43 protein-coding genes and 2 pseudogenes (1 of these 45 only partly in view) are annotated in these 52717 nt (G+C 41.1%); 20 read left to right on the forward strand and 25 right to left on the reverse strand.

The features are described from left to right. The 4 genes from vxrA to RH40_RS10845 all read right to left on the reverse strand — a co-directional run. Positions 1-800: the 5' portion of a sensor histidine kinase VxrA gene (gene vxrA / locus RH40_RS10830; protein ID WP_009601532.1), read on the reverse strand. Its footprint begins 628 nt before the window's first position; the window shows 800 of its 1428 coding nt (coding positions 1-800); it begins with the start codon at positions 798-800; its stop codon lies off the left edge, out of view. Between the two features lie 181 nt (positions 801-981). Then, positions 982-2358, reverse strand: coding sequence for a Re/Si-specific NAD(P)(+) transhydrogenase subunit beta (pntB, locus tag RH40_RS10835; RefSeq protein ID WP_009601533.1), 1377 nt, complete (start codon positions 2356-2358; stop codon positions 982-984). Positions 2359-2370: 12 nt separating this feature from the next. Next, the gene (locus RH40_RS10840; protein ID WP_009601534.1) at positions 2371-3921 is read right to left on the reverse strand and encodes a Re/Si-specific NAD(P)(+) transhydrogenase subunit alpha; all 1551 of its coding nucleotides are present in this window, start codon (positions 3919-3921) and stop codon (positions 2371-2373) included. Positions 3922-4222: 301 nt separating this feature from the next. Next, complete coding sequence (locus RH40_RS10845; protein ID WP_009601535.1) at positions 4223-4498, reverse strand: HlyU family transcriptional regulator; 276 nt, start codon at positions 4496-4498, stop codon at positions 4223-4225. Positions 4499-4743: 245 nt separating this feature from the next. Here RH40_RS10845 and RH40_RS10850 point away from each other — a divergent pair, with 245 nt between their 5' ends. Both RH40_RS10850 and RH40_RS10855 read left to right on the forward strand, forming a co-directional pair. Further along, positions 4744-5979, forward strand: coding sequence for a GGDEF domain-containing protein (locus tag RH40_RS10850; RefSeq protein WP_009601536.1), 1236 nt, complete (start codon positions 4744-4746; stop codon positions 5977-5979). A gap of 107 nt (positions 5980-6086) precedes the next feature. Beyond that, the gene (locus RH40_RS10855; protein ID WP_009601537.1) at positions 6087-6524 is read left to right on the forward strand and encodes a DUF3069 domain-containing protein; all 438 of its coding nucleotides are present in this window, start codon (positions 6087-6089) and stop codon (positions 6522-6524) included. A 58-nt stretch (positions 6525-6582) separates the two neighbouring features. Here the strand turns inward: RH40_RS10855 and treC are convergent, their stop codons facing one another. From treC to modA, 6 genes and pseudogenes are all read right to left on the reverse strand, one after another. Further along, on the reverse strand, positions 6583-8271 hold the full coding sequence (gene treC / locus RH40_RS10860; protein WP_009601538.1) for an alpha,alpha-phosphotrehalase: 1689 nt from the start codon (positions 8269-8271) through the stop codon (positions 6583-6585). A gap of 186 nt (positions 8272-8457) precedes the next feature. Then, positions 8458-9882: a PTS trehalose transporter subunit IIBC gene (gene treB, locus RH40_RS10865; protein WP_009601539.1), complete on the reverse strand. Its 1425-nt coding sequence runs from the start codon at positions 9880-9882 to the stop codon at positions 8458-8460. A gap of 176 nt (positions 9883-10058) precedes the next feature. After that, entirely contained in the window at positions 10059-11006 is a 948-nt protein-coding gene (gene treR / locus RH40_RS10870) for a trehalose operon repressor TreR (protein WP_009601540.1), read from the reverse strand. Between the two features lie 181 nt (positions 11007-11187). Then, positions 11188-12294, reverse strand: coding sequence for a molybdenum ABC transporter ATP-binding protein ModC (gene modC / locus RH40_RS10875; protein WP_009601541.1), 1107 nt, complete (start codon positions 12292-12294; stop codon positions 11188-11190). Between the two features lies 1 nt (position 12295). Continuing rightward, entirely contained in the window at positions 12296-12982 is a 687-nt protein-coding gene (gene modB, locus RH40_RS10880; protein WP_009601542.1) for a molybdate ABC transporter permease subunit, read from the reverse strand. A 1-nt stretch (position 12983) separates the two neighbouring features. Then, positions 12984-13765, reverse strand: a pseudogene (modA, locus tag RH40_RS21245) (molybdate ABC transporter substrate-binding protein). A 188-nt stretch (positions 13766-13953) separates the two neighbouring features. Between modA and RH40_RS20825 the strand changes: the two are divergent. After that, positions 13954-14097, forward strand: a complete 144-nt coding sequence (locus RH40_RS20825) for a hypothetical protein (RefSeq protein ID WP_009601543.1) — start codon at positions 13954-13956, stop codon at positions 14095-14097. A 170-nt stretch (positions 14098-14267) separates the two neighbouring features. Continuing rightward, complete coding sequence (locus tag RH40_RS10890) at positions 14268-14786, forward strand: hypothetical protein (RefSeq protein WP_009601544.1); 519 nt, start codon at positions 14268-14270, stop codon at positions 14784-14786. 22 nt (positions 14787-14808) lie between these two features. Here RH40_RS10890 and RH40_RS10895 read toward each other — a convergent pair whose 3' ends face one another. The 3 genes from RH40_RS10895 to torS all read right to left on the reverse strand — a co-directional run bounded on the left by RH40_RS10895 (position 14809) and on the right by torS (position 22492). Further along, the gene (locus tag RH40_RS10895; protein ID WP_009601545.1) at positions 14809-16047 is read right to left on the reverse strand and encodes an HD domain-containing phosphohydrolase; all 1239 of its coding nucleotides are present in this window, start codon (positions 16045-16047) and stop codon (positions 14809-14811) included. Positions 16048-16246: 199 nt separating this feature from the next. Then, positions 16247-19063: a chitinase C-terminal domain-containing protein gene (locus tag RH40_RS10900; protein ID WP_009601546.1), complete on the reverse strand. Its 2817-nt coding sequence runs from the start codon at positions 19061-19063 to the stop codon at positions 16247-16249. Positions 19064-19600: 537 nt separating this feature from the next. Beyond that, the gene (gene torS / locus RH40_RS10905) at positions 19601-22492 is read right to left on the reverse strand and encodes a TMAO reductase system sensor histidine kinase/response regulator TorS (protein ID WP_009601547.1); all 2892 of its coding nucleotides are present in this window, start codon (positions 22490-22492) and stop codon (positions 19601-19603) included. A gap of 47 nt (positions 22493-22539) precedes the next feature. On the opposite strand from torS, the gene torT reads away from it, so the two are divergent. Together torT and RH40_RS10915 are read left to right on the forward strand one after the other, a co-directional pair. Continuing rightward, positions 22540-23580, forward strand: a complete 1041-nt coding sequence (torT, locus tag RH40_RS10910; RefSeq protein ID WP_009601548.1) for a TMAO reductase system periplasmic protein TorT — start codon at positions 22540-22542, stop codon at positions 23578-23580. Between the two features lie 14 nt (positions 23581-23594). After that, positions 23595-24050 (forward strand): methylglyoxal synthase, encoded by a 456-nt coding sequence (locus tag RH40_RS10915; RefSeq protein WP_009601549.1) that lies wholly within the window; start codon positions 23595-23597, stop codon positions 24048-24050. On the opposite strand, the gene RH40_RS10920 is transcribed toward RH40_RS10915, so the two are convergent. Then, positions 24047-24541 (reverse strand): hypothetical protein, encoded by a 495-nt coding sequence (locus RH40_RS10920; RefSeq protein ID WP_009601550.1) that lies wholly within the window; start codon positions 24539-24541, stop codon positions 24047-24049. The genes RH40_RS10915 and RH40_RS10920 overlap by 4 nt on opposite strands. A 148-nt stretch (positions 24542-24689) precedes the next feature. Here RH40_RS10920 and RH40_RS10925 point away from each other — a divergent pair, with 148 nt between their 5' ends. Continuing rightward, positions 24690-25157 carry a CreA family protein gene (locus RH40_RS10925; RefSeq protein ID WP_174260320.1) on the forward strand — a complete coding sequence of 156 codons (468 nt, stop codon included), beginning with the start codon at positions 24690-24692 and terminating at the stop codon, positions 25155-25157. Between the two features lie 367 nt (positions 25158-25524). Beyond that, the gene (locus RH40_RS10930; RefSeq protein WP_009601553.1) at positions 25525-26829 is read left to right on the forward strand and encodes an inosine/guanosine kinase; all 1305 of its coding nucleotides are present in this window, start codon (positions 25525-25527) and stop codon (positions 26827-26829) included. A 180-nt stretch (positions 26830-27009) separates the two neighbouring features. On the opposite strand, the gene RH40_RS10935 is transcribed toward RH40_RS10930, so the two are convergent. Next, positions 27010-27390 carry a hypothetical protein gene (locus RH40_RS10935; RefSeq protein WP_009601554.1) on the reverse strand — a complete coding sequence of 127 codons (381 nt, stop codon included), beginning with the start codon at positions 27388-27390 and terminating at the stop codon, positions 27010-27012. 584 nt (positions 27391-27974) lie between these two features. Between RH40_RS10935 and RH40_RS10940 the strand changes: the two genes are divergently transcribed. Then, positions 27975-29738 (forward strand): methyl-accepting chemotaxis protein, encoded by a 1764-nt coding sequence (locus tag RH40_RS10940; RefSeq protein WP_009601555.1) that lies wholly within the window; start codon positions 27975-27977, stop codon positions 29736-29738. Between the two features lie 273 nt (positions 29739-30011). Here the strand turns inward: RH40_RS10940 and RH40_RS10945 are convergent, their stop codons facing one another. Beyond that, positions 30012-30524: a hypothetical protein gene (locus RH40_RS10945; protein ID WP_139056878.1), complete on the reverse strand. Its 513-nt coding sequence runs from the start codon at positions 30522-30524 to the stop codon at positions 30012-30014. A gap of 169 nt (positions 30525-30693) precedes the next feature. On the opposite strand from RH40_RS10945, the gene RH40_RS21180 reads away from it, so the two are divergent. Continuing rightward, a complete protein-coding gene (locus tag RH40_RS21180; RefSeq protein WP_009601557.1) occupies positions 30694-30816 on the forward strand; it encodes a hypothetical protein in 123 nt (40 codons plus the stop codon). 59 nt (positions 30817-30875) lie between these two features. Here the strand turns inward: RH40_RS21180 and RH40_RS10950 are convergent, their stop codons facing one another. After that, positions 30876-31409 carry a GNAT family N-acetyltransferase gene (locus RH40_RS10950; RefSeq protein WP_009601558.1) on the reverse strand — a complete coding sequence of 178 codons (534 nt, stop codon included), beginning with the start codon at positions 31407-31409 and terminating at the stop codon, positions 30876-30878. Between the two features lie 184 nt (positions 31410-31593). Here RH40_RS10950 and RH40_RS10955 point away from each other — a divergent pair, with 184 nt between their 5' ends. Next, entirely contained in the window at positions 31594-32718 is a 1125-nt protein-coding gene (locus RH40_RS10955) for an acyl-CoA desaturase (RefSeq protein WP_009601559.1), read from the forward strand. 91 nt (positions 32719-32809) lie between these two features. Here RH40_RS10955 and RH40_RS10960 read toward each other — a convergent pair whose 3' ends face one another. The 3 genes and pseudogenes from RH40_RS10960 to RH40_RS10970 form a co-directional block, all read right to left on the reverse strand. Then, positions 32810-33583 carry a substrate-binding periplasmic protein gene (locus RH40_RS10960; protein WP_009601560.1) on the reverse strand — a complete coding sequence of 258 codons (774 nt, stop codon included), beginning with the start codon at positions 33581-33583 and terminating at the stop codon, positions 32810-32812. A 261-nt stretch (positions 33584-33844) separates the two neighbouring features. Continuing rightward, positions 33845-34354, reverse strand: a complete 510-nt coding sequence (locus RH40_RS10965) for a GNAT family N-acetyltransferase (RefSeq protein ID WP_009601561.1) — start codon at positions 34352-34354, stop codon at positions 33845-33847. A 66-nt stretch (positions 34355-34420) separates the two neighbouring features. Next, positions 34421-35664, reverse strand: a pseudogene (locus RH40_RS10970) (DEAD/DEAH box helicase). A 556-nt stretch (positions 35665-36220) separates the two neighbouring features. Here RH40_RS10970 and RH40_RS10975 point away from each other — a divergent pair. Further along, positions 36221-37426: an aromatic amino acid transport family protein gene (locus tag RH40_RS10975; RefSeq protein WP_009601563.1), complete on the forward strand. Its 1206-nt coding sequence runs from the start codon at positions 36221-36223 to the stop codon at positions 37424-37426. A 342-nt stretch (positions 37427-37768) separates the two neighbouring features. Continuing rightward, positions 37769-38887: a peptide-methionine (R)-S-oxide reductase MsrB gene (msrB, locus tag RH40_RS10980; RefSeq protein WP_009601564.1), complete on the forward strand. Its 1119-nt coding sequence runs from the start codon at positions 37769-37771 to the stop codon at positions 38885-38887. A 50-nt stretch (positions 38888-38937) separates the two neighbouring features. Here the strand turns inward: msrB and dbpA are convergent, their stop codons facing one another. Both dbpA and folE read right to left on the reverse strand, forming a co-directional pair. Continuing rightward, a complete protein-coding gene (dbpA, locus tag RH40_RS10985; RefSeq protein ID WP_009601565.1) occupies positions 38938-40314 on the reverse strand; it encodes an ATP-dependent RNA helicase DbpA in 1377 nt (458 codons plus the stop codon). Positions 40315-40677: 363 nt separating this feature from the next. Beyond that, positions 40678-41331, reverse strand: coding sequence for a GTP cyclohydrolase I FolE (folE, locus tag RH40_RS10990; RefSeq protein ID WP_009601566.1), 654 nt, complete (start codon positions 41329-41331; stop codon positions 40678-40680). 154 nt (positions 41332-41485) lie between these two features. Here folE and moeA point away from each other — a divergent pair, with 154 nt between their 5' ends. The 4 genes from moeA (at position 41486) to RH40_RS11010 (ending at position 44760) form a co-directional block, all read left to right on the forward strand. Then, on the forward strand, positions 41486-42721 hold the full coding sequence (moeA, locus tag RH40_RS10995; protein WP_009601567.1) for a molybdopterin molybdotransferase MoeA: 1236 nt from the start codon (positions 41486-41488) through the stop codon (positions 42719-42721). Between the two features lie 9 nt (positions 42722-42730). Beyond that, the gene (gene moeB, locus RH40_RS11000) at positions 42731-43495 is read left to right on the forward strand and encodes a molybdopterin-synthase adenylyltransferase MoeB (protein WP_009601568.1); all 765 of its coding nucleotides are present in this window, start codon (positions 42731-42733) and stop codon (positions 43493-43495) included. A gap of 9 nt (positions 43496-43504) precedes the next feature. Beyond that, positions 43505-43834: a hypothetical protein gene (locus tag RH40_RS11005; RefSeq protein WP_009601569.1), complete on the forward strand. Its 330-nt coding sequence runs from the start codon at positions 43505-43507 to the stop codon at positions 43832-43834. A 95-nt stretch (positions 43835-43929) separates the two neighbouring features. Continuing rightward, a complete protein-coding gene (locus tag RH40_RS11010; protein WP_009601570.1) occupies positions 43930-44760 on the forward strand; it encodes a sulfurtransferase in 831 nt (276 codons plus the stop codon). Between the two features lie 56 nt (positions 44761-44816). On the opposite strand, the gene RH40_RS11015 is transcribed toward RH40_RS11010, so the two are convergent. Then, on the reverse strand, positions 44817-45800 hold the full coding sequence (locus RH40_RS11015; protein ID WP_009601571.1) for a sugar-binding transcriptional regulator: 984 nt from the start codon (positions 45798-45800) through the stop codon (positions 44817-44819). A gap of 406 nt (positions 45801-46206) precedes the next feature. On the opposite strand from RH40_RS11015, the gene tal reads away from it, so the two are divergent. After that, positions 46207-47157, forward strand: a complete 951-nt coding sequence (tal, locus tag RH40_RS11020) for a transaldolase (RefSeq protein WP_009601572.1) — start codon at positions 46207-46209, stop codon at positions 47155-47157. Positions 47158-47234: 77 nt separating this feature from the next. Then, the gene (gene tkt, locus RH40_RS11025) at positions 47235-49226 is read left to right on the forward strand and encodes a transketolase (RefSeq protein ID WP_009601573.1); all 1992 of its coding nucleotides are present in this window, start codon (positions 47235-47237) and stop codon (positions 49224-49226) included. A gap of 50 nt (positions 49227-49276) precedes the next feature. On the opposite strand, the gene RH40_RS11030 is transcribed toward tkt, so the two are convergent. Then, the gene (locus tag RH40_RS11030) at positions 49277-49738 is read right to left on the reverse strand and encodes an Lrp/AsnC family transcriptional regulator (protein ID WP_009601574.1); all 462 of its coding nucleotides are present in this window, start codon (positions 49736-49738) and stop codon (positions 49277-49279) included. A 202-nt stretch (positions 49739-49940) separates the two neighbouring features. On the opposite strand from RH40_RS11030, the gene RH40_RS11035 reads away from it, so the two are divergent. Then, entirely contained in the window at positions 49941-50885 is a 945-nt protein-coding gene (locus RH40_RS11035; protein WP_009601575.1) for a hypothetical protein, read from the forward strand. Positions 50886-50934: 49 nt separating this feature from the next. On the opposite strand, the gene RH40_RS11040 is transcribed toward RH40_RS11035, so the two are convergent. Beyond that, positions 50935-52497, reverse strand: coding sequence for a methyl-accepting chemotaxis protein (locus tag RH40_RS11040; protein ID WP_009601576.1), 1563 nt, complete (start codon positions 52495-52497; stop codon positions 50935-50937). Positions 52498-52717 lie beyond the last annotated feature (220 nt).

The following is a 52717-nucleotide window of genomic DNA, read 5'->3' on the forward strand; positions in this document are numbered from 1 at the left end:
CTCTTCATTTCCTGCCGCTTAGTGTCCCATCGATATAACGACCAGCCCATAACCAGCAAAATATTCGCTATGACAAGAACAACCATGCTGATACGCAGAACGTCTGAGTGGTCCTCAACATCCCAGCACATATTGCCACGTTGTACAAAACAACTATTGTAAGATTGGCTTTTGAGCTTAAACGTCAATCCGGCGTTTTCAACCGCTCGCTGCCAAATATCCTCGGGGAAAACCAGATAGTTATCGTTTTTTCTTAACCAAAGCTCATCACGTTCCATGAACATACTCGAACCAGCAATTAAAGCTAGTACCGCCTCTTCGTCCATTCTTTGCAAACGTCCAAGCAAAGTAGATTTTGGTGCAAGTGCGCGTTCTTTGATGTGCATGTATTGAAGGAGTTGAGCATTACTATCCGGGTGTTCTTCGACATAGCGACTCGCATATGTCCCACCTCCTGGATGAATGAGTCCACTACGTGCAAACCATTTATCACTGAGGGTACTCCCTTTACACATAGCACGAGTAAAAACAAGTGGCTCGGTCACAACAGGGCTGAGAGGTAGTTTACCTGAGCAGTGCTGAGAGAGGTGATAGAGCCTTTGAATATCACGCAATGGGTAGACAGATGTTTGAGGTAACATCGATTCAGGAGTCAGTAATTTTGTAGGATAATCAGATTGTAAGCTTCGAATATCATAAACAACGCTAGCTTCTTTTTGATTAAAAAAGTCTACAAATCTATCAATCCTTTCAGGAAGGGATTCCGCCTCCGCCACTCCAGAAGAGAGTATGATAGACAATGCTAATGCTGTTAATCTTTTCGTAGTCAATGGCAAAGGTACAATAAATCAGTAAGTTAGTAGTTAGAGTAAACATTATTACAGAAATATATAACGCAAATGTAATATCAATGTCAGGAATACGAGTTCAAAACAAACTAAGCCAGCAGTACTGCTGGCTTAGTTATCGTAGGTTACAAGTTTACAGTGCTTTCGCGATTGCGTCTACACTATCCTTTGCATCTCCAAAGAGCATTTGAGTGTTATCTTTGAAGAACAGAGGATTCTGAACGCCAGCATAGCCAGTGTTCATCGAACGTTTAAAAGCGATCACATTCTGAGCATTCCAAACTTCTAGTACGGGCATCCCAGCAATCGGGCTATTTGGATCATCCTGAGCAGCAGGGTTTACTGTATCATTTGCTCCAATCACAAGAACGGTATCTGTCTCGGTGAAATCATCATTGATTTCTTCCATTTCAAGTACGATATCGTAAGGAACTTTTGCCTCTGCAAGCAAAACATTCATATGCCCTGGGAGTCTGCCAGCTACCGGATGAATTCCGAATCTAACATCAACACCTTTTGAACGTAACTTTTCTGTGATTTCGTGAACGGGATATTGGGCTTGAGCAACTGCCATTCCGTATCCAGGAGTAATAATTACCGACTTTGAGTTTTTTAGCATTTCTGCCACCTCCTCAGCCGAGGTCTCTCTGTGTTCCCCTTGTTCCTGATCTGAAGATACGGAGACTTCCTGTCCAAAACCGCCTGCGATAACACTTACAAAAGAACGATTCATTGCCTTACACATTATGTATGACAATATCGCACCTGATGAGCCAACCAAAGCTCCTGTAACAATCAGAAGATCGTTTGCAAGCATAAATCCGGCTGCAGCCGCTGCCCAACCAGAATAAGAGTTCAGCATAGAAACCACAACTGGCATATCTGCCCCGCCTATAGAAGCGACTAAGTGATAGCCAAAGGCAAGGGCAATCGCGGTCATCAAAAGAAGAGCAAAAGTACTCCCACTCTGATTAACAAAATAAACGAGTAACAATGTCGATATAACGACGGCAGCTAGATTAAGTTTATGTTTATTTGGCAAGTTAAGAGGTGAAGAAGAGATAACACCACGCAGTTTACCAAAGGCAACAATAGAACCCGTAAAGGTTATCGCACCAATGAACACTCCGATAAACACTTCCACAAGATGAATGACATGCTCAGCGTGTGTATTAGACTCGGGTGCAGCAATAAAGCTATTATAACCAACTAATACAGCAGCTAATCCAACAAAACTGTGTAGGATCGCCACCAATTCAGGCATTTCAGTCATTTCAACTTTCTTAGCATAATGAATACCGATGCTACCACCGATGATCATAGCCAAAATAATCCAACCAAAACCCTGAGAATCAGGTGAAAAAATCGTGGCCAGTAAAGCTATCGCCATACCAACAATTCCGTAATAGTTACCGGCTTTAGCAGATTCTTGTTTAGATAGACCAGCTAAACTCAAGATAAAAAACAAAGCAGACACTATATAAGCAGCTTGTACAATTCCAGCAGACATTTCAATCACTCCTTAATCTTTACGAAACATTTCAAGCATGCGCTTAGTTACTGTAAACCCGCCAAAAATGTTAATACTAGCGATCAAAACAGCAATAAACGAAAGAAATGAGACAAAGCCACTTCCTTGCCCAATTTGCAATAATGCACCAACGACAATAATCCCTGAGATAGCATTAGTGACAGACATGAGAGGTGTGTGTAAAGAATGTGTCACGTTCCAAACGACATAATAACCAACGACACACGCCAAAACGAAAACAGTAAAGTGCGCTAAGAAAGACGCAGGTGCAACACTGGCAATCCATGCGAAAACGCTCGCACCTATTCCCGCCGCGAGCCATTTTTTTGTTGGGGAAACAGCTTTCTTTTCAACAATCAGCGCTTCTGTATTTTTCTCTTTTGGGAGTTGTGCCGGTTGAGCAGAAACCTTTATAGGTGGAGCCGGCCAAGTTATTTCACCCTCTTTGATTACTGTTACGTTGCGAATCACAACGTCTTCAAAATCAATATTAATTTCACCGTCTTTCTCTGGAGATAAAAGTTTTAAAAGGTTGACGATGTTAGTTGAAAACAACTGAGAGGACTGAGTGGGAAGTCGCGAAACCATATCGGTGTATCCAACGATTTTCACACCATTACTGGTTGTTATAACTTTGTCAGCTTGGGTATATTCGCAGTTGCCTCCATTCGCTGCCGCTAAATCAACAACAACACTGCCAGGCTTCATGCTATCGACCATAGATTTAGTAATTAAAGTTGGCGCAGGTTTACCCGGTATTAATGCTGTTGTAATGATGATATCGACATCTTTCGCTTGCTCTGCATATAGCTCAGAAGCTTTAAGGTTAAATTGATCAGACATTTCTTTTGCGTAGCCGTCACCGGAACCAGCCTGTTCCTCAAATTCTATCTCGAGAAACTCGGCGCCCATAGACTGAACCTGTTCCTTGACCTCAGGCCTTACATCAAACGCACGAACGATCGCACCTAAGCTACCAGCCGCACCGATTGCCGCAAGTCCTGCAACACCAGCACCAGCAACCAAAACTTTTGCAGGAGGGACTTTTCCTGCTGCCGTAATTTGACCTGTAAAAAACCGTCCAAATTCGTGAGCAGCCTCTACTACGGCACGATAGCCCGCAATGTTCGCCATCGAAGAGAGCGCATCTAGAGACTGAGCGCGAGATATTCTCGGAACCGTATCCATTGCCATAACATTGATATTTTTTTCAGAGAGGCTTTTCATGAGGTCAGGGTTTTGAGCCGGCCAAATAAAGCTGACAAGCGTTGCACCCTCTTTGATTAAATCGACTTCATTTTTTGAGCCATCAATAACAGGAGCGTTAACCTTAAGGATAATATCTGACTTCCAGACCTGTGCTTTGGAGACAATTTTTGCTCCTGATGTTTCAAACGCTGAGTTGTCGAAGCTGGCTTTTTCGCCGGCTCCCTTTTCAATGACTACATCGAAACCCATTTTTAAGAGCTGCTCAACTGACTTCGGAGAGGCGGCAACTCGAGTTTCACCAGCAATAACCTCTTTTGGTACACCTATTTGCATTAGCTATTCCTTGACTATTTAACAAACAAAGATTGTTCTTTTTTTATCCAACGAATTCCGATACTGCAAGCACTTTGTAGCAAAAAACTAAAATATCATTACATATAACATTAAGTAATGAAGAAATAGGCTTATCAAGTCGTTAATACAACACATTAGCGTATCACTCATACAGGTCAAACCAGTAAAACTCAGAAAACAGATCCAATTACAAAATCTGTGACCTTCATAAACGAAAAAAGCCACTGGTCTTTGACCAATAGCTTTCTAGTAATAAATCCTTTTGTGTTCAGACCTAAGGTCAAAACATATCATCACCCATTTGATCGATGAACATTTGCGCTTTTTTTAACATGAAATCGTTCGCGTCAGGCGCACTTGGTAAAATATCAGAGCGTATAAAGCGATGGGTTTTCACTTCACCTTTTATTTCCTTAGTAATTCTACCAGCAATTCGGTACTGGCCACCTTCAGGTATGGCCTCTTGGTAAATGAGGTAACCTTTATACTCTACAGGTTCTGCGGTTTGGGTTTCTTGTTTTGGTTTAACACCGAATAATCGTGAAAAAAGCCCCACAGGCACTCCTAAATAAATCGTCATGTCAGGATTACCTTATACTAAACTATTTCTTCATTCCAATAGTCCAATCGGACAAACCGATAAATCTAACCCCTCCCTCGACTGTTTTGTACGAAAAATGTCCTCAATATCCCATTATTGTGTAATTTTATTAAAGCATTGTTGTAAAACACTTGGAAATTCATCAAATAAAAGTATTCTTTAACAGCAACTAATAAGTAAAGTATTAAGGCTCTCTGGTTATGTCCTTTAGAATTGTCACAACAAATTGGTTTCGGCTTACGTTACCACTATTGATCGTGACATTTGCCATGGTTTGTCAAAACCAGATTGTTGAACTTACTTATTCCAACCGTGAGATCATTACCTCTTTACCATACGCTTTATTTATATTTACTATCTTACTAGCGCATGCATTTAAGCAAAGTCGTATCGCTATGGTTTCTGCAACCATGTTGCTTGCATACTGGGTAATACAGAGCCGATTACAATCACCACTCTCTACGGGCACCACAATATTTGAGCTATCTCTGCTCACTCTACTCATGCCAATATCACTTTTATTGGTCCTCAGTTATAGAGATGCGAGTATTTTTTCAAAGCCATTTGCGCTATACCTATTTAAGCTAAGCGTTTTTTTTATATGGTCTTGGATAACATTATCTTATATCCATGAGGATGGACTAGATGACTTAAACAATACGTTTCTTTTCGTTTGGCCAAGTGTTTCACAACTGCCTTTCATTTTAGTTATATTTTCCCTAGCAATGGTGCTCATTTTTTCAATCTTTTTGATGAGCCGGAATAACATTATTGATGCCGTTCTTTACACAACCGCACTTCTTTCATCAGTAACCTACGCTTTCATCCACGTTACTTTCATTTCAAGTACACTCTTTTCTTTAGCGGGGATACTTCTTCTTCTCTATTTGATCAATGCAAGCTACGAGCTAGCGTTTAATGACAATCTTACCGATATTCCAGGCCGGCTCGCCCTAGAATCAGACTTACGCCATTTAGGAAAGGTCTTTTCAATCGCAATGGTAGATATCGACCACTTTAAATCATTTAATGACAGCTACGGTCATGAAACGGGTGACGACGTATTAAAGCTTGTAGCCAGTAAATTACAAAAGGTAGGAAAAAAAGCGCGGGTTTATCGTTATGGTGGAGAGGAATTCACCATTTTATTTAAAGGACGAGAAGCACCAGATACCCTGAGTGAACTGGAGGAATTACGAGCTGCCTTGGAGGAATACGACATGGTCATACGTAATAAGGATGCGCGTCCCAAAAATGACAAAGTGGGCTCTAAACAACGTAAAGCGAAGGCAAAAAGTAACACGGTCAACATCACGATTAGCATTGGTGTAGCAGACAACCTAGATTTTGATACCGTGGCAGAAGTAATGAAAGCGGCTGATAATGCGTTGTACAAAGCAAAAAAAACCGGACGTAATAAAGTTTGTTCCGCCTAAAATATCTACTAATTCTCTGAATTTTCTTACTCAAGATAGCCGAGCATTGACATTTGAACTCATTTTTCTAACATAACGATTTTAAAGATGAGAACAGAGAGCAGAATATGTCAGATGTCGCCGACTTGGGAAATTCACAACCTGATCTTTCGCTAGTGTCTGCAGAATTAAGGCAAGTCATAGAATTTGATGACGTTCCTGAAACGATGCACTCAATGGTTATTGCAATACACGAAGCAGCGGAAGAGGCAGTAAGAGAGGCATGGGATACGCTACCTGTTAGCGCGCAAAATGTGCTAGATAACTTTGAGCAATTTCACGCACTTGTTTCCGTAGGTCAGGCTTTTGCCGGTTTAAACGTAATGGAAGAGTTTCCTTCAATAAAACTTCCAGAAGAGATGGATGAGCAGCAACAAGAGCAATACCGCGCACAGTTACTTGATCAAGTTTTAAGTAAGTGTATCAAAGATATGGTTAAACAGATAAAAAAAGCTAGGCGGGACCCCATTCTGAAGAAAGACTTTGTACAAGTTTTTACTCGCTAATTACAAAGGCGTTGGCAACATACCAACGCCTTTGTAGAAACATAATCCGTACGAATTTTTAGTCAGACTCAATCAAAAAAATGCGGGTTTCGTAAGGACGCAGTACTTGATTCTGCCCCCCAACCTCACAAGTCTCACTCTGATAGTTAGAAAGTAGTTTTCTGGCTTTGCTCATATCAAAACGATCAGGCAGTGTGCACTTTGCTTCGTCGCCATAGTAGTTATTAATACACAATAATACTTGCTTATCGTTCTGACGGGCATAAGCAAAAATTCGCTTGTGCTCGGGGAATAGATCTTCGTATCGGCCATCAGTGATCACAGAAACCTGTTTACGAAGTTCAATCAGATGCTTATAAAAGTAGAATACAGAATTCAAATCTGCTATTGCAGCTTCCGCATTGATCTCAGGATAATTTTGAGCCAAGTCTAACCAAGGTGTTCCTTTAGTAAATCCAGCATTCTTGGTGCTATTCCACTGCATCGGCGTACGTGAGTTGTCACGAGATTTCTGCGCCAAAATCGCCATCATATCTTGGTGCGCAATACCACGACGATTAACCATAATTTGGTACATATTAGTACTTTCAACATCACGATATTGACGAATATCGGTGTAATGTGGATTTGTCATCCCAAGCTCTTCACCTTGATAGACATAAGGTGTGCCTTGCATCATATGTATTGATGCCGCAAGCATCTTGGCTGACTCGATACGGTACTGCTTGTCATTACCTAAACGACTAACAACACGTGGCTGATCGTGATTACACCAAAATAATGCACCCCACCCTTTGCCATTTAAACCCGTTTGCCAATGGTTGAAGATTTGCTTTAGTTGAATAAAATCAAACGGAGTTTTCGTCCATTTATCCCCATTTAGGTAATCGACTTTGAGATGGTGAAAGTTGAATACCATAGACAACTCTTTACCATCTTGAGCTGAATATTGCTGACAATGCTCTAATGTAGTTGAAGACATTTCCCCGACAGTCACACTACCATACTTTTGAAATACGGATTCGCTTATCTCTTGAAGGTACTCGTGCACGCGTGGACCATCGGTATAAAAACGTCGACCGTCGCCGTTCTCATCATTTAAAAACTCTTGTTGCTTCGAAATAAGGTTGATAACGTCCAAACGGAAGCCATCTACACCTTTCTTCGCCCAGAAATGAATGACGTCTTTAACCTCCTCGCGAACTGATGGATTCTCCCAGTTTAAATCCGCTTGTTCTTTGGCGAAGAGGTGTAAATAGTACTGGCCGGTACCTTCATCCAATGCCCAAGCACTGCTACCAAATTTGGAGTTCCAGTTGTTGGGCTCAGCACCTTCTACAGGATCTTTCCAGATATAGTAGTCACGATATGGGCTATTTTTATCACCTAATGCCGATTGAAACCATTTGTGTTGAGTCGAGGTATGATTCACTACAATATCCATAATGATTCGAATACCCAATTGATGAGCCTCTGACAGCAAGACATCGAAGTCTTTCATGGTGCCAAATTCAGGGTTGATCTCAAAATAATCGGAAATATCATAACCGTTATCGACCATTGGCGATTGATAGACCGGTGTTAACCAAATCGCATCCACACCTAGAAGTTTTATGTAACCCAGTTTTGACGTGATCCCTTTTAGATCGCCCATGCCTTTGCTTCCACTGTCACAAAAGCTTTTTGGGTAAATTTGGTAGATGGTTGCTGTTTTCCACCAACTCTCATCAGGTTTAGTTATGGCCATTTCTAATACTCACACACCATTGAAATAAAAAGTAAATACAAATATACCCAAGTGACTTCAAAATGCAGGATTCAGAGCGATGCCACAGCGTTGAACTCAAGGAAAATAACGCTGCGGATAAAGCCCAACCATGAATCTTTTGAGATTGAAGCAACCACTTGTGACAGTGTCACATTATCTATCGAGTTATATGTTTTCGGACTTGAGGTCACACTTGGTTTGAGCACGCTTAAACATCACAAGAGTAAGCAGCAAAGGGACTATGATGGCCACCAACATCGACAAAGCAAATGTGCCCCAAAACTGCGGCTGAATAGATAGGATCCCCGGCAAACCGCCTACGCCAATACCGTTCGCCATGACCCCTGAACTCCCACAGATAGCTGCTGCAGCAGCACTACCGATCATAGCGCTCAACATTGGAAATTTGTATTTCAAGTTAATGCCATACATCGCAGGCTCAGTGACACCAAGGTAGGCAGAGATAGCAGCAGGCACTGAGATATCACGCTCACCGTGTTTTTTACTAATGATAATTATGCCAACCACTGCCGACGCTTGAGCAATGTTTGATAGTGCAATCAAAGGCCAGATGGGTGTGCCACCTAAATCTTGCATTAATTGCAGATCGACGGCATTAGTAGTGTGGTGGATGCCAGTGATGACCAGTGGCGCGTACAGAAAACCGAAAATGGTTGAGCCAATCAGCGCGAAATCACCTGTCATTGCTGCTTTTGCAGCAAAAGCCACACCATCACCTAAGGCACGGCCGAATGGGCCAATGATAGAATGCGCTAAAATCACAGAAACGATAATAGAAACAAACGGTACAACCACTAGATACAGGTAAGATGGAATAACCCGTTTTAAGTTGGTTTCAATAAGTGCTAAGGCTATTCCTGCAAGCATTGCGGGTATGACTTGAGCTTGGTAGCCTACTTTCTCAATAGTGAATAAGCCAAAATCCCACACTTCTGGGATCTGTTTACCGATCAAATAGGCGTTCATTAACTGTGGTGAAACCAAGGTCACTCCAAGTGTAATGCCCAAAATCGGAGTACCCCCGAGTTTTTTCACTGTCGACCAGCACACACCAACTGGTAGAAAAAAGAAGATTGCTTCACCAATTAGCCACAAGAAAGAGTGAACAGAAGCCCAAAACTGGCTAATTTCCGTTAATGTCTGACCATCGAACATTTTTATGTCACCAATGACATTACGGAAACCGAGAATTAAGCCGCCAGTGATGATTGCTGGCAATAATGGAACAAAGATTTCTGCAAAATGGGAAATACCGCGTTCAACAATATTCATATTTTGACGAGCTGCGCTTTTAGCTTGATCCTTGCTTGCCTCGCTTTTACCGGTCAGATTAATCAACATCTTGTAAACTTCATCGACTTCAGTTCCGACAACAACTTGGAACTGGCCAGCGTTTGTAAAGCACCCCTTGACCATAGATAATTTACTTAACTGGTCCACATTAGCTTTGTCTGGGTCATTCAATACGAAACGTAAACGAGTCAAGCAATGACTTACACTAGCAATATTGTGCGCTCCCCCAATCAGTTTAATCAAGCGCTCTACATCTTGAGGTACAATCTTACTCATAACCTTGCCCACCTTATATTCGAGACCTTCAATTCATCGTTTAACTTCAACAATGGGAACATTCCCTTTTTGATATTTTTAATAGTGCCATTAAGGATTCCAAAACAAAATGGGAACAATCCCATAAATTGAGAATGATCACAGTGTCATTTTAAACAGGCAGAGCTCTAAGTAGATTAACGCTGGATAGGCTGTTGGGTAACATGTACTAAAGATTTATTGCCATTTAATTGGCTAATCAGCATGTTAGCAGCTTTTTTCCCCGCATGGGCATAGCCGGGATCTACGCTGAAAACTTTGGGAAAGAGAAAAGAAAGCAATTCATTTCCACCCACACCTGTGACAACCACATCTTCGCGCCCAATTTCTTGTAAACGTTTAATTACTCCAAGAGCGATCGTATCGCTGGCGCAGACTATCGCTTGTGTATCAGATTGAAGAACTTGGTTCACTAGACAGTAAGCACTCTCGTGACTGAGTTTTCCGGTTTGAAATCGAGGTTTGATACGCTTTTGCTCACACCATACTTGATAAGCATTGAGACGAGCTAGGCCCGTAGTACGATCTTCAGGATCAACACCGATATAAGCAATACGAGTGATAGAGTATCGCTCTAAGTGGGAGAGCGCCATCTCTATTACGCCTTGATTATCGTAGTTAATAGAGGAAACCATCTGTGTGTCCATAGCAATAGCTACAATACGGTTGCCCCACTCCGCTAAAGCTTGCTCATCACAGCCAGTAAACCCGAAGACAATGACTCCATCGACATTGCGACGTTTAAGGACATTCAAATGCTCATTGGTCTTATCTCGATCGAACTGGCTTTCCATGATCACCACGTCGTATCCTGCTGAATACAGGGTGCTAAGTATTGAGCCAACAGAGCGATTTTCTGATGGAGAATCCAAACGAGAGATTATTACGCCAATCAACTTTTGACTGCCACCACGCATTGACTGGGCTGATTTTGAAGGTATATAACCTGATTCACGAATGATGAACTCAACCTTCTCACGCGTTTGTGGTTTTACTTTAGGGTCATTAGTAAGCACACGACTAACCGTTGACTTACCAACCCCAGCTAATTTCGCGATATCAAGAATGGTGAGTTTTTTGCTCATAAATTTTTAGACTAAAGAGGTCAAATAGTAGTCAAGCAACTTCCCTTATTTCAATAAGTAATGAAGTTTACTCGCTTGAGTGTATAGATAGTCCTTAGATGCTATCAGGCTTTATACCCTAATTCAATTGCCGAGATTTATTGTCTAAATCTAACAACAACTATGATTTATTGTGTGCTTTTTAATGCCCAAAAACACAATCACTTTTATTCAAAGAAACACTTTTTACTTGGATAAAAACGCTTTGCCCCAAAGTTAAATTCAACGCTTTTTTTGCCCATAGTGTAATGGTACAGACTATCTGACAACTGTCGGCTAGCTCTACCAACACATTGGCAGCTTTGCGCCCATCATATAAAATAACATCTTCAATAAGAACCACTGTTCCTGGCAGGACGTTACGAATAGAACTTGAGCCCGATGGCTTTAAGTCAATAGAAATATCCGAAGCACGGACCTTTAAACGCACCGTTTTTCCAATAGGTATTATTTTTCCAGAAACCCAAAGACTAACATTCGGACTAATCTGAACTCTAGACATATCATACTCGAGACTGGTTTCGATGACGTTACCAGTAAATATCGAGCTGCGGTCGCCATTAGGATTAAATGGCTGCATCGCTTCTAGAGACCAGACTTGTTCCACGGGTCCAGACGTCACAACCTGACCTTGATCAATTATGACCAAATGGTCTGCAAGTTGGATAACCTCTTCTATGCTATGAGTAACATAAACGACAGGAATCTTTATCTCATGCGAAAGCCTTTCAAGAAAAGGCATTATTTCTTGCTTTTTTGGAAGATCAAGAGAAGCAAGTGGTTCATCCATCAACAATAAATTCGGTTTGGACAACAATGCCCTTCCAATAGACACTCTTTGCTTTTCCCCTCCTGAAAGCTGATGTGGAAAACGACTCAGCAGGGGTTCAAGAGCCAATAATTCTATGATCTGAGAGAAATAATCGTTATCTTCTTTACCCATTCCATAGACTAGGTTTGGCTTAACTTTCAAATGTGGGAATAAACGTGCATCTTGGAAAACGTAACCGAGGTTGCGCTTATAAGTTGGTACGTTTATCGATAGCTCACTGTTATACATCACGTGATCTTCTATTTTTACTATCCCTGACCGTGGTGTTTGAAGTCCAGCTATCACATTGATCAAAGTAGTTTTACCCGAGCCAGAACGTCCTAGGACAGCAATAATACCCTTACTAGGAGCCGAAAAATGAATATCAAAAATCTGTTCGCCGAGTTGATGTAGGAAACGTATCTCTAATTTACTCATTTTAACCTTCAGAATGTCTTCGACTTATCCTTGTAAGCCACTCTGATACCAAAAGGGACGATAATGCAATCGCAACTGAAATAATACACAATCTCATAGCTCCTTCCTCACCTCCGGGTGTTTCGATAAAATTAAACATGGCAAGAGGAATAGTCTGAGTTTCTCCGGGAATATTCGATACAAAGCTGATGGTTGCACCAAACTCGCCTAAACTTCTGGCAAATGAAAGCATGGTACCAGTAATGATACCTGGGGTGATTAAAGGGAGCGTAATCGTAAAAAAAACGCGTATGGGTGACGCACCGAGAGTTGCAGCTGCCTGTTCATATTTTCGGTCAAAGGTTTCTATATTAAGCCGAATAGCTCTAACCATTAGTGGCAGAGATACGACCATACAAGCAATAACAGCTCCCTTCCAGTTAAAAGAAAACACGATTCCCATTGTCTCATTTAACCAATATCCTAAAGCACTTTGCTGACCAAGGGTAATGAGTAATAGATAGCCAATAACGACTGGAGGTAATACCAATGGTAAGTGAATAATAGAGTCGAAAACACCTTTACCAAAAAAGTTGCGCCTAGCTAAGAAAAAGCCAATTGAAATACCGAAAGGAATTAGAAAAATAGAAGAAACAGAAGCGACTTTAAGACTCAAAAGTAGAGCCTGGAACTCAAAATCTGAAAGCATACTACCGAGCCTCTACAGGTGTTAAAAAGCCATATTCAGATAAAATACCTAAGCTTTGCTCTGATTGAATAAATTTAAAAAACGCTAAGGTCTCTGGTTTGTTGTTTAACTTAGCTAAAGGATATGAAATTGGCTGGTGCAATGACACTGGTATCGTTGCAACAATTTTTACTTTTGAACTGAGTAATGCGTCTGTTCGGTAAACGATACCAACATTAAGCGCATTTTGCTCAACCAAAGCAAGCACCATTCTAACGCTTTTTGTGAATACCAGCTTGGGTTGAATAGCCTGCCAAAGATTTAGCTTGTCCAAGACTTGTTTGGAATATGTGCCAACAGGAACAAAGTCTACCGAACCTATTGCGAGCTTACTATTGCCAATCAAAGCTAGCCAAGATTCAACCTTTTCAATCTCTAATTGTTTTTTATTTCCTTTGGTGAAATGACCACTAATTGGTTTGAAGCCAAGCAAGTGACACTGTCACGATCAATGAGATTATTTTCCGTTAAATAGTCCATCCAGTCACGGTTTGCCGCAATGAAAATATCTGCAGGAGCGCCATGTTGAATCTGTCTTGCAAGAGAGCCTGTCCCACCATATACAGGCACTACTTTAATATCGTTATTCGTGTTATATGCACTAACTAACTGATCAACCACGGTTGTCATTGATGAAGCAGCATAAACATATAACTTATCTTTTGCAAAAGAGGTTGAGCTAAAGATTACGCTTGAGAAAAAATACACAACCAAAGCCAATGAATAAAAAGAGTATTTGCGCATAATTTTTTCTTTTAGTGCTGAATTGAAAGAGTCTAGTTGCAGAATTTTTCGAGCGCTTATGGTAGCACTCTTTTGCTCTTTGTTTAATTGAAATCAGAGTAACCTGAACAGTTAATGAATATTCCCATCATCATGGATTCAAACGGGCAATGCTTTAATCAAAACACACCGATTAGAAGGGAATATCTATGAAAAAGATCATACTTATCGCTGCGGCAGCGCTCATTATTATACCTTCACTTATACTGATGAATATGGATCACTACAATACTGACATTTCAAATAATATTGAACATTTTGAGGTCATCAATCCAACATCGTCAACAAAGTAAATATTCTCCACGTTTTTAACTTTGATTTCAAAATCATTCAATAGTTGAACTGGATCATTACAATTCCAAAGAATTCTCTGCATTTGATGCTAGTTTGGTTTATCATTTGGCGTGTTTATTGCATCTCATATTGATAGTCAAAAAAAATAGCTTTTTCTTCGGAGACTAACTTGAAAAAAATCACTTCAGCCATGGCAATTATCTCAACCTGTTTTAGTACTGGTGCATTTGCGAACAACTTTAACTATAACTTTTTAGAGTTGAGAACAGCAGTTAATCCAGAAACGTTTGGTTTTGAGTTTAGTACTTACCTGACTGATAATACACATGCCGTACTCCGCGCAGACTCACAATTTGAAGATGATCATGACTTTGCCGGGGGGGTTGGTTTCAATGGTCCAATTAACGAATTTGCTGATGTTTATGGGCAACTTCTCATGCACCATGTTAAATACAATCAGCAAGCAGGAGGCGAAACCGAAACACAAGTGGAGGGAAACATTGGATTGCGTGTCTGGGTTGCGGACAGAATAGAATTGACAGGAAGACTGGGGCGGAATGAAGATGCATCGGTATTTCACGCAGGCTTTAGGTTCCACTCTACGGAGCAATTGACGCTATCTGCAGAAACAAGGAATAATGGGCTCTACGGCCCGCAAATAACCATGACTGCGAGATTCCAATATTAAGATGATAAAGCTTGTTTCGTCTCTAAGGTAGATTCTCCTCTGATTTAAAGTGTACTTCTGCGATCTTGTTGAAGATATCTACCCACTGTTCATCAAATTGTGTGCCCTTGTAGTTGTTTATTTCAACCTTACATCTCATCAAGGGCCGTTTTAACAAAGTATGATGCGCTCGTTCATGTGTTCTTGCTTCAAACGTATCGGCAATGCTAATGATCTTAGCCCCGTCGCATATTTCGCCTTGGTGAAGGTGGCAAGGATAACCAGAGCCATCCATTTGCTCATGATGTTGCCTAATAATAATGGCAGCGTCATGCCAACGAGCCGATTCGTTAAGAAGTAAATACCCCGAATCTGGGTGATAATGTAGAATTTTCAACTCACATGAGGTCAGAGGCCCTTTCTTATCGAGCATCTCCAAAGGCATAAAAGACATGCCAATATCATGCAACATAACCGCTACTGCCAACTGAGCTTCATTAACTGGCGAGCCCATTTCACGATTCATCTCCAAACAAACAAAAAGTTGTCTTAATGCACGCCCATGCCAGTAACGGCTTCTATCCTCAAGCGGCTTAACCAAACTTGCGAAATAACGTATATCCTCATCTATTTCTATATCATATTTTTCCATCATTTCAATCAATTGTGACTGATATTCCTCTATCGTCGGTTGATTTAATGGTTGGGTCGATGGTGGGGTTGATGCGACAGTCTCATCAGACGGTTCATCCCCTACATTTTCTTGCGAAACCATAACTTGTTCTCCCGTTGCATCACGAAGGCATGCAGAAGGATCCAGCAGTCGCAAAACATCATTGAATAATTCCAGTCTCTTTTCCGGCGATGCATCAACGATTAAATTGATATCACCACATATTTTATCTACCGTTTCTTCTGAAAGAGGACTTTCACTCTGGTTGAGCTTAGCCTCAACCATCTGTTTTGTTTTGTCTAAAGATAAGAGAATGACATCACACAGTATACTGTCGTACTGTAGATGACCATTTCGTATGTAATCCAAGAGATCCTCAAGGCTCTGCATTAATGGGGTTATTGACGATAAACCCACGTAGATCAAATTACCTTTTGTCGTGTGAACAACTCTAAATAGACCGTTCAAAAGATCGACGTCCTCTGGACGGTGTTCTAAATCTATTAATATTACTTCACAGCTTTCATTAGCTTCACGAAAGTCCTGAAAAAAATCTTCAAGCGATTCATATTGAATGTCGTCTTCAATTACTTCCTTGGAGGCAGCCATGTTTAATCCCCGTATTACACAGTTCTTTTAAAGTATAGAACAGTTATACGTTTTCAACGGCATATAGAAAATTTGCTTTGTCATTTATTGATAAAACCACGGTAACGGCACTTTAATATCATCGGCGCTCTTTCTATATTCAGATATGTTCAAAAATAAAAAAGCCCTGAATAAACAGGGCATTATATTCTTGTAATGGTTAAGGACAGGGGACTTCATCCCAGAACCAGTTTGATCCAGTTGGTGTATCCCAAGGACCCGGGCTGTTTTTGGCGACAAAACAAAGTTGATTATATTTGTATATGTTGCCGTTCACCGCTCGTGTTTCTCCAGGACGCCAGTCAGTTACGCTGCCGTTTCCCCCATCACCATCTCCAGGAGAAAGATCCGCAAGTGGTAATTCAGGATATTCAAAACTAAAAACATATTCATTCCCATTGAGCACCATCAGATAATTAGCGGGACCTGAAACTGGAAGATAATAAACCATATCTAACTCATAGCTATCCCCGGGAGCCAGTGTTTTCCATCTCGGTAGAGTAAGAGATAACCGATGCATTTCACCTTCTAGACCACCAATATTATTGGGGCGACTGTGTCCAGACGAAATGACTTTTAATCCCGCACCAGACTGATCCTTAGTGTTATCAGGAGTAGAAACTGGCATGTCAAATTGGAACTCCGTGCCTCCGGGAATTGCTTGCCCTATATTGTTTGTAAATATCAGCTTCGGATTTATCGGGTAGTTTTGATCGCCTTGTTTAAATCCCTCTACTTTGACTGCTATATCAACAGCAGTTGAAGTTGGACCTGACAAACTGATAGCATTTTGATAAGGAGGTGCCTGCTTGAAGCGCTCATAAATGGTCTGTGTCATAGTGTTCCCCATATGAAACTCACCATTCCCAGTCGCGCATGCACGCTCAGTTTTATCAATCGAAACCCTTACTCCTGACTCATTGAGTGTATAGCAATTGTAGTCGCCCGCGAGCTCCCAAAACATGATACCGCCGATGCCTTTCTCAGAGACGTACTCAGCTTTCTCGTAAATTGACTCTTTGTCCTCGATAGATAGGAATACTTTTTTCTCCTCATTCCACAGCCAAGGAGCGACCGCGATATTGTCATAATATCTCTTGTAATCACCGACGAGTCTATCGCTGGGCTCATTGACTGGATCTAGTGAATACGAAGAAGAGTAGCTTCCCCAGATAGCGCGTTCTAAGTTCTTTACATGCCAAATTGGACTAGAACCCGCTCCCATTTCATTCCCCTTCGGATCCGTATCATGCCAAATATTATCGATCCCAATTGCACCGTTCCCGCAGTTATTTTTGTCTCCTTCTCCGGTTCCATCAGGGCAATTATTTTGGTCTGGTAGAGCTGCTCTACCCCATAACCCTTTTTCGCCTCCGTTAACGCCTTGCCAGCCACGAGTATAATATGGGACACCAATATTAATTCGGCCCCCTTGCATTGAGCCGCGGAAATAGTGGTACGCCCAATCTGTATTGAGATACCCAATACCACCGTACGCTGCTGTATCGTAAACATCCCATTGGGCCAACTCAGAATCTTTTCCTGTATCATAGAGAGCAGCATTGTGCCCAACATGATCATTCCAAGCTCCATGAAGGTCATAGCTCATGATATTTACGTAGTCTAAATACTGAGTAACATTAAATGACTCCATTCCTCTTAACAGATAGCCAGAAGAGGGAGCGGCGATGGTCAGAAGGTAGTGTGTGTTATCTTCCATTGATGCTTTGTCTAACTTTTGACGCAAAACTTTCATTAATTCTTGATAGGATGCCCATAAATACTTTCTTCTTGGCTCCATAAAGCTCTTATCAAAAGGATTTCCTGCACCTGCCATTGATGTTGGATACTCGTAATCAACATCCAGACCGTCAAACTTGTACTGACGCATAGTCGCCACCGCTGAGTCAGCGAAGCGCTCAATCCCCGTATAATTGATCGAACCATCTGAATTGGTGGTCATTGTGTAAAACCCACCATCAGATACTCTATTGCCGTTTTCATCAAAATGGCCGCCCGTTTCGGCCCAACCACCTATTGAGATAAGTGTTTTGACTCCATATCTCTGCTTGTATGTTGCAAGCGCTCCAAAATGACCTTTGAAACCCAAGCTTGGTTCGATCTCTACATTATCCCACTCTTTTCCGACCGTAACGTTACTTGGATCCGTAATATCACCTAAATTAAGTTTGCCATCCGAACCTATACCAAGAAATGCATAGTTAATATGGGTAAGTTGTTCCCATGGTATATCTTTGACTAAGTATGATGACTGTGGGTCATCGCCCGAGCGCCAACTAGTAAAGTAGCCTATGATACGGCGTGGATGATCTGACCCCATTATCTCTCTGCCGTCCTGATCATAAACTGTACAATATGGAACTTGAGTTCCTGGGGTCTGGTATAAACCATCGGGACGGCAATTCGCGGTTTTATTTGCCTGTTCGACAATTAACGTCTTAGATTCTGAGCGGCTGGACTTGTCTTGGTCATCAAAAGCAACTGCATGAATTTTTTTACTCCCGATCTCTCCGGGACGATACTCTATCTGAAAAGCACCGCTGTCTTTAACACCTTGACTCAAACCATCAACAAAAAACTCAACTTTATTTACCGTTCCATCAGTATCAGTGGTTTCTGCAGAAACTATGACAGAGTCTCCGAGGCTGATTGAGTTTGCCGAAAGTTGAAGAGTTACGGTTGGAGGTTGATTACCCAAGGCGTCACATTCACCCAGTTTTTTCCATTGCCCCCATTCACCCGAGTTTTCAACTGGGCTATTGCCTTGAGTCCAGTATTTCGCCTGATAACCCACACTACTTTGTTGTACTTTAGTACCAGCCGAATAGGCAGGTGCCCTTTCCCATTCTGGTATTTCGCTACAATCAAGTGCAGCAGCAGTGCTATGAAATGAGCTAAGAGCCAAGATACTGAAAAGGAATGAGTTAATTAATCGATTGGAGTTTAGATATCGCATATTATTTTACCCTGACGTTTTAGTGCCTACTCACTCATAGAGCAAGGAGAACTTAAAATACTTCGTAAAATAACATTAGGTAAACATCGAGAATTAACCCAAAATTAATCATTACATCCAAACTTTGCTCGCATATATCACGGTAAAACATCAAAATAAACGTGAGTTAATTCGCACGAGTAAAAAACAGATTTCAGTTGCATAAGTCACCATATCATATGATGCTCATGATACTTTATAAGTCTCTTTGAATCGTATGGATACAATTTGAGAGGAAAGAAATTATGCACGTTTTAGATAGTTTGAGAACTAGTAGGTACTATACTCGAATGACTTGAAAGTGAGAGATTCAGAGCCTCGTCGCTGCCTTGAGTTCTGGGAACACAACACTGCGAAGTAGTCGGCTCTTCCAAGTTGTTTGATGACAAAATAACAGCTCCGAGGCTAGTCCAAGGGGGGAATTTGCTTTGTTTTGCTTGTAAAACAAGTCATTCCCACTGAACATAGCGCCTTAAGGTTACTTGAGTGTACGCCACCCTAGTTCAATAAGTTTTCAAGCGCATCTTTTGAAGTTTCTATGCAGCTCAGTAGCTCCTTCTGCTTGTTGTTGTATGTCTCTAGAGGTTTTTCGGCAATTTCTATTTCCAGACACAAGGAATGAAGTGCTTTTAAGCCTAAACTACCTGCAGCTCCCTTGAGCTTATGTGCAAGCTGCGTCATGTGTAAATTATCTTTATTAGACTTCGCTTCGGAGAAATCTTGTATTGCAACCGAAGATACCTCGGTAAATAGCTCTCCGATTTCACGCATTTTGTCTTTTCCTAAGATCTTCATATCGTTTAGTACAATACTCGAATCTATTATTGTATCCTCAGAATCGGTGTCTAGTTGCTCTTCCAACATTTGAGTTTCATCCTTACCAGTAAGGCCTTCTAATTTATTTTGAATCAATTGGTACAACTCATTCTTATTAAGTGGCTTAGCCAAAAAGCCATCGAAGCCAGCTGATAAATAATTAGCCACCTCTTCATCAAATACATGAGCAGATACAGCAACTACTGGAGGTAGTCCAGTAGCTAAAGTATTACGATTCATCTCTTTAAACTCACCTAGTAAATCAATACCATTTATATCAGGCAGATTAATATCCATCAAAATCAGGTCAAAAGAATCGTCTAAAAAACACTGCCTTGCTTTCTTACCATCAATTGCGGTTGTGACTATGTGTCCCATACTTTCTAAAAATCCTTCTGCTACCATACAATTCACAGGATTATCTTCTACTAGGAGAATTGAAGCACTGATCCTGCTCGCAGTTTGCATGAGCTTCTCGACAACCTCTTCACCATGCTCCATTGGAATGGTAAAACCAAAACGACTCCCCACTCCCAATGTCGAATCAAAAAACATTTCTCCACCCATTGCCTCCACTATTCTCTTACTTATTGCGAGGCCTAATCCCGTTCCGCCTTTACTGCTAATACCATTGGAGGCTTGAGTAAATGGTTCAAATAAGGTGCTCTGCTCAACCTCATCGATACCACAGCCAGTATCTGTCACTTCGAATAAAATATACCCCTCATAGTCAGGGTTTAATGCGACATATAAATCTACATGGCCTGCATCGGTAAACTTGACAGCATTTCCAACCAAGTTATTTAACACTTGTGCCAATCGAGTAGCATCTCCATGCCAATATTGTTCAACATCGCTTTCGATAAAATAATCGAGCTTTAAGTTTTTTTCTTGAGCACGAGCACCCACCAACTCACAAGTGTCTTTAATCATTGAATGAATATCAAAGTTGATTGGGCGAATATCGATAAACCCGGCTTCTATCTTCGAATAGTCAAGAACGTCATTTAGGATAGCGAGTAAGGTGGTACCGCTACGATTGATGACGTCGACATAGTGTCGTTGTTTACTGTCCAGTCCATCATCTTTTAGCAACTGAGCTGTACCAAGTACACCGTTCATGGGCGTACGAATTTCATGACTCATGGTTGCTAAAAACGCAGATTTTGCTCGGTTAGCCTGCTCTGCCTCTTTACGAGCCCGAGCATGATTTTCAACCTCTTCATTAAGGCGGATGTTTGTCTCTTGCAGTTGATGAGTTCTTTCAGTAATGAGCTCTTCTAGACGGGTCTGATGATCTTCCAGATCACGTTTTGCCCGAGCTTCACTGTCCGCAACAACGCGCAGAGCCTTAGCCGTATCACGCGCGGTAATAATGGCCTCTCCCATTCGGGCAAGCTCATCATTTCCCTCAACACCAACTCGAACATCAAGTTTACCTTTAGCAATTGATAATAATGCAACAGAGTATTCTCCAAGGCGTTTTACTACCGACAAGTACACTACTTTCCAAACAATCAATACAACGGTTATCATGGTAATTATGGTGATAATGGTAAGTGTAAGGAGCGCATAATCTAAGGTAGATTTGAGATCTTCTACAGCGAGTTTGGTTGTCAAATTTGCGTTATCAACCAATTTATTCACAGTACTGTTGAGACGTGAGAATTGATTAAGCACATCTTGCATCAATTGCATCGCAACCTGCTCGTTCTCATACTTTTGGCGCAAAACATCAAATACAACTTGGCGCTTTTCAAGCCGAGTAATCAGATCAAACATTTTTAGAGAGCGATTAGGGTCCTCTACTGCTTGAGAACGACGTTTAATAATAACTAGATTATTCATGAAGTCCTCTCTGATAATCAGGATCCTTTCCAAATCTGAAATTGTGCGAATTTCTTCGATATGGTTCAGCAGCTGAAAAGCAAGCAGGTGCAATTCATGGAGCCTCTCAGAGAGGTCAAGGTCAACTTCGACGAGGGTATCAAGTGCATCGTAGGCTTTTTGAATATCGTTTTGCTTAAGTAAATCGTAGATACTGGTAATATTTGCAACAGCAATCGTAGAGGTATTCGACACCTGAGTTCGGGTAAGTTGCTCTAATTCTTGGGCTAGTTCACGCAACTCATCAGCTCTCACGGAAATATCATCGCTTAATACCAGACGCTTCTCAACAACGATAACTAGCTTGATTAATATATTGTTAATACCTTGAATGTCAGATTCCAAACGCTCTAGTAAAGCACTCTCAAAAGAGTCTGACCCCAGTTTTTTGATATGAATAAGAAGAGCGTTCAACTGTGAGAAAAGTTGTTTTCCTGCCTTGTGTCTTTCAGCCTCATTTTTGGCATTTGAGAGGATTTGTACTGAAGAGATAATTCGCGAACTATAGGCTGAAACTTGTCTAGCTTCAATCATTGAGGGTATCGCCGACTTAACGACATTTCGTTCTGTTCTTGACACAGAAGTGAAACCGAAAACCCCGATTAATGCAGATATAAGAACTAGGGTTGCCATTGCTAAAAATGCAAACAATAACTTACGGCCAATACTGGCTTTATCTAGCAACATTGAATACACCTACTTCTTAAGTTTCTTAGAATGGGATATATTCTGCAATGATTGCAACGTTATTACCAATGAATTACGACATGTATCTGATCAAGTTAGCTAAAATGAATATTTCATACCTATTTCTAGTAATTACGTTTTATGTAATCGCAGGTGACTCTTACGCCAAGGAATCCAACAAAATCTGTGCGCTATATCCGCACCTAAAAGACTCCTATTGGCTATCAGTTAATTACGGAATGGTAAGTGAAGCAGAAAAACAAGGTGTTACACTGCGAGTATTAGAGGCTGGCGGCTACTTGAACCCCGAAAAACAACGTGAACAAATGAAAGACTGTGTTGAATGGGGCGCTGACGCCATTATTTTGGGGACGGTTTCACCAACGTTGTTCTATGATTCTCTCGCGGCAGACAGTAATTCCATTCCTATTTTTGCTACCGTCAATCGGCTATTAGTGGATGAAGACAATAAAAACGTTTTAAAAGGTTCAGTGGGCGTTGACTGGTATTGGATGGGTTACCATGCAGGAAATTACCTCAAACTTAAACATCCGAAGGGCTCAGGAAAAGTAGAAGTTGCTCTCATACCAGGCCCTAAAAACAGTGGCGGAACGCAACCTGTCATTAATGGTTTTAAAGATGCGATAGAAGGGAGTGATGTTTCTATCAGCGCAACATATTGGGCCGATAACGACAAGGAGTTACAGCGTAACTTAATTCAAAAAATAATCGATGATGAAAAAGAGCTCGATTACATAACAGGAAGTGCTGTGGCGATAGAAGCTGCGATAAGTGAATTAAGAGCGGCCCATAAGGAAACAGAAGTCAAGTTGGTTTCAACTTATCTAAGTCATGGTGTATATAGAGGCCTCCTCAGAAATCGTATCGTATTTTCCCCTACCGACAAAATGGTCGAACAAGGGCGTATTTCAATGCTCCAAGCGGTTAACTATCTCAACAGTCAACCATTTGATAAGACTTTTTCACCCGATATTGAAACTCTAACACCCAACAATATCAATCAACGGGCGGTATCACAGTCATTATCGCCCTCAGAATTTAGGCCAAAGTTTTGTACAAAGAGATAGAGTGAAGCTCCATTATGAAGACAACGACACGAACATTAGGAATAAGAAAGAATATTGCTCTCGTAGCGCATGATAACTGCAAAAGCCAACTACTTAGTTGGACAACTAGGCATCAAAAACTGTTACAGCGTCACAACCTATTTGCAACCGGAACGACCGGTGCGCTGCTTAGCAAAGAATGTTACTTATCAATTGAACGAATGATCAGCGGGCCAATGGGGGGCGACCAACAATTAGGCGCTAAAATTTCGGAGGGCGGTATTGATATTTTGATCTTCTTTTGGGATCCACTAAATGCAGTACCTCACGACCCAGATGTAAAAGCCCTTCTTCGCATTGCAAGTGTGTGGAATATTCCCGTCGCGACAAATAGTTCCACTGCAGACTTTATTATGGATTCTGAGCTTATCAATGCTGAAGTTGATATTGATATACCGGACTATCAAGCATATCTCGGAGATCGCACCTAAGATTCGATAAAGATCGGGGTCTGTACTGTATCTTGAATGTTCAACTTAGTGCAAAGCCCATGAATAAATTCATCGGCTCTGCCCTCTGGCACAACTATATCTGAGATAAGGGTAATGTTATCTTGTTGAGTAACAATTGCCGCTGCAATCGTCTCACCCGCCTCGTAACCGAGAAATAAACGGCATGGTTCTGAGTAAATAATTTGTGATAAAAACTCTACAATCAGCGCACTTTCTTCAGGATCTGACCATTGCTTAGATTGAAGCAGAGCAAAAGCTATCGTCAGCCTGTGAAAGTCGACATGGTAAATGTTGGACACATCGAAGTCTTTTGAAACCGCGCCTCCCTCAATTAAACGTCGACAAGTTCTAGTTACAGCTGAAGATTGATATACCGCACGACCGGCAATACTTTCTTTGGTTGGATAATTGACTTCAACATGGCTGTATAGCCACTGGTTTTTGGTATGTACAATATTATCTTGTGACATCAGGTATCTTTTGATTTGGGTGACAAAGACAAGCTTACTTGAAAAGATAAGCTAGGCTCAACTTTTTTAGTTATTGACTCAATAAGTAAAACGAAGTTTGATAAGCTAATTAGACAATTAATAAATCGATAAAAGGCCCTGTCCTATGATGAAGAAAGCAGCTTTACTTGGTGTATTACTGACCAGTTTAATGGGTTGTTCCGATAACGAAGTGGGTGACGTAAGTCTAGGATTTTTTACCCTTAAGGATATCAAACTCAACGACATGAGAGACCCTCTGATCCCCGGTATCACCTGTCATATCGCATCAATTGAAGCAGACTTTAGCCTCGCTGATCCAAGTGATAGCTCTATCTCATGCCGTCAAATAGGAGAGATAACCCCTCAAATGATCGCTAAAATAGAGAAATCAAAAGATGGTGAAGTAATATTTAAAAAGTCAAAAAGTATCTTTTTTAAGAGTATGAAAGTACGAAGAATTTTTGACAGCAAAAACCAAACGATAATGTACTTGTCGTACGCAACCAAAGAAACATCTGGAAGTTTCAAGCACAGCCTTTCTACCGTCCCTCTCTGGGGAACAAAAGCTTACGGTTCCTATACAGGAGAAGAATAAGGCAACTTGCACCAAGTAACCCAAAGATATCAGCTTCAATGAGAATGACTTGCTGCAGACACAACCAAAGTTTGCTCGTCGAGTCATTCAGACCAAAATCGCTAACTAAGTCTACCAGCAAAAGTAACTCGCCCTCTCGGTCAAATCATAGGTCTGACTTTATCGCCAAACACCTTGATCATAAATCGCTATTCAAGGCATGATTTTTTGTTCTCAACGTTCTGATAACACCCTTAATTTTTGACTTTAGCTTCAATTGGGTATCTCCACCAAATAAAGAATTTGATACTAAATTTGGGCACAAATTTAGAAGCAATCCTTTTCTTTTGTGTTATCATGCCGCAAAATTTCTAATAACTCCTTAAAAATGAAGTTTCCTGGACAGCGCAAATCAAAACATTACTTTCCAACTCACGCACGTGATCCACTTGTCAACCAAATGAAGCAAACCCCAAAGCTTTATCGACCGATCGTGGTGGGAGTTGGTCAAACCATTGTAGATATAGAAGCACGTGTCGATGATGAGTTTCTTGAAAAATACAATTTAAGTAAGGGGCACTCACTTGTTGTCGAAGAAAGCCAAGCTGACGCATTATACTGCGAACTTGTCGAACGCGAACTCATCACTCATCAATATCCGGGCGACACAATAGGCAATACGCTACATAATTACTCCGTACTTGCAGACAGTAAATCGGTACTATTGGGTGTGATGTCCAGGAATATAGAAGTTGGTTCTTTCGCATATCGCTACCTCTGCCGCACTTCCTCGCGCATGAACCTTAACCACTTACAAATGGTCGAAGGTTCCATTGGGCGCTGCTACACACTCATTTCAGATGATGGTGAGCGAACATTCGCAATTAATGAAGGGCATATGAATAAACTACGCCCTGATAGCGTTCCGGAGGAAGTTTTTGATAAAGCATCGGCACTTATCGTGTCATCGTACCTTATGCGCGGTAAACCAGAGGATCCAATGCCTCAAGCTGTTGCCCGAGCAATTGAAATCGCTAAGTCAAAAAATGTTCCAGTGGTTCTCACGCTAGGAACAAAATGGGTTATCGAGGGAAATGCTGAATGGTGGCAAGAATACATAAGAGATAATATTTCTATTGTTGCGATGAACGAGGAAGAAGGTGAAGCACTGACCGGTGAGAAAGACCCACTTTTAGCGGCTGATAAGGTGTTGGATTGGGTGGACCTCGTGCTTTGTACTTCTGGTCCCGTTGGGCTTTACATGGCTGGTTACACAGAAGAATCCGTAAAAAGAGAAACGGAATTACCATTGTTACCGGGTAACATTGCCGAATTTAACAAGTATGAGTTTAGCCGCGCTATGCGTAAAAAGGACTGCGCTAAACCACTGAAAGTCTACTCTCATATCGGCCCTTACTTGGGTGGTCCATTAGAAATCAAAAATACCAATGGTGCTGGCGATGCGGCTTTGTCTGCGTTGCTGCATGATATGGCAGCAAACAGTCATCATCATATGAATGTTCCGAATTCTTCTAAGCATGACCAGCAATATCTTACCTACTCTTCGCTGTCACAGATTTGTAAATATGCTAACCGTGTAAGCTATGAAGTACTGACCCAACATTCACCAAGATTATCCCGAGCCCTACCTGAGCGAGAGGACAGTCTCGAAGAAGCGTATTGGGACAGATAATCATAACAACGAAAAAGCCGCTATCGATAGCGGCTTTTTATCAATGAGCGTTAATAAAATGACGCTTAGCGACAGACAACTACTCTCATTTAAACGTCATATATATTAAATGCTGACCTGCGACTCTATAGGAACAACCTTAAGGTCATCCCAGATGCTCGCCAATGTTCAACACAATCTTTACGCTCCATACATTTTACAGCGAGGAGCTAGCGTGGTGCCCGTTGCCTTAAAAGTAATATGGCTTTGGACATCAGTTGGAGTATGCTCCTTAATTAAATGTGGCGTACAGTCAATCGTTTTACCCCAGAAAGGATGAAGTATAACTTTATACTCTGAATGATCTGCTATCTTTGAAACATCAAGACATCTTGTTTCACCAACAGCAAACCGACCGCTTTCTTGGGTTTTAACATCACTATTTAAAGCCTCCACTTCGAATGAAGCAGCATAACCAACCCCAACGGGAAGATGTACACATACTTTATTTTCAGCAAAAGAGGGAGCGGCAATCAAAGAACTTGCCACAGCTAGGATAGAGATTATTGCTTTCTTATTCATAATATTTTCTTATAGGTTAAGTGTTAAATTTTATTGCCATTTCTTCAATGGCTTCCGACAAAACCTAGAATATAGATTTGAAAAAGATTTGAAATCACACCTAAATATCCTTGCGAGGCATTGATATAAAACAATATTTAAAGTTACTGTACAATAAAATAGCTACCATATATCGCTTTCATCAACCAGTAAAATCAGACTGAAAACAAAAAATTTGCATAAATTTTACTTATCCATTATTTGCTAATTTGAGCAGAAAAACAACGCTTTTTTTTCAGATAAGGTAAGGATGATTTTTATTGCGAATAGTCGGGACTTAGATATAACCAAGGTATGTCTCAATCATGTCGAGGCTAGCTGGATGTTGTAAAAAGACTCTTACTCGACATCTTTAAACGTTACTCACAGCAATCCTAAAACTTTTACTCCAATCAATGACCTTCTACTCAAACTTGTAAACAATTTAGTTAATTATCTTTGATTATTTATAGAGACAACATAGTATTCACAGCGTGAATAAGTGATAACTTTAAGATTAGATTTTTAATATTCCGTATAATTACTTAATGGACTAAGCCAATATTATGAATATAAAAAACAAGCTCTACTCATTGGGTGTGGTTGCTATTCTGGGGGTTGTTTCGGCGATCGTAACCACCACTCATTTTGAAAATACAACGAGCCAATTAAACAAAGCCAGTATTCTCGTTGCTGATTTAGAAATACGACTTCTTAATCTTAGAAGAAATGAAAAAGACTTCTTGCTGCGTAAAGACATAAAATACCTCGATAAATTTAATAGGAATATGGAGTTGTTTTTATCTTTGGAAGAGCAGCTTTCTCTGTTATTAAAGGAACAAGACCTTCCATCAAGTACTCAACTTAGAGATAACATACTTAATTATCAAACGGGTTTTAATGAGTTAGTACATGGCTACCAAAAGCTAGGCCTAAAGGCCAGTGACGGGCTAAGAGGCCAATATTCGCGAGAATTGGCAAATATTGAATCAACACTAACGGAAAGACAATTAATTGCACTTTTCGAGTTTGATAAGAAATTACAGCAAGGGTTACTAGAACTTGATACATTCCCGTCAATAGCCGGAGAGCTAAATTCTGCCGCCAAAAAACTCATAGCACAAAAAAGATATATAGGTCTTAAGTACAACGAAGGGTTACTAGGTGATACACGTAACCTGTCACATACAGTTGAAAAACAGTTTAAATCCTTCTCTAAAGCATTAGACGACCAAACACTGATGACTGTAGAAAGGCTCTTTACTCTAAAACTAGTATTTGTTGGATTAGTCGTGTTGGTCATTTTTGGTTTTATTTTTCAAATATCTCGCACAATCAATCAACAAGTATCCACCCTACTTTCTGCAATACAAAAAATCGCTGACAGCAATAATGTGTCATTGAGGGCCTCATTTTCTCGTCAAGATGAATTGTCTGAAGTGGGCCGTTACTTTAACCAGTTATTGGATAAGCTAGAGCATCTGATATCCGGAACTCAAAAAAAATCCTCGAAGCTTTCGAACAGTACTTCAAACATGCATGATGAACTACAAAAAGTCATGGACCAATTTCAAATTCAGGCTGAACATACAAGTACAATGGCGACATCAGTGCACGAAATGGTTTCTACAATTAATGAAATATCTGAGAGTACTTCGGTTGCTGTTGAAGGCGTGCACCAAGCATCGGTCAACGCCCAGGAAGGTAGAAAAGTGGTTGAGACAACCGTACAAAATATCGATCAGCTCTCGACGATACTAGCGAGCAGTCAAGGCTCAATAGGCTCTTTGAATACTCATGTTGGAAAAATTGGTGATACCGTAAATATCATCCAAGAAATTGCAGAGCAAACGAACCTTTTAGCATTAAATGCAGCAATTGAAGCGGCACGAGCAGGTGAGCAAGGTCGCGGCTTTGCAGTCGTCGCTGATGAAGTACGAGCGCTGGCGAGTCGAACTCATCAGTCTACAGAGGAAATTAACAGCGTTGTAACGGCTATCCAAGATCAAATGGCACAAGTAGTAACGAACATTGATCAATGCAATGAGCAAGGTAATCAGACTCTTAGCGCATCACAAACGCTAGACAGTAGCCTGACTCAAATAATCGACGATATGAGCAATATTCAAGCTAACTCTGAGCGCATCGCTTCCGCGATTGAGGAACAAGGAATTGTGATGAATCAAGTTAGTGACTCAATCAATGAGCTAAATACAATTTCTGAAGGGAACACTGAGTCAGCTAAGCAATGTTTAGACGAAGTCGATAGTGTCTCTGATCAGGCACGAGACATGGATAAAGCGGTAGCGGAGTTCAAAGTAGAGCCTTAACTTTACCCTAAAGCGTTAGCTGCTAGAGCAGGTGCGAATGCGAACCGAACATCCCATACCAAAAGGGTACTTTCTAGTCGAAAAGTGCCCTACTTAATTTTCATACTTGTTTGCCAAATTGAAAGTTTCATAAATTGGTTGTAAGCGCTTCAAAAAAACACATTCTAATCACCTACTACCAATGGAGACTAAGCAGCGTCAAGGCAAAACCTTAGCAATATCGCCCCTTGGACTCATGGGGCACATTTGATTAAGCAATAGTCGCACAGCCGTTCAAACATTTTTTTCTAGGGGTTTGTTATAACATTGCCTTAAATATATTCTAGCTTCTTTATAATAATAGATACGCCATAGAGGCTTGATATTAATCCTTAACTTCCAGTTTGCATATGCCCAAGTAATACTTGTCCCAAAAGCTAATATTATCACTTGTTGATTTTGAAATATCACTTGAAATAAATCTGACACTACAATGATCAAACAAACAACCATCATATTTTTAGAGCTTAACCATTCCCTAGCATATCCACTTCGCTTGAAAGACCTAGCCAGCGATTTATAAACAAAGAAAAAACCAACACCCATCAATTGACAGAGCAAACCTAAGATGATAGCAGCAGATACCCCACTAGATTCGAAAATGAGATCCGCGCCCCCGATTATAAGAACCAAACTGGATGCATAAGTAACTAATAAACTATTCCATGTACGTTTGACTCTGGAATACAACAATCGCTTAATTTCAGCTCTGTGTATTTCCCTATATCTTATACTCATAATTTTCAAACCCGAACAGCGCCACGAGTCATTACCCCTATCTCAGGACAATAAGACGCCAATTTAACTAGAATTAATACTCTATGTTATCTTTGAATGTGACGCTAATGATAATAATAACTTTTGCGTTCAATTGAAATCCATCGGCATTATTCTCTATGGCTACCTGGTCAAGTCTATGAAAGAGCAAACGAAAGCTAAGCCAGATATCGAGTGCTTAACCTTGGAGCTTCAAACCTTAGCAATATCGCTCCGTGATCTCACCGGGCGAGTATGTAATTTATTGGCGATTAATTTGTAGAACATTGAGCCAAAATTGAGTTCTTAAAGAGAATTATTGCACTAACACGCCACTAAACCTTAGCCACTTACTCCTTTAGAAAGCTGTTTTGTTGTTGGCCAAATGTAAGTTTGTTCTTCAACTTCTGTTCCACAAGGAGCCAACCGCACTCTATCAGACTCACATACCCCTCCTATCTTTGTATAAAACCTAATCGCTTGTTGGTTTTCTCGCAGAACTTCGAGATAGATGCCTGAATCAGGGAAATACTGCTCAACCCAAATCATCAGTTGTTGAATCAATTGACGCCCAAGCCCTCTGCCACGATAAGCCGGGTCAACGTGCAGTGCGTCAATAATGGTCCCTTTTTGATAGTCGTGCTTTCCGAACGCGCAGATAAAACCGCACAACAAACCGCCCTCTTCAGCCAGGATTACCCGTTGATTAAAAGGTGGATTTGTCAGACGAGTTTGCCATATTGCAAGGCGTTCACCATTTATGTCTGAATTAAGATATTCATCTGAAAGAATGCCTGAACAAAACTGCTTCCAATTTTCTGAATGCAAAGCAGCAATCCGTTCGTAATCTTGGTAACTAGCTAACTTAAATTCCATTTACAGCCTCTTAAATCATTGATACTGCCATCATACTATAAATTAACCCCAATCCCATGATTTAAAAAACCACGTAAGTAATCGTACTTTCAACGTATTCAATTTTTGTTACTAATTCTGTTTGACTTACCAACACGTGCTGCTAATCTAGCGTACAAATGTACGCTCAAATATAAGTTAATCAATGAGTCACACTAAACCTCCCATTATTTGGTTAAATGTTTTTATCTTTCTTTCATCCTTTTTGATCGCTTGTGTATTCGTGCCTTGGTTTGGTTTAACCAAAGGGTTTGGCGCAGAACACCTTATTTGGCTGGTAATTTCTTTCTCATTTTGCAACCTGTCGATAACGGCGGGATATCATCGCCTATGGTCCCATAAAACATATGAAGCTCACTGGTCGATAAGGTTGATATTTGCAATCGGTGGCGCTTTCGCACTCCAAAATAGCGTGCTGCATTGGAGCTCAGACCATAGAATACACCACAAGCATGTTGACCATATTGACAAAGACCCCTACGCAGCAACGAGAGGTTTTTGGTTCTCACATATAGGCTGGATGCTGAGAAACTATGAAACTAACCCTATCAAAGAATATTCAAACTGTAGGGATCTCAAAAGAGATTCTATTGTTATTTGGCAACACAAGAATTATCTCTGGCTCGCATTGGCAACCAACCTTGGTTTCCCGATGCTACTTGGATTAATTTATGATGACATCCTATCTATGTTTCTTGTTGTGGGTGCTTTCAGACTGGTTCTGAGCCACCATTCTACATTTTTTATTAACTCTCTAGCGCATATATGGGGATCTCAACCCTATACCGATAAAAATTCGGCACGCGACAATACCTTACTTTCTATTTTTACTTTCGGAGAGGGGTATCATAATTACCATCATATTTTCGAAAATGATTATCGAAATGGTATCTACTGGTGGCAATATGATCCGACAAAGTGGTTGATTAAAACAATGTCGTGGCTGGGTTTAGCCAATAAACTTAAAGTAACTAGTAAATTCAAAATAGAGAAAGCAAAGGCTGAGCAGCTACTTATCAACACGAAGAAAAAAGTGATGCAATTGCCAAATTCAGAAAGTATTCAGAATACGTTGAATACTGAATTAGAAGCATTGATTGAAAAAATGCGGGAATTCTACGATGTACGCCGAGAAGTTCTCTCGATTAAAGCAAAAGATCTAAACAGCAAATACGAACGTTCAATCCTTGAATTAAAGTATCGAGTTGCAAAAAAAGAATTTGTTGTTCAAAAGAAAAATTGGCAGAAATTGAACTTACAGTACACTTAACTGGCTTGATTCTCCTTAAAGTGTCTCAAGGCATCATACAAAACGGGCACGTCTTTTATGACTTGCCCGTTTTATTAAATTAAAGCGGAGACTATCTAATATAATCTTGAACTATCTTGTCGACCTCTCCACTCGCTTTCATCTCGCCTAATATTCTATGATATTCATCTTTGAAGGTATTTTTAAACGGGTAGTTCTGCCCATCAGTCACTATGCCTAAAAACCCTTGTTCAGAACTTATCGTGGCGCCTTCAACAACGCTGGTACCATCATACTTCCCATCAGCTTTTAATTGTTTCAGTTCCCATTGTATCGAAAGCGCATCATTGGTATAACAGTCCATACGCCCTGCGATCAACTTAAGTAGATTTTTTGGCGTTCCCTTGGTCTCAGTGACTTTAATTTTGCCTGACTTTAGCAATGCGTTAAAGTCATCGCCACCAATTGAAAAGCCAGCATTCTTACCAATAGTGAGTCCAATGTAATCATCTGGCCAATTGGGCCTTGGGGTTGATAGAACTGATTGCTGGCATACGACGACCAGCTTTTCATCCAAGATCGCCATATCATATTCCATATAGGGTCTTTGCTTTGGCCTTTCATATGGAGGAAAGAGTGCAAATATTTTATTGGCTTCAATCTCTGATAACCCGCGCTTCCAAGGTGTGCTTTTAATTTTCACATTATAATTCGGCATCTTTTCGAAAATACGCTCTAGAACGGCAGTGTATATTCCGGTCATTTTTCCATTTTCGACGTAAGAATATGGCGGATAAGAATCGTCACCGTAAACTATTACATCAGTTTTTGCGTCAACTACTGATGTAAAAGCCGTAAACAAAAAAGCCACTGCTAAACGTTTCATTATATATCTCCTAAATATCAGACCAATTAATAATAACATCAATTAATTAAAGGCTCATAAAAATAGGAAGTCAAGATTATAGAAACTAAAGAGATAGCGATGAAATCTCGGCGTATTGGTACGCTCAGAAAGGGCGAGATTTCTTGTTGAACCAAGCATGTTGAGGTTACATAGTGATAAATGCTTTTATCGTAGCCAAACTACACAATTCAGATGAAATCGAATCAAAAGATATGAGCAAAAAAGTTAAAAGTTCACCACTTACTTTTCTAGAATATCTAGAACGTATTTATAGCAATGAATTGCTTCACCATTTACGCAAGCAAAATTCTCTATGAGCTCTGTTGAAACGAAACCGTTCTTTTCCAAAACACGACATGAAGCTGGATTGTCCGGTGAAGCATGCGCGACTATTTGAGTAATCCCCATGTCTGACAATTGCTCTATCATTTTTGAAACCGCCCATTTGGCGACACCTTGATTGATATGCTCTTGCCCCACACGATAACCAAGCAGAGCTGACCTTTTACCATGTTCAATTTCAGATACATTTATACGACCAACAATCTGCCTACTGTCTTTAATAAGCATAGGTAACATCTCCTGGCTATGGTAATCCAACAACAACTCTCGAATGTGCTGTTTTACACCATTTAAAGAGTAAAACTCAGCTTCACGAGGAGGAATAAATTGGTCAAACCAATCCTTATTTTGACGCTCAAATTCCAACAACGATAAAGCATCAGATAGGTTGATTAATGAAAGGTGCACGAACAACGCCTCCTGCTCTGGTTCGTATAACTCTAGTTGGCATTAGATAGAGTCCATCATTTCGTGTCAATTCTTTTTACCGCGATTAGCGTGGATCTTAAGCCTTGCTTTCATCTTTTGTTTCTCACTATTGCGGCCCCTCTTGCGTGGCGGTTTTTCATTATTCATCTCATTATCGAGAGAAGGCTCGAATCCTTTTAGCCACTCTTGAGGTAATTTGGTATCAATAAGCCTTTCAATAGCGAGAAGTGAGTCTTCTTCATTTGGGCTCATAAGAGAAATGGCAATACCAATCTGCCCTGCTCTTCCTGTACGACCGATTCGGTGTACATAATCTTCTGGTTTATATGGCATATCAAAATTTACCACTTGTTCAAGCTTTTCGATGTCTAATCCTCGGGCTGCAACATCGGTAGCAATCAGTGCTCTTACTTTGCCGTTTTTAAAATCATCGAGTGCTTTTTGTCGAGCCCCCTGACTTTTATCGCCGTTGATAGAAGCTGCCTTTATGCCATCAAGAGCCAACTCTTTAGCTAATTGATCACTTCCTTGCTTGGTTTTTGTAAAAACAAGTACTTGCTGCCAGTTACGTGAACCAATTAAGAATGCTAAGAGCTCGGCCTTGCGCTTTCTGTCTACTGGGTAAACGAGTTGTTCCACTGTTGTAGCAGTGCTATTTGAGGGCGAAACTTGAATTTCAACCGGATCAGTTAATATCTCATAAGCAATGTTTTTAATTTTTTGTCAAAAGTTGCTGAGAAAAACATAGTCTGCCGTTCTGGCTTACACCGCTTAAGAATACGCTGAATATCCGGCAAAAAGCCCATATCGAGCATTCTGTCTGCTTCATCAAAAACTAATGTAGATAAGTGCTTCAAGGTTATATTGCCGCAATATAGGTGATCTAATAACCGACCTGGCGTTGCAATGAGAATATCGCAGCCCTTAGCTAATCGACTTGTTTGAACACGAATACTGGTTCCACCATATGCTGCAACGGTGACTAAATTGGTATCGCTAGAGAGCTCGTGAAAACTCTCGTAGACCTGTTGTGCGAGTTCTCTTGTAGGGACAACAATTAGTGCTCTTAATCTTCTCTCATCTGTGCCCTGAGCTAAAGATTGAATAATTGGTAATGCAAATGCCGCTGTTTTGCCTGTGCCAGTTTGGGCACCAACGAGCAAATCCCGACCAGCTAAAGCGTGTGGAATTGCTTCAGTTTGAACTTCAGTGGGAGTTTGGTAACCCAATTCAGATATTGATGACAAAAGTGTATGGCACAGACCAAGCGTTTTAAATTCTGACAAAATAATGCATTCCGGTATTAATTAGCGGCAAGATATTAGCAGAAAAAAGCTATCACAAGTAAACATTTATACCCAAGTAACTTCACGATACTTGGGTACTTAAGCTCTTAGATAAGTTTTAGGGAAAAGTAGGCAGCAATTGTGCCTAAGTACGAGCAAGATTACTCTTCTGAGTTTTCCTCAGCAGAGGATGAATATTCAGAAAGGTTCAGACCAATTTCAATTGCATCCAAAAATTCAAGACCTTCCTCATTTTTTATGCAGTCAAACACAGTGACCTCCTTATCCATATTGTTTCTTAAAACAAATAGAATCTAACATGCTATGAGTATTAATCTTTTATATGACAAATTTATGTATGAGGAAAGAAAAATTTAAGTCAAAGAACCGTCGTGTTTGTCGTATTTCTTATTTCCCACCTCCATTTACGATTTTGTAAATTTAAATTTACAAAAATAATTTATTGTACATAGTATTGAACATCTATTGGAAAGATATAGAATGGCACGAAATATAGTTTGGACAACAAAATCCAAAATAATGTAAAGAAAAATATACAATGAATAAATCAAAGATATTAGGTAGCACCTTAATCATAGCAGGAACTACTATCGGAGCGGGAATGCTTGCCTTACCATTGACCTCTGCTGGTATTGGTTTTTCGACTTCACTGATCATTATGTTAGCGCTATGGGCTGTGATGACTTATACCGCATTGCTTATGGTTGAAGTCCACCAATATGCGAGCCCAGACGCTACTCTCCATTCTTTAGCTAAGGAATTGCTCGGCAGCAAAGGCCAATGGGTAGCAACAGCCGCAATGATGTTTTTGTTTTACTCGTTATGTGCTGCTTATATAGCGGGAGGAGGATCGCAATTTGCCGAGCGAATCACCACTCTAACAACACTAGAAGTACCAAACGCATTCGCTACCGTTATCTTCACGTTTGTTGTGGCATCGATCGTCACTATCGGTACATCAACTGTAGATAAAGTTAATAGAGTGCTGTTTTCGATCAAGATCGTGGCTATGGCGTTTGTGCTTTTTTTCCTAGCCCCAAATGTTACTGAAAGTTATCTACTAAGCTTACCCGTAGAACAAGGCCTAATTATTGCCGCCATTCCTATCATCTTTACATCATTTGGTTTTCATGGAAGTATTCCAGCAATTGTTAAATATCTAGATGGGCATACTACCTCATTGCGTAAAGTCATGCTTTTCGGCTCTGCGATTCCTCTGATCATTTATATCTTTTGGCAAGTTGTCACCTTGGGAGTAGTAAGTCAGCAAAGTTTACTAGCAGATCCTCAGTTAGGATCCTTGCTAGTCCAACTTGCCGATACTCTTCATTCATCAAATATTAGTCAGATAATTGGTGTATTTGCCGACCTTGCCTTACTAACATCTTTTCTCGGAGTGAGCTTGGGATTATTTGAATTCCTAGGTGACTCTGTGAAAGGTAATCGAGATCAGGCGTCACGACTACTCACCGGCTTTTTAACCTTCATACCACCAATGGCTTTCGCATTATTTTTTCCACAAGGTTTTATCCTCGCCTTGGGATACGCAGCGATAGCACTTGTCGTATTAGCTCTATTTTTCCCTGTTGTCTTAGTTAAGCATGCAAGAAAAACATTAAAGACTGATCAAAACTACCAAGTTTTGGGTGGAGATGGTGCTCTACTAGTAACATCTCTGGTCGGTGTGAGCATCATATTGATACAAATAGCACTTGTATTGGGAGTTATTCCTTCATTGGGATAAAAGGTCATTACATCAAAAAGGGGCGCTTTGGCGCCCTTTTTTGATCTTTTTCAGTCCAAAAGAATAAAAAAGAGGCCCTACTGAAATTTTTTCTGCAGACTCTCTTTCTAATCTTAGAGAGTACGAGACCTATTAGCCTTTACGCTGCTCGTAGAGCTGTCGGTGGAATTAATTTTCCGGCATTAATTCTGAGGTATAGTCGCCATAACCACTGCACTGTATGAAAAGAGGTCATTGATTCAAGCTAGACGTGGATTAACATTTTTACTTTAACTGAGATGCTTTTTGTCCTCGGGATTAACCACACAAGTCCAGCGAACCACAACAAGTTTAGAGGTCGATATGAAATTTACGACAAACACTGGTATATATATTTTAGGACTTGCGTTGTCCTTCCTGCCTCTGATATCACAGGCAAAAAACACAAAGTATGACACAGCGACCTTAGCCGGTGGATGCTTTTGGTGCACAGAGTCAGACTTAGAAAAACTGTCAGGTGTCGTAGCTGTTGAATCAGGCTACTCAGGAGGGACTTTAGATAACCCAAGTTACAAACAGGTATCGTCGGGTAAATCTGGACATATAGAGGTTATCAATGTCACGTACGATACGTCGCAACTTACTTATGAACAAGTTCTCGATCAATTCTTTCGCCACATCGATCCTACGGACGATAAGGGCTCATTTGTCGACCGTGGGCCACAGTACCGACCTGCTATATTTTTTCGCAATCAGGCTCAGAAACTGACTGCAGAGAAGTTTATTAAAGAAATAGATAACCTTGGTATTTTTAAAAAGCCGCTGAAAACTGAATTGATTGAATTCACCAAGTTTTGGCCTGCGGAGGATTATCATCAGGACTATTACAAGCGTAATAAAGTCCGCTACTCATATTACCGTTATGCCTCTGGACGTGACCAGTACCTTGATACAATTTTCGGAAAAGATAGAGAGAAGATGTCAGTAACCTTGCGTCAGCTCATCGATGAAAAGAACCGGCTTGCAACACTCAAAACCTATCAAAAGCCGAGTAATTCTGAGATAAAATCAAAACTTACTGACATTCAGTATTATGTTACCCAAGAAGACGGGACAGAGCGTGCGTTTGATAACCCATATTGGGATAACAAACAAGCTGGTATCTACGTCGATATTGTATCCGGAGAGCCTCTGTTTTCATCGGTAGACAAATATAAATCTGGAACTGGCTGGCCTAGCTTTACCAAGCCTATCAATGAACATTACATTGTTGAAAAAACGGATTACCATTTGATCTACCCAAGAACAGAAATCAGAAGTCGATTTGCAGACTCTCACCTAGGCCATGTCTTCACTGATGGCCCTGCTCCAACTGGATTACGATACTGTATGAACTCTGCTTCGATGAAATTTATCCCAGTGGCAGAGATGGAGGCAGAGGGATATGCTGACTATTTGTACCTATTTGATAACCCAAGCTAAACCTTTTTAACAACCCATTTAGGGGCAAGCGTAACTTGCCCCTAACACTATTATTTAAGGATCCTCGCCTTAAATTGACGACCTTTCATCTTGCCGGTCTGCAATTGCTTCAACGCTGCTTTTACAACATCATGCTCAACAGCAACATAGGACACCATCGCCAATATATTGATTTTGCCGATTTTACTCGCTGCAATGTTAGCTTGTTTGGTTAAAGCTCCGAGAATATCCCCTGCTCGCACTTTTTGTTTTTTACCACCTAAGATTTGAATCGTAGCCATTTTAGGGTAAAACGGACGCTCGATAAGCTTTTGAGGAAGTTGAGAAGGAAGACATTCGATGTCCATATACTCTTCGATCCTTGCTACACGATAGGACTCTCTGGCAGTAAAAAAGCTGAATGCTAAACCTTCTGCACCCGCTCGCCCTGTTCGACCAATTCGGTGGACGTGAACTTCAGGGTCTCGCGATAATTCAAAGTTAAACACAGCATCAAGGTTATCAACATCTAAACCACGCGCTGCGACATCCGTAGCAACTAATATGGAAGTGCTCTTGTTTGCAAATGTTATCAGAGCCCTTTCCCGCTCTCTTTGTTCCATATCTCCATGCAATTCAGCAACATTGAATCCTAATCGATCAAGTTCATCACTTACATCTTGTACTTCTTTCTTTGTATTACAAAAAACAACCGATGATTCAGGCTTATAGTGGAGTAACAAGGTCTCGAGAGCATCATCTTTGGCTTCGGTGCCATCAACTTCATAGAAGAATTGTTTGATGGTCGTTTTTTCATCATGAGTTTGTGTTTTGATCATTTGTGCTTCAGAAGTGACTTTCTCTGCTAGCACCTCAATATGTTTCGGATAAGTTGCACTAAAAAGCAGCGTTTGTCGATTTATTGGCAATTCAGACACTAACGTGTCAATTGCATCTTCGAAACCCATATCGAGCATACGATCAGCCTCATCAAGGACAAACGTATTAATATCTGAAAATTGAATGCGTCCCTTTGACATGTGGTCCAGTATTCTACCCGGTGTTCCAACTATGATGTGAGCTCCATGTTCAAGTGAGCCTATTTGAGGCCCCATCGGCATTCCACCACACAAAGTCAGTACTTTTACATTGTGTCTACCTCTCGCCAGAGTCCGTATTTCTTTGGCTACCTGATCGGCCAACTCTCGAGTTGGGCAGAGAACCAGCGTCTGTATTCGAAAACGCTCAACATTCAGGTTGTTCAAGATCCCCAAAGAGAAAGTAACCGTTTTACCAGAGCCTGTTTTTCCCTGCCCTATAACATCCTTGCCCTCAAGAATAGCAGGTAAGGCTTGCTGCTGAATTGCCGTCATCTGGCTAAAACCCAAACTATCGAGCGTAACAAGAAGGTCGGATGCTAAATTGAGAGTATTGAATGAAGTAGACAAGGGTTCACCTTAATTTTGTTTATCGATAGTGGTTGATATAACCAAAACAAAACCGCCTCAGATTTGAAGCGGTTTTTGACTGATTCTTAGTAACTATACCCAAGTAACCTCAAGATGCTAGGTTCAGCGAGAATGGCTTGCTTGACAGGCAAGGCAACGATTTGAAAATCTAGTCATCTAAATTGAAAATCGGTAACGACGCATGTAAAGCAAGACAACTCGCCCTTTGGGAGCGTGCCACAGTGCCGATTTCATCGTCAAACAACTTGGTAAGAGTTCACTATTACGCGGCGTTATTTTCCTTGAATTCAACACTGTGGCATCGCTCTGAATCCTGCATTTTGAAGTCACTTGGGTATAATTTTATCTTATACCGTGCAAGAACTCATGGCGCGTCGCAGGATTAGATTTAAATATACCACCGAGGGCTGTAGTTGTAGTTTCACTCGTCGCATCCATAACACCACGAGATTTTACGCAATAGTGAGTCGCATCCATCGTAACCGCAACATCGTCTGTTTCAAGCAATGTCTGAAGAGCAACCAGTATTTGCTGTGTCATTCGCTCTTGCACCTGAGGTCGCTGAGAAAAGAACCGAACAATTCGATTGATTTTTGATAGGCCGATAATTTTCCCGCGAGGGATGTATGCAACAGTCGCCATTCCGTCAATAGTGACAAGATGATGCTCACAAGTACTGGTAAGGGTTATCCCTTTAACTCGAACCATTTCATTAACATTCATCTTATTTTCGATCATGGTGACTTTTGGAAAGTTTTTATAATCGAGACCCGAAAAGATTTCGTCAACATACATTTTGGCGATCCTTTGCGGGGTTTCTTCAAGGCTGTCATCCGACAGGTCAAGTGCCAAAAGAGAAAGGATTTCACGCATGTGGTACTGAATTTTCTCTTTCTTTTCTTCACGACTGTATTGATTTGGTAACATTGGCGTTTCCAAACCACGACTTTCTAACGCCGCTTTGACCAACTTTGCAGATTCACTTAACTCTGACATTCGACTACCTCTTACATAACCCGAAACGGATGGACGACAAGGATACTCGGATTTTTAACGAATTACACCCATATTTTAATGAAGGTCATTACAGCCCAATAGCAGTCTGTGTTAGACTTTTTGCCGATTTGTGAAATTTTAACAGGATTCAAAAATGGGATGCTTTGACATACCTGGCTTAATACCCGTCGATGAAGCACTTGGTCGACTTCTATCGTCTGTCACTTCTATCGATTCCACTCTCTCTTTACCACTGTCAGACGCAATGGGTTATGTATTGGCATCTAGTGTCAAAGCACCAGCTGATGTCCCCCCGTTTGATAACTCAGCAATGGATGGCTACGCGATTAGGACTTCTGAGCTTTCGACTGTTCAGACCTTCCCCGTATCCGGTCAATCCTTTGCTGGTGCTCCATTCAACGGTACTTTGAGCGAACAGTCATGTATCCGTATTATGACCGGAGCAGAAATTCCTTTTGATTATGACGCCGTTATCATGCAGGAGGACGTAGAAGTTTCCGATAAAGGTATCACTTTCGACATTGAGCGAGTCTCTAAATACCAAAACATAAGATTTAAAGGTAACGACATCCAAAAAAACGATGTTGCATTAGAATCAGGAACTCGGCTGACTGCAAGAGATATTGCTCTGCTCGCAACATTAGGGATAGACGAAGTTAAGGTTGTACGTAAACCACGTGTGGCTTTTTTTTCAACTGGCGATGAATTAAGGCCCGTCGGTGAAAAACTAAGTTCAGGGCAGATATACGACAGCAACCGCTACGCTGTTAAAGCGATGCTCGAAAAACTTGGTTGTGAGGCAATCGATCTAGGTATTGTTCCTGATTCCCCCGAGAGGCTGACAGAAACGTTCAAACATGCTCAGTCCATAAGCGACCTTATTATCAGTACAGGCGGAGTAAGCGTAGGAGAAGCCGACTTCACTAAAGATGTTCTCGCAGCATTAGGAGAAATTAACTTCTGGAAATTAGCAATAAAACCGGGAAAGCCCTTCGCTTTCGGTAAAATAGAGAATACGCTTTTTTGTGGGTTACCGGGAAACCCTGTCTCTGCAATGGTTACCATGTACGTCTTAGTCCAGCCTTTAATAGCAAAGCTTGCTGCCCATTCGAAATGGCAAAAACCAACAACATTACTCGCGACTACACGAAGCCACTTTAAAAAGTCACCCGGTAGAACAGATTATCAACGTGGAATATACACCGTAGAAGACGGTAAAATTTTCGTGGAGACAACAGGAAATCAAAGCTCTGGAGCCTTTCGCTCTATGAGTTTAGCTAATTGCTTTATCGTTTTGGAAAGAGAACGAAGCTCAGTAAAGAAAGGGGAAACTGTCACTATCGAACTCTTTAATTCGACATTTTACTAAGGTATGCATTTGAATATACTCTCGGATCAAGAAGTCTTGCGTTACAATCGGCAGATCTCTTTAAATCAGTTTGATTTTGAAGGTCAGGAGGCGTTAAAGCAAAGTAAAGTGCTCATTGTCGGTCTTGGTGGTTTGGGTTGTTCTGCGGCTCAATATCTCACAGCATCCGGTGTTGGAACACTGACGTTGGTTGATGATGATAGTGTTGAACTCTCAAACTTACACCGGCAAGTCCTTCACACAGATGAAGATATTGGAAAACTAAAAGTCATTTCCGCTAAGCAAACATTACAGCAACTCAACCCCCATGCTCACTTCGCTGTAATTAAGCGCCGATTAAATGATGAGGAGCTCCTAGCTTTAATCAAGGAGCATGCGCTAGTCTTAGATGCTTCTGATAACTTAAACACTCGGAATCAATTGAATCGACTCTGCTTTAATCTTAAAAAAACGTTGATTTCTGGTGCAGCTATTCGTATGGAAGGCCAGGTTTTAGTTTTCGATTATACTGATTCAGACACACCTTGCTATCAATGCTTCAGTTCACTCTTTTCATCGCAAGAGCTAACTTGTGTCGAGAGCGGCGTGATGCCTCCTCTGGTTGGCATAGTTGGAGCAACACAAGCGATGCAAGCAATAAAGGTGCTCACAAACTTTGGTTCAACGAAAAAAGGCGTTATTCTTATGCTAGATGCGATGACCATGGCATGGAGAGAAATGAAACTAACCAAACGCCCCTCTTGCTCGGTTTGTGGGAGCGTAGATGAGGGATAATAACCCGATATGTCGATGAGCAAGAGGCTCAAGCGCGGTTGTTACTATTGTCTCGCAGGGTTGACCTTAGTTATCACACTTTCAACTTTAGGCTTCTTGAGCTTTGATGAGAACATAAGCTATCAAGAGGCCTTATTAGTCTCTCAAAATAACACCTATTCTCTCGATGGTACGAGAAAGTACTTTCAAATCGCACTTAAAGACAAAACCATTAAAACTATTCTTGTGCCATCAACGGCTAATTGTAAGCGAGGAACATATATACAAATATCGGTTCGTCATTCGTTACTTACAGGCAAAGATATCTACTCTTTTGTTGGCTGTAATTTAAATAAATAGTTGGTCAATATATGCTAGGATATAGCAAAGCTCATATCGATTTGTCTTGATGTTATTTGGTTATCAGAACCTCAATGAAAATAGAAGGAATGCAGATGTCGCCACTAGTCTCCCCCAAAGACGTAGTCGAACTACAAAAAATAGGGAATTTGATTTTACTCGATGCAAGTATCGAATTTAAAATTCCTGCTGAAACGGAAAAAGATACCAGTAATTTTATTCCTGGTACGGTACGTTTTGATTACGACAGTGTCTTCTGCGATCCTGATTCCTCTTTACCACACATGATGCCTTCAGAAGAGAGATTCAACCAACTTGCCCAAGATATTGGCCTGAATCATGACTCGACCATTGTGGTTTATGACAACAGTGGTACGTTCGCATCGCCCAGAGCTTGGTGGATGTTAAGAGCGATGGGCCATGAACACGTTTTTGTTCTCAATGGTGGCTTAACGGAGTGGAAAAACCAGCAGTTACCAACGACCAATCATTATGATGAACCCAAAGGCAAAGGTAATTTCGCAGGAAAACTCGATCCTAGTTTCTTTGTTGATGCTGAATATGTGTTACAGAATATCCAAAATGAGCATAGCCAAACTGTAGACGCGAGATCTCTTGAGCGCTTTAAAGCAAAAGTTCCAGAGCCGCGTCAAGGTATTCGCTCGGGTCATATTCCCCAATCAGTCTGCCAACCGTTTGTCCAATTAATGGATGGTCATAAGCTCAAGACAATTCCAGAGCTTACTGCTCTGCTTTCCCAAACGATGCAGAAAAATTGTCAAGAGCATATCTTCAGTTGCGGCTCAGGAGTAACAGCAGCCATCGTTTTGCTTGCATCGTATCTATGTGGCTATACTAATTTGCGGATTTACGATGGCTCTTGGACTGAATGGGGAGCTAACACAAAGCTGCCGGTTGAAGTCTAAACCTACTCGCGTAGCCAAGGCGAGTTGGAGTCTTGGTTACGATAGTATTTGTCGATTCATTTTAACTGTTCGTCGAGGTTCAGTACCGTTAAAGCATTCGATACACTTGTTGCGATAACATCAACGACACCAGTTCGCAATGCCCCGAGTAGAGCAAGGGGTTTGCTGTTTTCTGCTGCAACTGCGACTACCTCAGAAATTGGACGAAAATCCTCAACACTTAGTCCAATCACTCGATCACTCATAACGGTTTCGACACAGGCACCATGTACATCAAAGAAATCATAACCTGCGAAGTCTCCCACAATACCTTGTGAAGATCTTGATTCAACGACTTCTTGAGCAGTAAACCACCCTAAATCAACCATATAGCTGTTTTCACTCATGTCACCCACACCAACCAATGCCATGTCAGCTTTTCTTGCCAAATCTAGCGTTTGCTTAACTGTTGAGTTTTCCATAAAGGCCTGTTTTTGTGTGTAGTTTTCAGCATAGGCTGGTGCATATAAGGTTTCTGACGTACCGCCATAGCTCTTAGCAAATTGCCGACAAATATGGTCAGCATTAAACATACCACCTCGCGGATGAATCCCTCCGATTCCGCAAACGAACTTCACATCACGCTGAGGGATCACTCCCACATGGTGAGCCACCGCAGAAACATTACGGCCTTGGCCAATGGTAACCACATGGCCATTTTTTATCGAGCTCACCAAATATTTGGAAACTAGGCTGGCAACGAGTCTGCGCTGCTTTTCTTCATCTGGTTGATCAAGTGCAATCAATGCACGCTTCACTCCGAACCTCTCAATCAACCTTTGTTCTATCTTAGCGCTGAACACTGGATGATATTTTACCGTTATTTCAACGACACCTTCTTCTCTAGCTTGCCTCAACAGGCGCCCTACTTTTGCTCGCGAAATAGTAAATTTCTTAGATATTTCCTCCTGAGTTGCCCCATCTTGATAATAAGCAACTGAGACTTCAGTAAGAAGATCTCTAACATCGTCTGCCATCTCTTTATGTGTTTTATCCACCATCACTTAAACCTATCGTTATTTACGTACTCGGCATGGGCATATGCTCACACAAATAACATTTGCTCAACTAAAAGTTCAAACTATTTAAATGCTAACATCCACTTTATTCAAGAAAAAACGAGCGTATTTTCGTCAAAAACATACCCAAAGATTAGATTTACTCTCAAATTTGGAGCATCTCTAGTTATCGATTGACATTTTCATTGGATAAGATAAATATGAATCCATCATTTACTCAACGAACGAGCAATTGCTCACCAAGAATTTCCTTGAGCTAAAAATTTACAATAATCGGTGACGTTATCAGAGCAATACTTGGCTCAAAGGGTTACAATGCCGACTATTCATGAAGTAACAAATGTCTTTTACCACTTTAGGTGGATGCCCATTAAATAGGATGACAAAAATGAGCAACAAACTAGAGCAACTTCGCAAGCTAACTACGGTCGTAGCAGACACAGGTGAAATTGAGGCTATCAAAAAATACCAACCTGAAGACGCCACAACTAACCCATCACTCATTCTGAAAGCCGCTCAAATTGAAGAATATGCACCATTAATCGATGCAGCAATTCAATACGCAAAAGCCCAAAGCGACGATAAATCTCAACAAGTTCAAGATACTTGTGACATGTTAGCCGTGAATATCGGTAAAGAAATTCTTAAGACAATCCCAGGTCGAATTTCTACTGAAGTTGATGCACGTTTGTCGTACGACACTGACGCAAGCGTAGCTAAAGCACGTCAACTAGTTAAGATGTACAACGATGCAGACATCTCAAATGATCGTATCCTGATCAAACTCGCATCAACTTGGGAAGGCATTCGCGCTGCTGAAATTCTAGAAAAAGAAGGCATCAACTGTAACTTAACTCTTTTATTCTCATTCGCTCAGGCAAGAGCGTGTGCAGAAGCTGGCGTGTTCTTAATCTCTCCATTCGTAGGTCGCATCATGGACTGGTACAAAGCGAAAGAAGGCCGTGACTTTGAAGCGCAAGAAGATCCAGGCGTTCTGTCTGTATCTAAGATATATAACTATTACAAAAACTACGGTTACAAAACTGTAGTTATGGGTGCAAGCTTCAGAAATATTGATGAAATTCTTGAACTTGCGGGTTGTGATCGTTTAACTATTGCACCAGCACTATTAGCAGAACTTGAAGCTTCACAAGGTGAAGTCGTCGCGAAACTTATTGACTCTAACGGTCAAGAAACTCGCCCTGCATCTATGTCGCATTCTGAATTCTTGTGGGAACACAACCAAGATGCTATGGCAGTGGAAAAGCTGGCTGAAGGTATTCGCAACTTTGCTGTGGATCAAGGCAAACTTGAAGCTATGATCGAAGCAAAACTTTAAGTGATTATTGTGAACAAAAAGACACGCGCTTTTTGTTCATTAACTTGTAGAATTCTTTATTAAATTTGGTAATCAATATGGATCGTAAACTCCTCGCAAATGCTATTCGTGCCTTGAGCATGGATGGTGTACAACAAGCTAATTCTGGTCACCCAGGCGCTCCAATGGGTATGGCAGACATCGCAGAAGTTTTATGGCGCTCGCACCTCAATCACAACCCAAGTAATCCTGAATGGGCAGATCGTGACAGATTTGTCCTTTCGAATGGTCACGGCTCTATGCTGATCTATTCATTGTTGCACCTTTCTGGTTATGAGCTATCAATTGACGAACTGAAGAACTTCCGCCAGCTTCATTCAAAAACACCTGGCCATCCAGAGTACGGTTACGCGCCTGGAATCGAAACGACGACAGGACCACTTGGTCAAGGTATCACTAATGCCGTAGGTATGGCACTTGCAGAAAAAACACTCGCTGCCCAATTTAATAAACCTGGCCACGACGTTGTTGATCACTACACTTATGCCTTTATGGGTGATGGCTGTCTGATGGAAGGGGTTTCACACGAAGCTTGTTCTCTTGCAGGAACTCTTGGACTAGGTAAGCTTATCGCATTTTGGGATGACAACGGCATCTCTATCGATGGTGATGTGGAAGGTTGGTTCTCTGACGACACAGTAAAACGTTTTGAAGCTTACGGATGGCATGTTATCCCTGCCGTGGATGGACATGATTCAGATGCTATCGATGCAGCTATTGTCAAAGCGAAATCAGATCCGCGTCCAACTCTAATCTGTACTAAGACTATTATTGGATTTGGCTCACCTAATAAAGCGGGCTCTCATGACTGCCACGGTGCACCACTTGGTGCAGAAGAAATCGCCGCTACTCGCCAGAAATTGGGTTGGGAACACGGTCCTTTTGACATCCCTGCCGATATTTATGCGCAGTGGGATGCAAAAGAAGCTGGTCAGGCGAAAGAAGCCGCATGGAATGAAAAATTCGATGCTTATGCAAAAGCATTCCCACAAGAGGCAGCTGAGCTAAAACGTCGTCTAAATGGTGAATTGCCGGCACAATGGGAAGAAAAAGCCAGCCAGATCATTGCGGATCTACAAGCTAACCCGGCTAACATAGCATCACGTAAAGCCTCGCAAAACGCACTAGAAGCTTTTGGTGCCATGCTACCTGAGTTCTTAGGTGGATCAGCGGATCTCGCGCCTTCAAACTTAACCATGTGGTCTGGTTCTAAGTCTCTTTCTGCTGAAGATGCATCTGGTAACTACGTTCACTATGGTGTGCGTGAGTTCGGAATGACAGCTATCATTAACGGCGTTGCGCTCCATGGTGGTTTCATTCCTTACGGAGCTACGTTCCTAATGTTTATGGAATATGCGCGTAATGCAATGCGTATGGCTGCGTTGATGAAGATTCAGAATATCCAAGTCTACACACATGATTCTATTGGCTTAGGTGAAGATGGTCCAACTCACCAGCCTGTTGAGCAAATGGCTTCACTGCGTCTAACACCGAATATGAGTACATGGCGTCCATGTGACCAAGTAGAATCGGCTGTAGCTTGGAAGCTAGCAATTGAACGTAAAGATGCTCCGACATCTCTTATCTTCTCACGCCAAAATCTCGCGCAACAAACACGTACGGCTGAGCAAGTTGCAAACATTGCTAAAGGTGGATACACCTTGAAAGACTGTCAGGGTCGCCCTGACTTAATTCTAATTGCAACAGGTTCTGAAGTTGAATTGGCAGTATCTGCAGCTGATGAATTAAGCCTTCAAGGTAAACAAGTACGCGTGGTTTCTATGCCTTCTACTGATGCGTTTGACAAACAAGACGCAAGCTACCGTGAAAGCGTACTGCCTTCAGACGTAACCGCTCGTATCGCAATAGAAGCAGGTATCGCAGATTTCTGGTATAAATATGTTGGCTTTGACGGCCGTATCATAGGTATGACAAGCTTTGGTGAGTCAGCACCAGCAGGCGAACTGTTTAAATTGTTCGGTTTCACTGTAGAGAACGTAGTCAAAACTGCACAAGAGCTTCTTGATTAAATTCAAGTTGAACACAGAGTTAAAAAACCGAGCATCATGCTCGGTTTTTTTTAGTCGAGATTAATCTCAGTTGTGCATTTTACCGTTCTCGTCGAGACCGATGTATGAAATTTGCGTATGTTTTCGTCTTTATGGATCACTCTTTCAACAAAACTCTCATACGATTGGATATCAGGGACAGAAACAATCAGTACGAAATCAAAGCTCCCTGTTATTTGGTAGCACTGAGTCACCTCTGGTGCTTTTTCTATCACTGCTCTAAATCTCGAATAGATATCTGATCTATCCCGTTCCATTTCGATCGAAACAATTAACGTGAGCTTATTTCCCGCGAGACTTGGATTTAAGATTGAGACATCATGAACAATAGCATTAACTTCTCTGAGCCGTTTCACTCGTTTCAAACAAGCCGGTGGTGACAGACCAACTTCATCAGCTAGCTCAACATTTGGGATCCTGTTATTTTTTTGCAGACGAGCCAGTATTTTTCGGTCTAAACGATCAATTTCCATAAATTTCTCAATATAAGCTTTTTAAGAAATATAACTCAAAATAAAGATAAATTAAAAAACTGTTGCACGTTTTTATTGTTCATTCTCAACATCAAATTTCTTGACTAAAAGGTAGGATATACCCAAGTAACCTCAAGATGCTAGGTCCAGCGAGAATAGCTTGCTTTACAGGCAAGGCAACGATTTGAAAAAGGATTATCACATGAATAAGTTGAACCGTTTTATTTCTGAGCTCTTCAGAGAAATATGTGATGTTGTATGGTCTCTTTATAAAATCATGATCCCCATGCTTATCTGCGTAAAAATTGCAGAAGAGCTCGGAGCAATATCGATTTTGAGCGATTGGCTCAGCCCATTAATGACTTTATTAGGTTTACCGGAGGAGATGGGGCTTGTATGGGCGACGACAATCCTTACCAATATATATGCAGGCTTATTGGTTTTTATGGACTCGGGAGCAAGCCTCACCATTGCCCAAGCCTCTGTGCTAGGCACCCTATTGCTCTTTGCTCACTCCTTACCTTTAGAGGCTGCTATTACAAAAAAAGCTGGGGTGAGCTTTTCTCTATCGATTATTTTTCGTGTTGTGTGCGGAGTGGTTTTTGCCTTTGTGCTACACAAACTGTATCAAGGCTTAGGTGTCTTCGAGCAACAAGCACAAGTTGTTTTCCAACTCACACCAACCCAAGACCAAAGCTATCTTGCTTGGACATGGGATCAATTTAAAAACCTTATGATGATATTCGTTATTATCGCAGGTATGTTGTTAGCACTCAAAGTAATGCGCTTAATCGGTGTTGAGAGGTTACTTGCTCGATTACTAAAGCCGTTTTTAAAGGTCATTGGCATCAGCCCCAAAGCAACAAATATGACGATAATTGGGATTACTTTAGGGATATCATTTGGCGGGGCTTTGTTGATTAATGAGGCAAAGAGAGGTCAAATACCAAAAAGAGATGTTTTCAGTGCAGTTATGTTATTAAACCTTTCCCACAGCATGATTGAGGATACCATTTTATTGCTTTTAATTGGCGCGGACTTTATCTCGATTTTTTGGGGCAGACTCATTTTTAGTCTAGTGGTGGTTGCCATCATTTCCCATGGCTTACAAACGATTGAGTATTGGAAGATACGAAAAGCGATTTAGTTAAGCCCCGCAAGGGGCTTATTATCTGAGCTGATTGAACTCGGTTACTTTATGACTTTTCCTCAAAACGCCTTGCCAATTGATGAAACTCATCAACCTGATCTTTCAGTTCTTGAGAATGCTCCTTCACAGAGCGCGTAGCATCCAAGTTTTGTTCCGCAGTTGATGCTATCGATTGAATATGTAAATTGACATCGCTAGAAAGCCTGCGCTGGTTACCTGCTGAGTTTTCAACAGACTGCATTAAGTCATTCATCGACTTCATTAAATCTTCGACCTCAGAAAGTCTTTCGGAGCTGAGTTTGGCCACATCACCGCAAGAATCGGTTTGTTTTTTGTTGTCCAATATGTCGCTCTGCCAGCTCTCGATTGTATTGAGCATGGCATCGATACTATCTTTGATCTGTACTGTAGCATTAGAGGTTCGTCCAGAAAGCGCTCGTACTTCATCTGCCACAACCGCAAAGCCTCTGCCCTGCTCACCTGCTCGAGCCGCTTCAATTGCTGCGTTCAATGCCAGTAAGTTAGTTTGCTCAGCGATACCTCCTATCTCCTCCATCATCTGACTGACGTTTTGAGCTTGCTCACTAAGTTGGTAAGTTGTCTGGGTTGCTTTTTCTGCTTGAGCACTCAAACTTTCCAAGTTTTGGTGTGTTTGCGTAATACTTTGCTTAGCACCATCACAAGTTTTAAGCGTTACATCAACAATTTGGTGAGCTTCTTGAGCATTGGAGGACACTTCATTTGCTGTAGCCTCGACGGCTTCCGTAGCCTCTCGCACTTGTAAAATATCTTTGGTTTGTTGAGCAAGAGCGTCCGTTACTTGATAGGACGTCGCACTCAAGTTGTCAGCGAGATCTTGAAGTGGCTTAGTTGAATCAGTCATTCTGCCAAGCACCGTTCTGATCCGTGCAGAAAGCAGTTTAATGTGAAAATCAGCAACAGAGAACTTTTTGTTACCCGAATAAATCATTCGACTGATACTATCGTACTTATTCTTAAGCTTATTTAACTCAACAGGCGTATCGATTAACTCTTGTTTAAACAGCAAGGCAAGGATCACGAGAGGTGCTGAGTTGAACAACAAGCTCATCCCACCACTAAGGTCAAAGAAACCAGCAATAATTGGTGACAATAATCCTGCGAAGAGGAGCAGATATCTAAGGCCGTCGTTAATCTCAAACGATAATGACTTGCCACTTTTCTCTGCCTTGCGCAGCTGTGCGTAAGCCTTTTCTGCCGTTTCTACCCATTCTCGTTTGGGCTTAACCCTAACGGATTGATAACCGATTTTTTTGTTACCCTCATAAATCGGTGTAACGTAGGCATCCACCCAATAATAACCGTGTGACTTGGTGCGGTTCTTAACGATTCCTCGCCATGCCTCACCTTTTTTGAGGTGATGCCACATATCGGCAAAGGCTGCCTTCGGCATATCTCTGTGGCGGATGCAATTGTGATTTTTCCCTAACAACTCTTCTTGAGTAAATCCAGCAATTCGAGCGAATTCTTCGTTGCTGTATGTAATTACACCATGTAGATCGGTAGTTGATACAAGCTGTTCATGGCTCTCTACCATTATTTCACGTTCTGACGATCGGTGGGCTGACATTATTAGCTACTTCTCTCGTGTCTTGTTAGATGACGAAATATAAACAATATTTGAATGACTGACAAAATATTGATCTTAGATAACCAGAAATATTTGAAGTGATTCGCTTATCATCCAGTTAAATTTAATAAAAATATGAATTGCAAGTTTAAAAAATAGAACACTATTGTAAGTGATATGAGTCTAAATATTATTTGATTTAGATCAATTTTTAGCGAGC

Source organism: Vibrio caribbeanicus ATCC BAA-2122, from assembly GCF_000165125.1.
In the GTDB taxonomy this organism is placed as follows: domain Bacteria; phylum Pseudomonadota; class Gammaproteobacteria; order Enterobacterales; family Vibrionaceae; genus Vibrio; species Vibrio caribbeanicus.

Excerpts from the sequence above, each read along its gene's own strand:
- pntB (WP_009601533.1), bottom strand. The coding sequence starts at position 2,358 with ATGTCTGCTGGAATTGTACAAGCTGCTTATATAGTGTCTGCTTTGTTT.
- RH40_RS10840 (WP_009601534.1), bottom strand. The coding sequence starts at position 3,921 with ATGCAAATAGGTGTACCAAAAGAGGTTATTGCTGGTGAAACTCGAGTT.
- RH40_RS10850 (WP_009601536.1), top strand. The coding sequence starts at position 4,744 with ATGTCCTTTAGAATTGTCACAACAAATTGGTTTCGGCTTACGTTACCA.
- RH40_RS10855 (WP_009601537.1), top strand. The coding sequence starts at position 6,087 with ATGTCAGATGTCGCCGACTTGGGAAATTCACAACCTGATCTTTCGCTA.
- treC (WP_009601538.1), bottom strand. The coding sequence starts at position 8,271 with ATGGCCATAACTAAACCTGATGAGAGTTGGTGGAAAACAGCAACCATC.
- treB (WP_009601539.1), bottom strand. The coding sequence starts at position 9,882 with ATGAGTAAGATTGTACCTCAAGATGTAGAGCGCTTGATTAAACTGATT.
- treR (WP_009601540.1), bottom strand. The coding sequence starts at position 11,006 with ATGAGCAAAAAACTCACCATTCTTGATATCGCGAAATTAGCTGGGGTT.
- modC (WP_009601541.1), bottom strand. The coding sequence starts at position 12,294 with ATGAGTAAATTAGAGATACGTTTCCTACATCAACTCGGCGAACAGATT.
- modB (WP_009601542.1), bottom strand. The coding sequence starts at position 12,982 with ATGCTTTCAGATTTTGAGTTCCAGGCTCTACTTTTGAGTCTTAAAGTC.
- RH40_RS20825 (WP_009601543.1), top strand. The coding sequence starts at position 13,954 with ATGAAAAAGATCATACTTATCGCTGCGGCAGCGCTCATTATTATACCT.
- RH40_RS10895 (WP_009601545.1), bottom strand. The coding sequence starts at position 16,047 with ATGGCTGCCTCCAAGGAAGTAATTGAAGACGACATTCAATATGAATCG.
- RH40_RS10900 (WP_009601546.1), bottom strand. The coding sequence starts at position 19,063 with ATGCGATATCTAAACTCCAATCGATTAATTAACTCATTCCTTTTCAGT.
- torS (WP_009601547.1), bottom strand. The coding sequence starts at position 22,492 with ATGTTGCTAGATAAAGCCAGTATTGGCCGTAAGTTATTGTTTGCATTT.
- torT (WP_009601548.1), top strand. The coding sequence starts at position 22,540 with ATGATTGCAACGTTATTACCAATGAATTACGACATGTATCTGATCAAG.
- RH40_RS10915 (WP_009601549.1), top strand. The coding sequence starts at position 23,595 with ATGAAGACAACGACACGAACATTAGGAATAAGAAAGAATATTGCTCTC.
- RH40_RS10920 (WP_009601550.1), bottom strand. The coding sequence starts at position 24,541 with ATGTCACAAGATAATATTGTACATACCAAAAACCAGTGGCTATACAGC.
- RH40_RS10925 (WP_174260320.1), top strand. The coding sequence starts at position 24,690 with ATGAAGAAAGCAGCTTTACTTGGTGTATTACTGACCAGTTTAATGGGT.
- RH40_RS10930 (WP_009601553.1), top strand. The coding sequence starts at position 25,525 with ATGAAGTTTCCTGGACAGCGCAAATCAAAACATTACTTTCCAACTCAC.
- RH40_RS10935 (WP_009601554.1), bottom strand. The coding sequence starts at position 27,390 with ATGAATAAGAAAGCAATAATCTCTATCCTAGCTGTGGCAAGTTCTTTG.
- RH40_RS10940 (WP_009601555.1), top strand. The coding sequence starts at position 27,975 with ATGAATATAAAAAACAAGCTCTACTCATTGGGTGTGGTTGCTATTCTG.
- RH40_RS21180 (WP_009601557.1), top strand. The coding sequence starts at position 30,694 with ATGAAAGAGCAAACGAAAGCTAAGCCAGATATCGAGTGCTTAACCTTG.
- RH40_RS10950 (WP_009601558.1), bottom strand. The coding sequence starts at position 31,409 with ATGGAATTTAAGTTAGCTAGTTACCAAGATTACGAACGGATTGCTGCT.
- RH40_RS10955 (WP_009601559.1), top strand. The coding sequence starts at position 31,594 with ATGAGTCACACTAAACCTCCCATTATTTGGTTAAATGTTTTTATCTTT.
- RH40_RS10960 (WP_009601560.1), bottom strand. The coding sequence starts at position 33,583 with ATGAAACGTTTAGCAGTGGCTTTTTTGTTTACGGCTTTTACATCAGTA.
- RH40_RS10975 (WP_009601563.1), top strand. The coding sequence starts at position 36,221 with ATGAATAAATCAAAGATATTAGGTAGCACCTTAATCATAGCAGGAACT.
- msrB (WP_009601564.1), top strand. The coding sequence starts at position 37,769 with ATGAAATTTACGACAAACACTGGTATATATATTTTAGGACTTGCGTTG.
- folE (WP_009601566.1), bottom strand. The coding sequence starts at position 41,331 with ATGTCAGAGTTAAGTGAATCTGCAAAGTTGGTCAAAGCGGCGTTAGAA.
- moeA (WP_009601567.1), top strand. The coding sequence starts at position 41,486 with ATGGGATGCTTTGACATACCTGGCTTAATACCCGTCGATGAAGCACTT.
- RH40_RS11005 (WP_009601569.1), top strand. The coding sequence starts at position 43,505 with ATGTCGATGAGCAAGAGGCTCAAGCGCGGTTGTTACTATTGTCTCGCA.
- RH40_RS11010 (WP_009601570.1), top strand. The coding sequence starts at position 43,930 with ATGTCGCCACTAGTCTCCCCCAAAGACGTAGTCGAACTACAAAAAATA.
- RH40_RS11015 (WP_009601571.1), bottom strand. The coding sequence starts at position 45,800 with ATGGTGGATAAAACACATAAAGAGATGGCAGACGATGTTAGAGATCTT.
- tal (WP_009601572.1), top strand. The coding sequence starts at position 46,207 with ATGAGCAACAAACTAGAGCAACTTCGCAAGCTAACTACGGTCGTAGCA.
- tkt (WP_009601573.1), top strand. The coding sequence starts at position 47,235 with ATGGATCGTAAACTCCTCGCAAATGCTATTCGTGCCTTGAGCATGGAT.
- RH40_RS11030 (WP_009601574.1), bottom strand. The coding sequence starts at position 49,738 with ATGGAAATTGATCGTTTAGACCGAAAAATACTGGCTCGTCTGCAAAAA.
- RH40_RS11035 (WP_009601575.1), top strand. The coding sequence starts at position 49,941 with ATGAATAAGTTGAACCGTTTTATTTCTGAGCTCTTCAGAGAAATATGT.
- RH40_RS11040 (WP_009601576.1), bottom strand. The coding sequence starts at position 52,497 with ATGTCAGCCCACCGATCGTCAGAACGTGAAATAATGGTAGAGAGCCAT.